Genomic DNA, 57,299 nt, shown 5'->3' with positions numbered 1-57,299 from the left:
CGGGCCCAGGCCGTGTAGCCGCTTGCGCCTGCGCCTTCTCCAATGCTGCGCGTCAGCCGTGCGCCAAGGCGGGCGTAGCCCCTGTGGGTGTCGTCGAATGCGACCCCACCACGGAGGTCGCCACTGTCGTCCAGCCGCGTCCATTGGTAAACGAGTTGCGCCTGCGGCTCCACGTCCCATCCCGCCCCGAGCGCGAAGGGATAGCCAGCCTCGACAGATGCGGCTGCGCCCCAGCCGCTCGTCTTCAAATCCTCGCCCAGGGCAGAGTGGGTCTTGACGCTGTCGTAGCGCGTGGCCTGCAACACGCCGTCGACATACCAACCCGAAGCGCCCTTGCGCGTCCAGTAACCACCCAGCGAATAGCCGTACATCGACGCCGTGCCGGCCTTGCCGCCATAGACGCTGTCGACATTGCCGTCGATGTGCCCGATCGCCACGTAGGTGCCCGCCACGTCGCTCCTGCCGGCCCCGTCTGTGGTGCGTAGCAGATCGACGCCCGCCTGCATGCCGCCTTCGGTGAAGTCGTAGGCGGGCCCATGGCGGCGGAAGTCGACAAGCTGGTCGACGAGGGCAGCGCTGCCGCGCTCGTTCGCCTGTCGGCTCGCGCCATACACGCGCGCCCATGTTCCCTCGTGCCGCTGGCCCTCCATGGCAGGGTCGACGTTGTCTTCGCCGGCGCGGTCATGGTATGTGCCGAGCATCGCGATGCCGAGTCGGTTGGCGAGCAACGGCAATGCCATGTCGAGCGGCACCTCCACGCGGTAGTTGGGCACCGATGCCAACGGCGATGGCGTTGGCGTTGCTGCGGGATCGGGTGATGGCGCTGTTGCAGGCGGTGGCGCCTCGCCGGTGGGTGCGCCCTGTGGGGCCGGCGGGGCTGGTGCAACCGGCGGTGGCGGCGGTGGTGCGGGCGGCGGCTCCGCAGGTGGCGGCGCTGGCGGTGCCGTCAAAGTCGTGCGCAAGTACCAGCTGTTCGCATTGGCCGCCCCGCCTCGGTTCAATTGGTATTCGTACGCACCTGCTGCCACGCGATTGCCGAGCGTGAATGCGCCCGCATTGGTCGTGCCGCCATTGGCCGCATCGACCACGAGGAGTCCGTCGCCCGTTGTCAACGCGCCGCCGCCGGTGCCGGCGATCCGCATGGCAGACGAACCCGTCGCCGTGCCGCCATTGATGACCAGCTTGTCGGACGGCGAATTGTCCGGGCCCAGGAAAGTGTTGAGCGCCAGCATGCTGCCGGGCAGGCCGGCGTAGCTGGTCACCGTCATCGAATTGCCTGGCGTGCCGCCGGCAGCACCGATCTGCGCGAGGCCCGCGTTCTGCAAGAGGCCATGTATGGTGAAGCCGCCATTGCCACCGGCCAGGATTGCAGGCTTCGCAAGAGACAGTGTCGGCTTGCCGCGCAGCGCGTTGGCAGCCGAGTTGGCCGGGGTGGTATCTGCGATCGCATCGGCCACCTTGAGCGACCCGTTATTGATCACGCTGCCCGTCACACTGCCGTAACCACCCATGGCGGCACCCGCGTTGACCGTGACCGTACCGCCGCCGCCCAGCGTCGCGCCCGGACTGCTCGCATCCCCGACGACAAGTGTGCCGGCGCTGACCGTCGTGCTGCCCGAGTAGCTGCTCGCGCCCTGGAGGATCAGCATCCCGGCGCCTGTCTTGACCATCGCGCCTGCGCCGGAGATCGCGCCTTCGTAGATCAGCGTGTTGGAACGGTTGAAGGTCAGCAGTCCATCGTCGATCACGTCCGTCACGACGCTGCCGGTGGTGCCGCCGTTGCCAAGCTGCAGCGCACCGGCGAGCGCGATCCGCGTGCTGCCGGTGTAGGTGTTGTCGGCCGTGAAGATGGTCGTGCCAGACAGCGCATTGACGCTGCCGTTGCCGCTGACGACCGGCGCAAATTCGTACGCACTCGACGTGTGATTGAAATTGATAGCGCCTGTGCCGGCGCCAAGGCTCACAGTGGACGTGCTGAGCGTGCCCGGAGCGACCGGCGCGCTGCCCAGCGCGGCACCGATATTGAGCGTGCCGTTCGAGCCAGCAAAGTAGGCCAGGTAGGTCGCAGGGGCACTGACCAAGGCACCTTCGTTGACCGTGAGCGTGCCGGTCCCGCCATTGCCGACGGTCAAGTCTGGCCCGGTGTTCGTCCAGCTCGAACCTGCGCCAGTGACGGTGGCGTCGCCCTGCCCGCCGGCGAGCCGACCGACGAAGCCTTGTGCGCTGGTGACCGCAGCGCCGCCCGAAACGAGCAGCGAGCCCGTTCCCGATCGCGCCACTTCAAAGGTCGAGTCGCTCACCAGGGTCGAGCGGGGTCCCGTGACCTGCGCCGCAGCGTGCGCGTCTGCGTTCTCGCCGATCACGAAACTGCCGCCGCGCACGAGGCCGCCTTGGTCGACCGTCAACGTGGACGTTCCCGACAATATGCTCAGTAAGTCCGTTGTCGTCCAATTGGAACCCGTGCCGCTGACGCGCAACGTGGCCTGGCCGGTGGGTTGCCCTGCGGCTATCGCGAACTGGCTGCGAACAGTCCCGCCGTTCTCGACCGTCAGCGCGCCTGCGCCGTCGTTGCCGATGGTCAGACCGCTGCCGGTGACCCAGGTCGATCCGCTGCCGGTCACCGTCACGGCGCCTTGCGAACCCGCGGCCTGCCCGATGACGCTCACCGAGTTGTTCACCTTCCCGCCGCCTTCGATCCTCAGCGCGCCGGCGCCGGAATTGCCGACCATGACCGTCGCGGCCGGCGAGTTGATCGAACCTCGCACGCTCAGCGTGCCCGCCTCGACGGTGGTGTTTCCCGCGTAGGTATTCGCGCCTGTCAGCGTCGTCGTGCCGGTGCCGGCCTGGGTCAGACTTCCGGCTCCGCTGACGACGCCTGAATAGGTCAACGCGTCGCTGCGATTGAAGACCAGCGCGCCGTTGTCCACGATGTTGCCTGCCACTGTGCCGCTCGCCCCGCCGGTGCCGATATGCAACTGCGTTCCTGACCGCACGGTGACAGGGCTGGTCAGCGCGCCACTGACGCGCAGCACACCGCTTTCAACCTGCGTGTCGTTGAACGCACCGCTGCCTGAAAAGGTCCAGTCGGTCCCGGTCATGCGCAGGGTCTCGAAGTTGGCAAAGGTGTTGGAGGCCGTGCCTGTTCCTTGCAGGATCACGCCGTCTGTCCCCGTGCCGCCGTCGGCGAGGCCGATGACCTGCGAGCCCGTTTGAAGAACCAGCGTGTCGTTGCCAGCGCGCAGGTCTATAGCAGTGCCGGCGTCGCTGCGGATCAGGCCGGAGTTGATCAGCGTCTCCTGCCCGTTCACGCCGCGCACTGCAAAGCTGCGCTCGCTGATGATGATGCCCGTGTTCTCGATCCGTGCCACGAAGCCGCCGCCCGTGGTGTTGGACAGCACCCCGTCGGAATTGACGCCCGAAGCCCGGATGGTGCCGGTGTTCAGCAAGGTGTTGTTGTTGCCCTGCATGTAGACACCGAAGGCGTCCCGGCCTCCGACCAGGAGATCGCCGCTGTTAATGAAGGTGCTATCGCCGTCGTCCGCACGCATGCCGTTGCCACGCTGGCCGCTGACGTTGACCGTGCCGCGGTTTTCCAGCGTATTGCGCGCGCCGGACAAAACGTAGAGGCCGTGTGCGCCCGTGCCACTGACGTTCAGAATTCCCTCGTTGCGCAGCAGGTTGCCGGCGCTGCTGGCGATTTCCATGGCGCTGGAGCCAATACCGCTGGCAGTGACAACGCCGCCGGCCATGTTTTCCACTGTGTTGCCGGATCCGCCGCTCACGAACATGCCGAACGCACGATTCACGGTTTCAGAACTTCCGCCGGAAGTCGTGATCGATCCTGCGTTGATCATCGACGAGTTGGTCGTGTCGTTGAGCAGCATCCCGTGCGAACCTTGGCCGCGCGTGACGATGGTTCCGTCGTTGCGCAGCGTGTGGCCGTCGCCGGTATCTGCGGCCATCCCGAAGGCTTCATCCAGATTGGATTCGATCACTCCGGTGGCGGTGTTTGTCAGCACCGAGCGATTGCTAAGCTCTACGAACATCCCCGAGCCCTGAAAGGTGTTCAACGTAATCCGACCTGCGTTGATCAGTTGGTTGCCTTCGTTGTTGGAGCCAAGCAGGCCGGCGGCGAAATCGCCCGAAATTGTGATCCTTCCCCCGACTTCATTGCGCAGCACGTTGTTGTTCGCGATGCTGACGAAACTCAGAGAGTTGAACCCGCTTGTGGCGAGCGTTCCATAGTTACGCAGCGTGCTGTTTTCGCCGAAAGCGATCACGCCAAAGTACGCTTCGTCCGTGGAGACCGGTTGAATGCTTCCGTAGTTGTTGAGCTGTGCGCCCGCGCCAAGCAGGATCAGATCGTGATTCCCCGTGATCACCGCATCTGGGTTGACATTGACCGTCACGCCGGAGGCCGCGGACGCATCGAGTTGCACGGTGGTCGGAGCGGGCCCGCTGCATGTGACCGTCTGGCCATCGGTAGGAGGGTTGGGCAGGCAGTCGGCCCTGGCGTTTCTGTAGATCGTCGATGCAAGCGTGCCGGCGACGACATACGCCGACATTGTGGCCAAGGGTGCGAGGCGTTGGCGACCCGCACAGTTGGTGCGCGGCTTCCGCGCGGGCATAGCTGAAAGCAAAGATGACATTCAAGATCCTTTGTTGTCATACTCACGTGCGCGCCGCACGCGATTGCCGGCACTATGCTTAATTTGCACACACGCACCTTTTCGTTCAGCGTCCAGGGGTGTCTCTCCTCCCATACAACCCCTTGCCTTCCGGTCGCGGCTGCGGCGTGACGCGGCATGCTTTGCCTAGTTGAAAACCTCCACAATGTCTTCGGGCTGCCACGTTTTGTCGAAGAATGGTTGCAACGGCCCGTAGAACCGCAGAATCGGGAACCACCCGCGATCCGGCAAGGTCTTGACCCAGTTCCTGTCCTTGCCCGGCGGGGCGTTGGGGCCGAAATAGACATCGATGGAACCGTCGGCGTTCGCGTCGGGTTTGGAATAGAGGCTCACGCTCGGAAAGCGCTGCCCGTTCTGCAGCATGGACCGGCTCTTGGCGTCGTAGACGATCACCGACCAGAAGTCCTTGACCGGCGGGTTGGCCGGAATGCGAAGTCGATAGGACTTCTTGCCGTCAAGGTAGTTGCCCTTCGAATCACGCGGTGTCCACATGTATTGCGAGCCAGCGCCGACGACCTTCGACGCCATGGCCGGCGTGTTGCCGGTGGCCGCGTAGGCGAATGCGGCGCGGCGATCGACGTTCTCGTAGCCCTGGCTGTCGAACAGATAGCTACCGCCAACGAAGGCCCACTGCCAGCGTCGATCGGGATAGACGACAGCGTCGGGGTCCTTGCCGCCATAGGCGACCATGCGCGCCGTCGCGGCTGCGACCCGGGACGCTTCCGTCAGAAGTGCGCGGCGCTTCGGGTCGGGTGCAAATGGTTGTCCCTTCACGATGCCGATCGACGCCAGGTAGAAACGTTGGAGCGACCCAATCGCGTCGGCCGGTTCCTGCTGCACCAGCTCGTTCAGTTCTTCGTAGAAGCTGAAGTCATCGGAATGGATGGTGTCGAGGTACTTGCCCGACGCGTCGAGGAAAGTCGTGGGCCCGGGGCTGGCCTGTTGCGCAAGGGGGTAGACCTTGATCTGCCGGGAGCGCTCCGATGCGGCCTTGGGGTCTGGATCCACCGCCCGCATAAGCATCCAGATGCCGTAAGTAGGCGACTTGCTGACGTGGTAGCCACTGGCGGGCACCTCGCCCTTGTAGTCGGGCGGCAGCAAAAGGTACTTGCCCCCCTCGCCCTTGTCCGGCCCGGCCACACCGCCGTCGATGATGTAGCGCATCCACATGTCGTCAAACAGTCCCAGCATCTTGGGAGGCAGTTCGACGACGGTCGGGCCATCCCTCTTCAAGTCGAGAAAGGTGATGGTGTAGACCGTGTCCGAGTTGGCCGTCAGAAGAAGGGTGTTGGCGTCCAGCAGTTCGGACCAGATGGCGATCTGGCTGGATGTCTTCACGCCGAAGTCCTCCAAGCCCCGACGGAACTTGTACATCGAGACGGCAGACACGTTTTGCAGGTAGACCTCGACCGCGCGGTTCATCACCAGCAGGTCATTCAATTGGTCACTTGCCTTGGCCGTGGGATAGCCGCCCTTGAACTCGAAGTTGCCAAGCCGGCTCTTCACGGTCTCGCTGCCGAGCCAATGATGGGCGTCGGGGGGCAGTGTCTGGGCGCCGGCGACCGTTACCGCGCAAAGAGTCGTTGCAAGCAATGCGTGAATGGAGCGTTTCATGGCGATTCCGATGCAAGGGCGGTGGGCGCCGCGCGGGGCACCGCAGTGAGGAAGTTCGACTGGCACGCGCTAGTTCTTAAAGCGGGAACTGCAGGTTCAAGCCCATGAACACCTGGAACTTGGGCTGCCCGTCGCCTTGGTGCGCAACTGTCCATTGCGGCTCGACGAACAGGTTGTAAGTTGTGCCGCCCATCTTCCAGATCTTGCCGGCGCCCGCACCCACCGGAATGGAATAGTCGCCGTTCTTCAGGTTGAAGTTCCACGTGGCAGAGCTGCGCACGTACCAACCCTGCTCCAGGTTGTAGATGAAAAAGGGCTGCAACTGGGCCGTGTCGACGCCCGGCCGGTCGTCGCCGGCAAACGACTTCTGCCATGTCACCAAGCCCCCCACCAGGCCCCATTTCTGCGGGGCCATGGCCACCGCGGCAAGGCCGCCTTGCCACTTGCCTGCGCCGGTCTGGTCACGGCTCGCAGTGGGCAAAGTGAGTTGCGGGCCGATGCCCAACTCGACGCCGCCGGCCTTGAACAGGAACACGTCGAACAGGTTCAGGTCACCCGCGCCGGTGTAGCGACCGCCGGGCAAGGGCGTGTCGGCAGTGGTCACCACCGGCATCGTCGCGCGCAGAATCTGCGGCATTCCGAAGAGCTTGTGCGGCAAAGTGCCACGAAACAAGAAGGCATTGCTGTCCGCGTCGCCCAGACCGTAGGAGCGGCCCACGTATTGGTCTTGCAGGTTGGCGCCGATGGTGGGCGTGAGCGGGTTGTTGGCAGCGTTCATGTCGGCGCCGCTGGCTTGCGCCGCTGCGCCGAGGGGCAGGCCTGCGGCGGCGAAGACTGCGGCTGCGGCAAGGATGTTCTTCATGGGTTTCCTTGAGAATTGTCCGGGCTCACTTGGTCGCGACGGGCGTCAGCGGCGGCAGATTCCAGGCGCCATTCATCGCAGCCTTGCTCGGCCCATAGATGCGGGCAACTGCGCTGTACTTCGCATCGGGTGCGGGCAACCAGTTGGATTCCATTTCAGGGCCTGGCGATGCGTGTCCCACGTAAAGCGTGAGGCCTCCGTCAGCGTCGTACTTCAGGCCCTTGGTGCGGTCGCCGATCGAATAGCGCTTGAGATCGTTGGCAAACAGGAAGCGGTCGGGCAGCGAGTACAGCGTGATCGACCAGAAGAACCTCGCCGGCGGAAGTTGGCCCTTGGCGAAGTGAATGGTCTGCAGCTTCGTACCGTCGCCGACGTAACCGCCGTACCAGGCCTCCACCAATGAGTTGCCATACAAGCCCTTCTCTGCCGCGATGGCACGCGTGAGGTAGTCGCTCTTCAACTCCGCGCGCGAGCCGAATAGGCCGTTGGAGGACAAGGTGACCTTGGCCTTCGCTGCCAGGGCCTCCTGCGCATCCTTCACGCCGAGGTCGATCGCGGCAAGCGTGTCGGGCGGCAGGGCCGCGGCGTCGAAGGGCTTGCCGGGGGCGATGCCGATGGTTGCGAAGCGCTTCATCAAGGCCATTTCGCTCGGATGCGGCGGCTGCGTGAATTGAAGCAGGAAGTTGAGATAGCCGATGAAATCGTGCGAGCGCGCCTTTGCCCTGTCGAACGGCGGGAAGTCGATGGCGGGCGCAACGGGCGGCGCGGTCTTGTGCTCGAAGCTGCTGAGCGGCTGGAGCTTCATGCCATTCTGCACGGTCTTCACTGCCTCGACGTCTTCAGGTCCGTTCAGCGCGGTCCGCGTGAGCGTGAGAACGATGTCCGTCTCGGAGCGGAACACCTTCTTGATGCCTGCGGGCGGCTTGCCCTTCCACTTCGGCCCGACGAGCATGAAGTTGCCAGCGGCGTTGCCGGTGGCGCGCGAGCCGACGTAGGCGAAGTTGTAGGTGAACAGGTCGATCCACTGCTGCACGTAGTAGCGCTTGTCGGCCACGGCCGGCACGCTCACCACCCAAGGCTCGGTGCGCAGGTCGACCCAAGCCCATGAGTAGGGCGTATCGTTGTTTGGCGTCACGACGTCATGGTTGTCCGGCGTGAAGGCCTGCGCGTAGTGGCGGTACTGGCCAAAGCCACCCACATAAGCCGGGTCGTTGGGCGATGCGACCTGCTTGTACATGGTGTTGTAGTTCTCGAGCATCGCGAACGAATAGATGTACGCGTCCTTGGTGATCGCGCGCACTTGATCGGGTGAAGGCTGTGCGAACGCCAGTTGCGCGGCGATGAGCGAGAGGCCCAGTGCCATCGCGCCTGCTGCCTTGATGTGGATTCGAGTCATCCTGATCCTTTTGAAGTGGAGATGGGTCGATCCTGAATGACATGGATCGAATTCTTCCGATGTATTGATTCGGTCAGGGCAAGCCGAAGCCGGCGCGCCGCCGAAGCGTCACGGCGCGATTTGCACGACGGGCGATTTCCACTGTCCGCTGAGCAACTCCGGCTTTGGCAGGTAGTAGCGCATGGTCAGCATGAATGGGCCCTGTGGCGCAGGCAGCCAGTTGGCTTCCTTGTCCTTGCCCGGCGACTCGTTCTGGATGTAGATGGTGAGGCCGCCATCCGCGTCCGTCTTCAGGTCCGGCAGCATCGGCGAGTTGACGAGGTAGCGGTTCTGGTCGTTCTTCACGAGGAGTTGGTCCGGCAAGCCGTACATCGTGAGCGACCAGAACGCGTTGACCGGGGGGAACTGGCCCTTCGCAAAGCGCAGCACGTAGCGGCCCTTGCTGCCGTCGAGAGGCTGGCCTGCGGCGTCCTTTTCGTAGATCGGGTAGAGCGCCTCTTCGCGCGAATTGGCACCGATGCCGACCTGCGCGCCGACGGCACGATTCAGGTAGTTGTTCTTCATGTAGGCACGGGTGCCGAAGAGCGTGTCGATCTTGCCGCCGAGTTCCGCGCGCCGCGCGTCGATGGCCTTCTGTCCATCGGCCATGCCTTCCTGCATCGCGGCCTTGATGTCGGCGGGCAGGGCGTTCACGTCGACGTGCTTGCCCGGCGCGACACCGATATGGGCGAACCGCGCGCGCAATGCTTTCTCGCTGGGATGGGTCGGAGCGAACTGAAGCACGAAATTGAGCACGTTGAAGAACTCGAGCGACGTGCGCTGCTCCGTCGGACTGAGCGGCTTGATCCAATGCGGCTCGGCTGGCGCCTTGGGTGCGGGCTTGCCGGAAAAGGCTGACAACGGCTCGACCTTGTAGCCTGCCTGGATCTGCTTGACCTTGTCGAGATCCCCCGGGTTGAACAGTTGCGTGCGCCCGATGACGTTGATCATCTCCGTCTCTGCACGGATCACCTTGGTGATGCCCTTGGGCGCCTGCCCCTTCCAGCGCGGACCCGCGATCAGGAACCTGCCGCCGCCATTGCCCGTCGTGCGCGTGCCGAGGTAGTCGAAGTTGTAGGTGTACAGGTCCATCATCTGGAACACGTAGTACCGGTTCTTCTCGATGGCGGGCAAGGTCAGCACGATGGGCTCGGCGCGCAGGTCCAGGCCGAGGAAGGTGTAGGGCGTGTCGGAGTTCGGCGTGACGAAGGCCTTGTCGTCGGGGGTGAAGACGCGGGCGATGTTCAGCACCGAATTGAACGGGCCCTTGTACTCGGGGTTGCCCTTGGCGATGGAGAAGGCATACATCGTGCGATAGCTGTCTTCCATCGGAAACCCGTAGACGTAGGCGTCTTTGGCGATGGTGCGCGCCTCCGCGGGCGTCAGCGCGGGCGCAGCCGACGCGATCGGCACCGTGGCCCATTCGGCGATGCCAGCAAGAAGAAGACCGAGGACGCGGCGTTGAATCATGTTGGACCTTTTTGAACGGGCGTTGATTCTGTCAGGCCGAAATTACTGGTCCAAGTCGTGATACGCCGATCCCAGACGGGGGCGCGGGGTTATTGTTGCCATCCCATGAGAAGTTGATGGGTGAATCATCATCCCGCGTGCTTCCCACCGGCAGGCCGCGCAGATCCTCCGCGCAACTGCGCAGGATCTGGCGAGACACCACGGAACTGCATTGCAGTGCACGCGCCTCGCACAGTTTCGCTTTGAGCTCGCGCGCCGCCTGAGCCACCGGGTCGTCGCTTGCAGTCGCCACCAAATCGACCACGTGCAGGGCCAACTGCGTCCGCCCCTCGTCACCGAGGCGCTGCGCGTGCGCGAGCACGGCGCCGGTATCGCCGAGTGCGGCGACGATCGCTGCCGCGGCGTCGGCCGGGCGCGCCGGATGAAGCTGGGTCGGATTGCGGTCCCACCAGCCGCTCTCGCTGCGCCAGATGTCGCGCACGATGTAGCCGGGGCTGCCATAAATTGCCCGCATGAAGCGGTGACCGAACAGCGCAGGCGGATAGTGCATTCCGGCGAGGATCTCGCGCTCTGACTGACCCGCGTTCATGCGCCGGACCACCTCGGCGCGCAGCCAGCGCAGCGCGCGGATGGGCACCCAGAACGCGGCCTCGATGTCCGCGCCGTTGGTGATGGGGCTGCCGAACTCCGGCAAGACCATCGTAGGACCCAGTGCATGGAGTCGCTCCAGTGTTTCGACCCAGCGCATCGGGTCGCGCAACGTGCGCAGCGGCGTGCCGATGTTCGGAATGCTGCGGATCATGGCGGCGCTTCCGTACAGGAAGCGCTCTTGCGGCAGCCAGACGGCCACGGTGTCGTCCGTCTCCGATGGGGCTGCGACCAGTTCGACCACGCGGTCTCCGAGTGCGAGGCGCAGACTGTCTTCGAACAGGACCTGTGGCATCGGGAAGTCCTGCGCGCTGGCGGCTTTGAAGGGCCGTCGGAACTGCCGGCTGTTGAGCCAGGCTTGCAGCCCCGCCGTCTCCACGTAGCGCTGGTAGCGGCGCGCCACGTTGCGGTGCGCGATGCGCAGCGGCGGCGCTTCGCCGCGCGCGAGCGCGTGCGCGATCCACACCTGCACACCGGCGTTGTATCCGGCGTGGCCGTGGCTGTAGACAATGGCGTGCACCCGCGTCTGCGTCAGAGTGCGCAGGCGCGCGATCATCTGCTGCGACACTTGTCCGCCGGGACCGGCGTCGACGATGACCACGCCCTCATGCGTCTCGATCGCGAGCGTGTTTCCCTGTCCTCCCAGCGTGTGCACACCCGGTACCAGGTCACGAAAAAGTTCGGCGTTCATCAAGACGCCAATGCCTGATGTCGGAGGGGCGGCCGTTTTCATGGTCAGGCCCATTGCGGTTGCTGGCGGCTGGCTGCATCGCACACCGGTTCGCCCATCAGGTCATCGGCGGCACTCAGGTAGAGGTTGCGCGAGACCACCGAGGTCAGCTGCGTCGCCCGGACGCGACAGAGCTCAGCCTTGAGCTCGCGCGCCTGCGCCACCAGCGGGTCGGCAGGGTTGGCGGCTGCCAGCAGATCCACCACATGCAGCGCTAGCTGAGTGTCGCCCTTTGTGGCGAGCAGGCGCGCGTGCTCGAGCACCCGGGGCGCGTCGGGCAACGCCGCCCGGACCGCTGCGGCCGCGGCGTCCGGTGCCGCGGGGTGCAAGTCGGTGGGATTGCGGTTCCACCAGCCGTTCTCGCTGCGCCAGATGTCGCGCATGATGTATTCAGCGCAGCCATAGGTGGGGTTCATGAATCGGTGCGCGAACAGGTCCGGTGGCAATGGCACGTCGTGCAGGATCTCGACCTCGCCCATGCCAGCGTTCATGCGCCGCACGACTTCCTGGCGCAGGTACTTCAATGCGCGTGAAGAGACTTCCAGGGATTCCCGGATCTCCGCCGCATCGGTCAGCGGCTTGCCGAACTCGGGGATGAGCACGAGCGGGTCGAGCGCCAGGAACATGTCCAGTGTTGCAGCCCAGCGCACCACGTCGCGCTGGATTCGGAACGGCGAGCCCGAATTGGGACAGGCCTTGATGAACGCATTGGAGCCGTACAAGGTGCGCACATCCGGAATCCACACGGCGGTGCCGTCGTCGGTCTCGGAGGGCGCGTGGATCAACTCGACGCTGCGATCGCGTCCCTCGATGCGCAGCCGCGTCCGGTAAGTCTCGTCCGGCAGGCGGAACCAGTGCGCGGGTGGCACGGACGGATACGGCGAGCGGAACTGGTGCTCGTTGGTCCAGGCCTGTAATCCGCCGGTCTCGCGGTAGCGACCATAGCGGTGGGCCACGCGCTCGTGACCGACGACGCGCGGCGGTCGCTCTCCTTTCCCGGCCGCGTCGTCCAGCCACTGCTGCACGCCGTTGTTGTAGCCCATGTGGCCATGGCTGTAGACGATGTGGCTCACGCGCTGGCCGAAGCTCTCGCGGACCTCGCTGATCATCCGCCGCGTGATGTCCCCGCCCGGCCCTGCGTCCACCAGCAAGAGGCTTTCGCCCAGTTCGACGATCAAGGAGTTGCCTTGGCCGCCCAGGGTATGCACGCCGCTGGCGTGCCGCGCGAGGCCTTGCTTCATCATGAGGATGTTGTTGGTGGAGTTCATCGCGTTCTCTCTTGGGTGCTGGGCCGCTGGGCAGTGCAGTCCGTGCGTCCGGATGCATGGAAATTCGAAGCCATGATGCCAATTGCTATTATGATAGGTAATCGGGAAACCACCTAGGCTGTTATGACAGCAAAGGGAGGAATTGGTAAAAACCCAGTCCTTGCTGTCATAATAGGTGTGGCATCATCCCGGCCATGAAAAGTTCCAAGCCGTCCCTTGCGCTGCACGCCGTTGTCGCGGCAGCCCTCTTCCTGTCGCTGGGCGCGTCGGCGCGTGCAGCGGACGAATTCCCCGCCAAGCCGATACGGTTCATCGTTCCGTACCAGGCCGGTGGTTCGACTGACATCTTCGCGCGCGTCGTGGCCGAGGCATTGGCCAAGCGGTTGGGCCAGCCGGTGATGGTCGAAAATCGCACCGGCGCGGGGGGCATCATCGGCACGGACTACGTCGCGAAAAGCGCCCCCGACGGCTACACGTTGCTGTTGACGATTCCTGGCCCGATCACGGCCAACCTGGCGCTTTACGACAAGCTGCCCTATGACCCGCGTACCGATCTGCGAATGGTGTCGGACGTGGCGCTCGCGCGCACCGTCCTGGCTGTCAATCCTTCGGTCCCGGCGAAGGATGTCGCAAGCCTGATTGAGGCCATGAAGGCGTCGCCCGGAAAGTACGCGATGGGCTCCTGGGGTCCCGGCACCTTGCCGCACCAGGTGCAGGTGTACATGGACAAGACATATGGCGTGCAGACGCTGCACGTGCCTTACAAGGGCGAGGGCCCGATGGCGTTCGACCTGATCAGCGGTGCCATCACCATGACGGTCGGCTCGGTTACGACACTGCGACCCTACGTTGCGAGCGGCAAGTTGCGTGCGCTGGCCGTGGTGGGCACGCGCCGCGCAGATGCCATTCCGCAAGTGCCCACCTTTGCAGAGCAAGGCTATCCGGATCCGGTCTATGCCTTGGCCGGGCCGACCTCACTGCTGGCGCCGGCAAAGACACCCGATGCCGTCGTCGAACGCCTCGGGCGTGAAGTGCAGGCCGTGATCAAGCAACCCGATGTGGCCCGTCGCATTGGGGAACTCGGCGCCGAGCCCGTGGGCAATTCGCCGGCGCAGGCCACCGCGGCCTACAAGGCGAACCTGCCGATTGTTCTGAAGATGGTGCAGGACACGGGCGTCAAGCTTGACTGAAGAAGCGCCGCGCCGGCGCCCGCGCATCCCGCCTCTCCTTTTATGATCGGAAACTTGCCGTACGCGTCTGCTTTAAGTGATTGACGCGCCGGTCATTCCGTACCGTGGGCCCTACATGTCAACTTCCTCCGATAACTCCGCCGTCGCCAACCTCCCGCTATTCGCCCAGATCGAAGCACAACTGCGTCAACGCATTGTGGTCAACGAGTTGGTCGCGGGGAGCAAGTTGCCATCGGAGGCGGAGCTGGAAATCGAGTTCGGTGTCAGCCGGATCACGGTGCGCCAGGCACTCGCAGCACTTCATGCGAAAGGACTGATCCAGAAGGTGAACGGCAAAGGTAGCTTTGTCACCCGGCCCTCCGACGCGCCCAAACTCGGGCCGCTGACCGGGTTCTTCGACCATATGCGGGCCCATGGACGTGAAGCCCTCGGCAAGACACTATCGGTGCGTGAAGTCGAGGCGCCCGCGGCAGTTGCGGAAGCGCTGAGGCTGGCGCCCGGCGAGCCAGTTACCGCAATCACGATGGTGCGGAGCGTCGATGGCAAGCCGTTGTTGTACGGCATTGCCTGGGGAGAGGCGGAACTCGTGAAGGCGCTGATTCGCGAGGACATCGATACCAACGACTTCATGACCTTGCTCGAAGGCCGCCTCGGCTTCCGGATGAAGAGCACACACATCGAGACGAGCGCCGTGCCCGCGGGCAAGCTGCGCGCGCGGCACCTGGGCATCGATGCCGCGGCGCCCGTCTTGCGCATCCGCTTCACGCCCCACGATGTGACGGACCGCCCCCTGCTGCATGCCGACATGTACTTCCGCGGCGACTCATTCAGCTACAAGGCGGTCATCAAGCGCTAGCACGGCGAAGGGGTGACGACCTGGCGGTCGGTGCGTTTTTGCCATTTGGCAAATGTGGCTCGAAGAGGAGAGTTCGGTCCAAGGCCCGCAAAGCTATCATAACAGCATAGGTGTAAGCCCTAGAACCTATCATAATAGGTTGGTGGCATGATCGTGTCCTACTCCAAGGACCCGTCTCCATGTCTCTTGCTGCATTGCTGCATCCCGCATCCGTCGCAGTGGTCGGTGCCTCACAAAATCCGCAGAAGGTCGGCGGCATGCCGGTGCGACTGCTCAAGGAACTTGGCTATGCCGGCGCTGTGTACCCGATCAATCCCGCGGCCAAGGAGGTCCAGGGGCTGACGGCGTACGAATCGCTGGCGGCCGTACCGGCTCAGATCGACCTGGCCGTCGTCGCAGTGCCGGCCGATGCGGTGGCGGCCGCGCTCGAACAGGCGGTTCAGGCTGGCGTGCGGGCCGCCATCGTTCTGAGTTCGGGCTTTGCCGAAGTGGGAGCGGAAGGCGCGCAGGCGCAAGCCCGCCTGGCGGAGATCGCGCGCCGCGGCCAACTCACGTTGCTGGGACCGAACTGCCTCGGCGCCATGAACCCGCGCCGTGGGCTCTATGCCACCTTCTCGCCCGCCCCACTGGCCGGGCAGCCGAAGGCCGGCGGTGTGGCGATCGTGAGCCAGAGCGGCGCGTTCGGGGCCTATGCCTACTCGCTCGCACGGGCGGGCGGGCTCGGATTGAGCCACTGGGTGACGACGGGCAACGAGGCGACCACCTCGGTCGCCGACGTCATCGACGGCCTCGTCGACGATGAGGACACGCGCGTGATCCTGGCCTATGTGGAAGGCGCGCGCGACGGGCGCGCCTTGCACCGCGCGCTGGCGAAGGCGCGCGCGGCAGGCAAACCGGTGATCGTGACCAAGGTGGGCCGTACCGAGGCCGGGGCGCGCGCAGCCATGTCGCACACAGCGAGCCTTTCTGGCGAGGACGCGGTGTATCAGGCCGTGTTCGATGACACGCGCACCATCCGCGCCGACACCGTCGAGCAGATGTTCCGCTTCGGCCAGGCATTTGCGCTCGGCGTGGCACCCCGGGGCCCCCGCCTCGGCATCCTGACCGTGTCGGGTGGCGTCGGCACGTTGATGGCGGACGCGGCCAGCGATGCAGGCCTTGACATGCCGCCGCTGCCCGAGCCGATCGCGCTCGAACTGCGCCGCCGCATCGCTTTCTGCTCGACCAGCAACCCGGTCGATCTGACCGGGCAGATCACCGCCGACTACAGCCTCGTCGACTACGCGGCGGTCGAAGCGGCACGCAGCGGCGCATACGACGCCATAGTGATGTTCCTTGCGGCGGCGGGTGCGGCGCCGGGCTACGCGCGGAAGATCGCGCAAACCGTGAAATGGGTGCGCGAGGCGGCACCCGGCGTCAGCCTGGCCTTTTCCGGCATCGTGATGCCCGAACTCAAGCGTGAACTCGAAGCGCTGGGCTGCCTCGTCTACGAGGAGCCAACGCATGCGATCGAGAGCCTGGCGGTGATGGCGAAGTGGCAGGCCGATGCGAGTGCCGATGAGGCACCCGCACGCGGGAGGGTTTCGATGCCGACTGGCATGTCGGCCGCCATGTGCAACGAGATCGACGGCCTCGCCTTCCTCGCCGCGAACGGCGTCGAAGCTGCGCCGCACCGTCACGTGCAGGACGCGGACGAAGCCGTGGCCGCCTGGCGCGATCTCGGCGGCCAGGCCGTGCTGAAAATCGTTTCGCGCGACCTGCTGCACAAGAGCGACGTCGGCGGCGTGCGTGTGGGCTTGCGCGACGAAAGGGAACTGCGTGAGGCCTTCGCAGGGATCGTGGCGTCGGTCACGCAACTGGCGCCGCAGGCGCGACGCGAAGGCATGCTGGTGGCGCGCAAGCTCAGCCCGCGTGTCGAAGTGATGCTCGGGGCGCGCTGGGACGAGAGCTTCGGGCCGCTCGTCGTGCTGGGCCTGGGAGGCGTGGCCGTCGAACTCGATGCGCACACGCTCGTGCTCACCGCGCCCACCACCCCCGGGCGCGTACGCGACCGGCTCGAACGCCTCGGCGTGCTGAAACGCCTGCAAGCCTGGCGCGGCCAGCCGGCCATTGACCCTGCGGGCCTGATCGACACGGTGGTCCGCTTCGCAGCGCTGGCCGCGGCCCTGGGTCCGCGCCTGCGCACGATGGAGATCAACCCGTTGATGGTGACGAGCGACCGCGTGGCTGCCGCCGATGCCGTCGTCGAGATCGCGGCGGCCTGATCCACGGCCGTCACCCTGGAAAGCATCATGATCTCTCTTGATTCACCCCGTCGTCGCACGCTGCTGGCCGCCGCCATCGGTGTCCTAGCCCTTGGCGCCGCCCCCGTAGCGCTGGCCGAGGCCCCCTGGCCGGACAAGCCGATCCACCTGGTCGTCCCATTTCCCCCGGGTGGCGGCACCGATGTCATGGGCCGCTGGGTCGCCCAGTCGCTCGCCACCACCTTGAAGGCGACGGTGGTCGTCGACAACGTGCCCGGCGCCACAGGAACGCTGGGCAGCGCCAAGGTCGCACGCGCCGACCCCGACGGATACACGATCCTGCTCGGCATCAGCGCCACGCATGCGATCGCGCCGGCGATCTACAAGGACCTTTCCTACAGGCCGGCAACCGATTTCGTCGCGATCGGTCGCGTCGCACTGGGTGGCAATCTGCTGGTCGCGCACCCCGACTTCCCGGCGAATTCCGTCAAGGAACTGATCGAGATCGCGCGCAAGCCGGGCAGCAACGTCATGGTGGGTTCGTGGGGCAACGGATCCGGAGGCCATCTCGCCCTCGAAGCCATCAACCAGTCCACCGGCGTCCACATGGGCCACGTGCCGTACAAGGGCGTGGCGCCGGAACTCAATGACCTCATCGGAGGCCAGATCCAGGTGGCCATGGTCGATGTCACCAGTGCCGCACCCTTCGTCAAGGCCGGGCGCATCAAGGCACTGGCCGTGACCGGCCCGCGGCGCTCGAGCAGCTACCCCGGCGTGCCGACCCTGCTGGAGCAGGGCGTGGCGTTCGACACGGCCTCGTGGTACGGCATCTTCGCGCCGGCGCGCACACCGGCGCCCGTCGTCGACAGGCTGGCGCAGGCCGTGGATGCGATGCTCAAGCAACCCGAGGCGGCCGAGAAAGTGCGCGCGCTGGGCATGGAGCCTGTGCCAATCCCGCGTGAGCAATTTGCGCAGCAGGTGCGCGATGACATCGCAACCTGGAGCCGGCTGGTGCAGGCCGGAAACATCAAGGCCGACTGAAGAGATACCCATGACCGTCATGACCATTACCGAAGCCTTTCTCGAACTCGAACATGCGACGCCGGTCGAGGCGCTGTCGGCACACGCCGCGATCACGGCTGTCATCGCCGGGTATCCCTTGCTAGAAGCCGTGCGCACCTGCCGCGTGCAGACGGCCGGCAACGACGGCGGCATGCCGGGCGCCACCGGCTATGGCCGCGCACCGTTCAACGAGCTGGGCCACAGCGCGCAGCGCTGGACCGACCGCGATCGCGACATCGTCACGCCCGCCAACGACCTGCTCTATACCAACGCCTGGATCGACCTGCGGCGCGGGCCGGTCGTGATCGAGGTGCCGGCGCAGACTGGGCGCTACTTCGTGCTCGAGTTGCTCGATGTCTACACCAACAACTTTCACAACATCGGCACGCGCAACAGTCCGCGTGAAGGCAGCCGCTTCGCGCTCATGCCGCCAGGCGATGACAGTGCACCGCCGGCGGGCTGCATCGCCATCGCCTGCCCCAGTGCGCTGGTGTGGTTGCTCGGTCGCGTCCTCGTCGACGACGAAGCCGATCTGCCGGCGGCCCGCGCATTCCAGGCCGGCTTCAGCCTGGACACCACGTTCGCACGGGCGCCTGCCCTGGCGTCGCCCCGCAGCATCGCGCAATGGCGCGAAGGCGGCGACCCGGCGCTCGACTTCTTCGCCAACCTGCTGCGCGCAGTACAGGACTTTCCCCCGCCGTCCTCTCAGCGCGGCGTGTTCGCGCTGCTGACGAGCCTGCACTTGCAGTGCGCGGACGATGGCAAGCTGGCGAACCTGCGCCCCGGCGTGGCCCAAGGCCTGCGGCAGGGCCATGCCGCGGCGATGCGTCTGATCGAGGCGCATACACGCAGTCCTTCGAAGGCGGCGTGGCGCTATTCGACGCGACTCGGCCGCTATGGCGACGACCTCATGCTGCGCGCCGCCACGGCCTTCAAGGGCCTCGGCGCGCTGGCCGCTGACGAGGCCATCTACGCCAGCGTCGACTACGACCACGACGGCGTAGCGCTGCACGGGGGGCATTGCTATCGGCTGCACTTCGAGGATGGCGGCCAATTGCCGGCAGATGCCTTTTGGTCGATCACGCTCTACGACGGCGATCGCTACCTCGCGTCGACCTCACTTGGCCGTCACGCGCTCGGCAACCGCAGCCCGCTGGTTCGCAACGCGGACGGCTGCCTGACGTTGTTCATCTCTCACCAATGTCCACCGGGACCCGAGCAGAACTGGCTGCCCGCACCGGACGCCCCGTTCTATCTCGTTCTGCGCCTCTACCATCCTCAGCAAAGGCTGTTCGATGGTCAGTACCGCTTTCCCGATGTGGAGCGGGTCGCATGAGCAGTACGCTGGATCAAGCCGCACGAGATGCGGTGCTCTACACCCTGCCGCTGTTCGAGATGGCGCGCATGCGCGCGGCCACGTGCCCGCGCAAGCTCGACAGCGGCGAACTGGCCGACGCCAACCCCAATGCCAGCGTCCGCTGGGTCAACGGTTTTCGGCACACGCGCCAGTTGCTCACGCCGCGCAATCGGGAGGTCGTCTCGCCGAACAACGACACGCTCTATGACAACGCCTGGCTCGACCTGAGCAATGGCCCGCTGCTCATCAACGTGCCGGACATGGGTGAGCGCTATTGGACGCTGGGCTTCCTCGACATGTGGACCAACCCGTTCGCCTACGCTGGCCGGCGCACGACGGGCAACCGAGCACAGCGCCTGTTCGTGCATGGCCCGGATTGGAAGGGCGATGTGCCCGAAGCAACGGTGCCCGTCGCCGCGCCTGGCAGCGATGTGTGGATCATCGGTCGCATGCTGGCTTCCGCGGATGCTGCAGACATTGCCTTGGCGCATGGCCTGCAAGACCAATACGCGATCCGCAAAGCTGGCGATGCGTCGAGCGCCGCATGGCAACGCTTCGACACCGGCATGGACCGCCGGCCAAGGGATGTGCCCGAAGTCATGCTCTACCGTCTCACCGTGCGCGACGTGCTGAAGCGCAATCCTGCGCCCGCCGGACAGGGCGCGATGCTAGAACTGCTCGATCGTTTCGGCCTGCGCCATGGCGAGCCGGAGCCTGACGCCGAGGCCGCGCTTGCCATCGCACTGGCTGAGACTTGCGCGGCGCTTCGACAGGATGTGAGTGCCAGCGACATCGGCAACGGCTGGACGCTGCCGGTCTCCGTACGTACCGACTACGGCATCGACTACCCAACACGCGCCCGCGTGGCACGCAACCTCATCGGCGCGCTCGGCATGGAGGAGGCGATGTACCCGGTCTGCGAGGTCGACGCGGCAAGTGCGCCGCTCGACGGCAAGGCGCACTACGAACTCTGTTTTCCGTGCGGCTCAGCGCCGCAGGTCGATGCGTTCTGGTCGCTCACCGTGTACCGCCGCCGCGACTGCCTGCTCATCGACAACCCTATCGATCGCTACTCCATCGGTGACCGCACAGAGGGCCTGCGTACCGAGACAGACGGGAGCCTCCGCATCCGGCTGCAGGCTGACGACCCCGGCGAAGGCTGCAACTGGCTGCCGACGCCGTCGGATGACCAGTTCTATCTCACGCTGCGGCTGTACCAGCCTCGCACGCCGCATCTGTCGACGCAATTCGTATACCCGCCTGTCGTTCGACTCGACTAGGCAAAACCATCCAGGACACAGCGCCATGTCGCTTCACCGTCGTCATTTCATCTCGCAGTTCGCCGCAATCGGAGGCGCCTTCGCGGCCATCGCGGCCTTTCCGTCGCTCGCCGAGGCGCAGGATGTTTGGCCGCACAGGCTAGTGCGCGTCCTGTCGCCCTATGGTGCCGGTGGCTCGAATGACATCTCGGCGCGCATCCTGTGCGAAGAACTGAGCAAATGCCTGCAGCAGCAATTCATCGTCGAGAACAAGCCAGCTCAGTGCCGGCACGTGGCTGGCCAACGAATATGTCGCACGAGCCGCGCCGGACGGCTACACCTGGCTCTACGCAGCCGCGCCTTTCGCGACTGCCGAGCCGGTGTACGGCAAGCTTTCTTACGACCCGGTGCGCGATTTCAAGGCGGTCACGCTCGCAGTAAACGCGCCGGTCTTCCTGATCGTCAATGCCAGTTCACCGTTCAAGTCGGTGGCCGACCTGGTCGCCTACGGCAAGTCCAAGCCAGAGGGCCTGACCTTCGCGACACCAGGAAGTGGTTCCGGTCCGCATCTGACGGCCGAACTGTTCTTCAAGGAGGCCGGCGTGAAGGGGCTGAACGTGCATTTCCGCGGCGACGCCACGGCCTACACCGAGCCGCTCGCGGGACGCGTGGATGCGACGCTCACCGCCATGCCGACAGCACTGCCGCATGTGCAGGCTGGCAAGCTGCGTGTTCTGGCGGTCGGGTCCGAAGAGCGAAGCCCGGTCTACCCGATGGTGCCAACCTTCCGTGAGCAAGGTTTTCCGAACGTCGTGGGTTACGGCTGGTTCGGCTTCATGGCGCCAGCGGCCACGCCGGCGACAGTAGTCGAGCGCATGAAGGAAGTGAACGCGATCCTTACTCAGTAGTCGATAATTTAGGCCACAAATAGGCGCCGCAGCAATCGAATTGGTGTTCCAATGGCGTATGAAGCGAGATGGCCGCAAGCTGGATCACAAAACGCTTGAAGAGATTCGCCTGATGGCAGTCGAGCGAGTTCGCGATGGCGAGAAGCCCTCTTCGGTGATCGCCGCCTACGGCTTCAGCCGAACCACGATCTACAAATGGCTGAGAGCCTCGTCGGGTCGAGGAAAAGGCCTCAAGGCATTGCGCGGCACACGCGGCACCGGCCGACCGCGAACGCTGAGTCCCGCACAGGAGCGCCAAGTGTTTCGTTGGATCAATGGACGCGACCCGCGACAGTACGGACTGGACTTCGGGCTGTGGACACGCGCCATTGTCGTGACGCTGATCGAACAAAAGTTCGGCGCGAAGATGGGAGTGACGGCAGTCGGTGCGTTGCTGGCCAAGCTCGGACTGACCCCGCAAAAGCCACTGCAACGCGCCTACCAGCGAGATCCTCAAGCCATCGAGCGCTGGCAGCGCGAAACCTACCCCGGTATCGCTGCGGCTGCGAGGCAAAGCGGGGGCGAAGTCTACTTCTGGGACGAGTCGGGTTTTCGTGCCGACACCGTGTACGGCAAGACCTGGGCGCCCAAGGGCAAGACCCCGGTCATTGAGCGTCCCGGCCAACGCCAGTCGGTCTCGGCGGCCTCGGCCATCAATGCCAGAGGTGGCTTCTGGTTCGCGACCTATCAAGGGGCGCTGAATGCTGAGCTGTTCATCGAATTGCTCAAGAAGATGATGAAGGGTCGCAGCAAACCCGTGCACTTGGTGGTCGACGGGTTGCCGGCCCATAAGAAAGCGAACGTGCGCCAGTACATCGAGTCCACCCAGGGCCAGCTGAGCATGCACATCCTGCCGGGCTACGCACCGGACCTGAATCCGGACGAGCTGGTGTGGAGTCACGTCAAGCGCACCGGCGTGGCTCGCAACCCCTTGAGAGCTGGCGAGAAACTCGAAATTCGAGTGGACCAGCAGCTGCGCGACATGCAGAAGAACCGCCGGCTTGTTCGATCATTCTTCGAAACGCCTTCTGTCGCCTATATTTCTGACTGCTGAGTAAGAATCGAGACAGGGCTATTGCGCAGGTTTTGCAACGGGTGCGCCGCGCAGGTCGATGTCGGAGAAATAAGAGATTCCGCGAGCCTTGGTGTTGTCCGCATCGGCCTGAATCGCCGGCGTGGTCACGGTGGCGTTTGCACCAATACTCAGCGCCGGCGCGTGCTCCGTGGTGACATTCGTTGGCTCGCCGGAATTTGCCCGGGTCTTTTAATAACAGAGATATTTCCGACACAGCAGGACCCCGTGGAGCCCGTTCATTTCAGGTAGTCAATGAACTGCGGGATCACCTCGCGCAGCACACGAATTTCCTTTGGGGGAATGCTGCGCGGCTCCAAGTCGAAATGGATAAATGTGCCATAAGGCTTGCCGCACTCTCGCGTCAGCAGTCGGCCATAGTAGGACTCAACCATGCCCGCATAGGGTCGATTCGTAAGGCGCTGATCCTTCGAGGCGTGACTGGTCACGAACTCGCCATGTGCAATCGCGTGCTGGCAGAAGCTCTTGGACAGAGGCACCACCTTCAGCCACGTACGGTATTCGCAGTCGCGGTCGAAAGCGTATGCGGCGTGCATCACCTCGCCGTTAAATTTGTAGATTGCCGTGAATCGGTAGGGCGTCCTTTCGTTGAGGAGTGCCAGGGCCGGAACGATCCCGTGACTGGCAAGAAGGTTACGAACTGCCGCAGCGGGCGCTGGCAAGTCGACATCAAGCATGGGTACTTTGGTTGGGGGCGGTTGCAAATCTTACGCAAGTCGTCTTGCGCTCGAGAACAGGGTTTCACCCTTCTTCTTGTTTAGTGCAGGGAAGTACTGAGCGTACCGGGGCGAACGCGGAGCATGCGCCGCTGCGGTCGAAATGAACGGATCACGCCCCTGTTCAACATGCTCCGGGTCTGGATTGACACGCAGGTGGCGTGACCGGGCTCTGCCGATGCGCGCGGTAGGCGCGGTAACGCGGCGAGCTGATGTGTGGCCTGCGCGAGATGGGCTATTCGATCCGAAGCTGTGTGCGGCCGCGGGCGCCGAGTTCAAGGGTGCAGGGCTGGGAGCAGACCGAGGAACTCGCGTGGGTTGCGCATGAGCGGGACTGCTGGCTGTTGCGGCAGCGCTTGGCTTCCTGCCGCGCCCACGAGCTACGTCTGCCAGGCCCACCACACGAGCCGCACTTCCAGCACCGCCGGCACGAGCCCGATGACGAACAGGATCCTTGTCACAGCCTCGCCCTGCGTAGTGCGGCCTCACAGGCTGGTGTCGAGCAGAACGAACACTTCGTGGCGACCAGCACGATGACCACGGCCGCCGCAAACAGTAAGGCTATGACTACGCGCAAGGGTTCCTCTCGTGTCCGCTCTTTTTGTGCCGCACGGAGGCCGCCACGACATTGAGAAAACTCACCACCCGTCGCAGGCCTTCGCGCTAGGCTTCGGCTCATGTCGCCTACCATGCCGCTTACCAGACCGCAGCGCCGCCCCAAAGCCATCTACCCGCCGTTGCCCTACGAGCGCAAGGAATTCTGGCGACTGGAAAAGCCTGACCTGCAGCCGCTGCTCAGGTCGCTGCGCCAGGTGCCGGCCGACCCAATGGCGCGCATGGCCCTTGCGCTCGGTCAAGGCGGCGCGCTGTGGTCCCGGTGGCGGGTGAAGTCCGGCTAAGAGTCGGCCCGGGACGTCGTCCGTCTCAGATGCCGGTATTCAGCTGGGTGGCCTCCGCACCTTGCACTGGCACGCCCTTTTGCTCGTCGATTCCGGTCAAGGGTCCGCAGATCGTGCGGCGCTCATCGTCACTCTCGACTTGCCCGCCAACTCGGTCTTGACTGCCGGTCATCTTCCATCCTCCGAGCCCGCTTTCTCCAACGTCACTCCTAGAATCTGAGATGATCTTCTCGCGCATCGGTCGCGCACACTTGCCTGAGCCAAAGTTCCAGCGATGGACGCCGGGGGCTGCGCGGGAGGCACCGCCCCTCCCGAGCGACAACGCCTTTAACCGTTGGCTTCTATAAGCACCTACGGAGCTTTGGAATGAGTGACGAACTTGACCATCTGTTTGCCAATAATCGAGACTGGGCCACTGCTACAGAGGCTCGGATGCCGGGATTCTTTTCCCGATTGGCAAGTCAGCAGAGCCCTAAATACATGTGGATTGGATGCGCGGATAGCCGCGTGCCCGCAAACCAAATAACCGGCCTCGACCCGGGCGAAATATTTGTGCACAGAAACGTCGCGAATTTGGTTGTGCCCTCTGATCTGAATGCACTTTCGACGATCCAGTTTGCAGTGGAACACCTTAAAGTTGAACACATCATGGTGGTTGGTCACCACGGATGTGCCGGCGTACGCGCTGCAACTCACGGAAGACGTATCGGCCTTGCGGACAACTGGTTGCGGCATATTCAAGATGTCCGTCTTCGTCACCGAAAACGGCTTGATCATCTTCCGCCTGAGCAACAAGAAAACATTCTTTGTGAAATGAACGTGATCGAGCAGGTGGGCAACGTCGCGTTGTGCACCGTGGTCCAAGATGCTTGGTCTCGCGGTGACAAGTTGGCAATCCACGGCTGGGTCTACGGCCTTGGCGACGGCCTTTTGAAGAACCTTCACGTGACGATGGACCATCCTGATGGGGTCGTCGAGGCGTTCAGAACGGCACTCAAGCGTTATCCACGTGGCGATACCGTGCAACCTCTTGATGAAGAAGTTGACGACGGTGATTAGAGTGCAATTGCGATCAGCCCTGCCGAGTTCCGCGTTGGACTCATGCAAATTCAAGCTTTGCTGATTCTTCGCGAGGTTGGCGTATCTTGCCAAGTCCTGTTCGAATTCAATGCGTTCACGGATGCTTGGCGTTGCTGGACATGAGGCCGGCCAGTTCCCTGAAGTCTTCAGAGGAGGAGCCACCACCTGCACACTCTCGCCAGGCACGTCAATCCATGACGTTTGGCATTGCGTTTGCGACATGCAAGGGCCCGGCCCTCCTCAAGAGCTGCCGACGTGCCCTGGGCGCCTCAGCGCGGCTCCGCAGGGCACGGTGCACCGGCTGGCAACCTGAAGGGCATGCGGGCGCAGGACCTCACAGACGCTGCCAAGCCCTGCAGCCGGCGCAGCTCGTGGGATCATGGGGCTGGAACTGCAGCCGCCATTTTTGCCTTCTTGTCCTTCGCGCTTGCCGCGGCGTGACGGCCCATGAAAGCCTTCATGCGCGGAGCGATCTCGGATTTGTAGATCGAGCCGTTGAAGACACCGTAGTGCCCGACGCCTTCCTGCACATGATGCTCGCGCAAGCGAGCCGGCAGGTTCCCGCACAGGCCCTGCGCCGCCTCGGTGACGCCAATGGCCACCAGGTCGTCCTGGGCGCCCTCGAGCGTGAGCAGCGCAACATCCTTCAGGGCGCCGCAATCGACGCGTCGCCCATGCACCCGCAGCGTGCCCTTGGCGAGTTGCTGGTCCATGAACACGCGCTGCAGCGTCTCGAGATAGAACTCGGCCGTGGCGTCCATCATGGCGTTGTACTCGTCGTAGAAGAGACGATGCTTTTGAGCGGCGGCCTGGTTGCCCTGCGCCACGTCCTTGAAGAATTGCACATGCTTGCCGATATGCGTGCGCAGATTCAGCGACACGAACGCCCCCAACTGCAGGTAGCCGGGGTAGACAAGACGCCCGGCGCCTGGATAGCGGGATGGCACCTTGTGCACGTTGAGGCGCATCACGGACAGGGGAACACGGTCCGCAAGCTTGGTGACGGTGTTTCGGTTGACACGGATGTCGATGGGACCGGCGAGCAGTGACAGCGTGCGCGGCCGATGCGGATGCCTGTCCTCGGCCATCAAGGCGGCGGCACACAGCGCAGGTACTGCAGCCTGGCACAGGCCGACGAGATGCACGTTCGGCCCCAGCGCATCGAGAAACTCGACCAGGTACTGCACATACTCGTCAAAGCCGAAGCGCCCTTCCGACTGAGGCACCAGCCGGGCATCGATCCAGTCCGTGATGTAGACATCGCAGTCCGGCAGGAATTCGCGCAGCGTGTCCTTCGAGAGAGTGGCATGGTGGCCGGACATTGCGGCGACAAAGAGAACTTTCGGCGCCTTGGCGGTGCCGGCATGATGAAAGCGCCGCAACTGGCAAAACGGCTTCTCAACCACGACCTCCTCGACAATGGGCGTCGGCTTGCCGTCGATGGCGAGGGGCTCAAAACTGAAGGCTTGCTTCGGGTACTGCCGGATCAGACGCAACACCGATTCGACGCTCGCGGCGGGGTAGCGAGTGAGCCGACTACGGCGAAGCGGATGGCTAGGGTGCGTGAGGATCTGGTGGTGCCAGTTCAGTGTCGTGTGTACGGGATGCAGCACTTGCTCGACGAGAGTGCGAAGGCGGTAGCGCGTCATATTTTCTCCAAGTGATCGTTGTGGTCGAAGGTGGGGGTCGCGAGGCATGCAGACGGCGGTCTTTGCGCTGGCAATTGGTGCTTGTGCTTCAGTTGCCACGGTGCATGCTCGGAATGACGTCGACCGGAGTCGCGGCGGGTCGCAGTATGTACTGCCGTATCCGTTCATCTGCAGGCGGAAGATCTGTCGGGCCGCCTATTCATCTAGACGGATGCCTAGTTGCGCGACGACAGCCGACCACTTCTTCTGCTCTTTCTGAATCAGATCCGCGAATTCCTGCGCTGGGCCACTGGCTGGATCAAAGCCCCGACCCACCAGGCGTTGACGAACCTCGGGCATTCGAAGGACTTTCGCGATCTCGCCGTTGAGCCTGGTCACGATCTTGTCGGGCGTGCCTGCGGGAGCCACGACGCCATACCATTCCGTGAAATCGATGTTCGGTACGCCCGCCTCAGCCAAGGTTGGAACATTCGGCAGCAGCGCCAGTCTACGGGTGCTGACCACAGCCAGCGCTTTGAGCCGACCGGACTTAAGCAGCGGCTCCACCACGGGCAAACCAGGGAACATCATCTGGACATGGCCGCCAACCATGTCCGCCAGCGCCGGTGGGGCGCCCTTGTATGGCGCGTGGACAATGTCGATACCGGCCTGTCGCCTGAAGCCTTCGCCGATGAGATGCAGCTGTGTTCCGGCTCCCGATGAGGCATAGCTGATCTGTCCCGGATTTGCCCTGGCCTTGGCTATCAGTTCCTGCACTGAAATGGCCACGGAAGGATGCACGGCCAGGACGTAGTTCAAATTGACCAGCTGAGTGATCGGCGTGAAGTCTCGCGACAGATCAAACGGCAGGTTGTTGTAGAGACTGCGATTGATGATCATGGGTGTCGTTGCCATCACTAGCGTGTACCCGTCCGGATTGGCTTTGGCCGCTGCCGCCGCCCCGATATTCCCGGCTGCGCCGGGTCGGTTGTCCACGACAACGGGCTGCCCGAGGTTGAGCGCAAGTTGTTCGGCGACAACTCGCGCGGCGATGTCCACGCTGCCACCGGCAGGCCAAGGCACGATCAACTTGATGGCGCGATCGGGGTACGTGGCTTGCGCGCACGCCGAAGTGCCGACGACGGCAAGGCAGGCCATGCCCAGCGCCACGCAGGCGCGGCGGATTGGATTTCTCATGGGATTCCCGTTGTTACTCGATCGCCTTGCCCATGTCCTCGACCACCTTCTTGGCATCGCCGAAGACCATCATGGTCTTGTCCATGTAGAACAGCTCGTTGTCCAGCCCGGCGTAGCCCGCGGCCATGGAGCGCTTGTTGACGATCACCGTCTTGGCCTTGTAGGCCTCCAGGATCGGCATGCCGTAGATCGGCGTGCCCTTCTGCAGCGCGGCGGGGTTCACCACGTCGTTGGCGCCCAGGATGATCGCCACGTCGGCCTGGCCGAATTCGCCGTTGATGTCTTCCATCTCGAAGACCTGGTCGTAGGGCACCTCGGCCTCGGCCAGCAGCACGTTCATGTGGCCCGGCATGCGGCCCGCCACCGGGTGGATCGCGTACTTCACCGTCACGCCATGCTCGATGAGCTTCTGCGCCAGTTCCTTCACCGCATGCTGCGCGCGCGCCACCGCCAGGCCGTAGCCCGGCACGATGATCACGGTCTCGGCGTTGGAGAGCACGAAGGCCGCGTCGTCGGCGCTGCCGCTCTTGACCGGGCGCTGCTCCTTGGCAGCGCCGGCGGCGGACACCGCCTCGCCGCCGAAGCCGCCCAGGATCACGCTGAAGAACGAGCGGTTCATTGCCTTGCACATGATGTAGGAGAGGATCGCGCCCGAGGAGCCCACCAGCGAACCGGCCACGATCAGCATCGCGTTGTTCAGCGAGAAGCCGATGCCCGCCGCCGCCCAGCCCGAATAGCTGTTGAGCATCGACACCACCACCGGCATGTCCGCCCCGCCGATCGGGATGATGATCAGCACGCCCATCACGAAGGACAGCAGCACCATCAGGAAGAAGGCCGGCCAGCTCTCGGTGACGACGAACAGCAGGCCCAGGCCGATGGTGATCAGGCCCAGCACCAGGTTGACCATGTGCTGGCCCTTGAACTGCACCGGCGCACCCTGGAACAGGCGGAACTTGTACTTGCCCGACAGCTTGCCGAAGGCGATGACCGAGCCGCTGAAGGTGATCGCGCCGATGGCCGCACCCAGAAACAGCTCGAAGCGGTTGCCCGCCGGGATCGCAAAGCGCAGGAAACCGTCGACGATCATCGCGCCCTCCGGCGTGTTGACCGTGCCGGCCGCCGCCACCGGCAGCGGCGTGATGCCGAAGGCCCAGGGCTCGACCACCGCGGCGATGGCGATGAACACCGCCGCCATGCCGATCATGCTGTGGAAGAACGCGACCAGCTCGGGCATGGCCGTCATCTCGACCGTCTTGGCGCGATAGGCGCCGTAGCCGCCGCCGACCACCAGGCCCAGCAGTACCCAGCCCATGCCGATCAGGTTGCCGCTGGACAGCTGCACGATCAGCGCGGCGGTGGTCAGGATGGCGATGGCCATGCCGACCATGCCGAACATGTTGCCGCGGATCGACGTGGTCGGATGGCTCAGGCCCTTCAAGGCCTGGATGAAGCAGATGCTGGCGATGAGGTACAGCAGCGTGACGACGTTCATGCTCATGACTTCTCTCCCGCCGGTGCCTTCTTCTCTTTCTTCTTGAACATCTCCAGCATTCGCCGGGTGACCAGGAAGCCGCCGAACACGTTCACCGCGGCCAGCGCCACGGCCAGCACGCCCATGGTCTTGCCGAACACGCTGCCGGTCATGGCCGCCGCCAGCATCGCGCCGACGATGACGATCGCCGAGATCGCGTTGGTCACCGCCATCAGCGGCGTGTGCAGCGCGGGCGTGACGGTCCACACGACGTGGTAGCCCACGTAGATGGCCAGCACGAAGATGATGAGGTTGATGACTGTGTGGGAAACGGGATCCATGCTCTTCTCCTCGATCGTTGCTTCGTTCGTTAGGTGCGGGTGACCTGGCCGTCTTGCGTCATGCGGCAGGCCGCGACGATGTCGTCCTCGAGATCGATCTTGAGCGCGCCTTCCTTGGTGATGATCAGCTTCAGGAAGTCGAGCACGTTGCGCGCATAGAGGGCCGAGGCGTCGGCCGCCACCAGGGCGGCGAGATTGGTTTCGCCGACCAGCGTCACGCCATGCTTGATCACCGTCTTGTCGGCCTCCGACAGCGGGCAGTTGCCGCCGATGCCGTCGGCACCCCGGCCGGCGGCGATGTCGACGATGACCGAGCCGGGCTTCATCGACTTGACCATGTCCTCGGTGATGAGCGTGGGCGCGGCGCGCCCGGGGATCAACGCGGTGCTGATCACGATGTCGGCCAGCGCCACGCGCTTGGCCACCTCGACCTGCTGGCGTGCCAGCCAGCTCGGCGGCATCGGCTTGGCATAGCCGCCGACGCCGACCGCGGCTTCCTTCTCTTCACCGGTGTCGTAGGAGACCTCGATGAACTTGGCGCCGAGCGATTCGATCTGCTCCTTCACGCTGGGGCGAACGTCGCTGGCCTCGATCACCGCGCCCAGGCGCTTGGCCGTGGCGATGGCCTGCAGGCCCGCCACGCCGACGCCGAGGATCACCACCCGCGCGGCCTTCACCGTGCCGGCCGCGGTCATCAGCATCGGGAAGAAGCGCTGGTACTTGTCGGCCGCCATCATCACGGCCTTGTAGCCGGCGATGTTGGCCTGCGACGAGAGCACGTCCATGCTCTGGGCACGCGTGGTGCGTGGCGCGGCCTCCAGTGCGAAGCTGGTCAGGCCGGCCGTGGCCAGGCGCTGCAGGCCGGTGGCGTCGAAGGGGTTGAGCATGCCGATGACGACCGTGCCCGGTTTCATGAGCGCGGCTTCGTTGTCGAAAGGTGTGCGCACCTTCAGCACGATGTCGGCGCCATAGGCGCCATCGACATCGGTGATCTCGGCACCCGCCGCCTGGTAGGCCACGTCGGGCACGCTGGCGGCCACGCCGGCACCCGCCTGCACCCGGACGGTGTGGCCTTGCGCGGTGAGTTTTTTCGCCGTCTCGGGCGTTACCGCCACTCGGGTTTCGCCAGGCGCAATTTCGGCCGGCACGCCTATCAACATGTCATCATTCCTTTTCAGAGGGCGTCATGGACAAATGCCATTGGCCTGGTGTCTGCATCGCACACGTGCCGGCCGGCCCGCGGTCCATGGCCGACCGCAGATGCCGCCGCACGTCAACGCTTCTGCGTGAGCTTCTCCTGCATGCCAGACGCCTTCACGATCGGCCCCAGTCGATCCATCTCCGACTTGATGTAGCCGTCGAATTCCTGAAGCATGAGATACCTCGGCGTGATGCCTTGGTCGGCAAACTTCTGCCGGAGGGCCGGATCGTCGAGGACAGACTTCATCGTGCGCGCCAGCTGGTTCATGATGTGGGGCGGTACCTTGCTGGGCGCTACGAAGCCGAACCAGGTTGCGAACTGATACGCCGGAAGGCCGGCTTCGCTGGTGGTGGGTACTTCGCGAAGCAGGCTCAATCGCTCGGGTCCGGTGACGGCCAGAGCCTGCAGCTTGCCTTCGCGAATCTGCCCGAGCACGAATGCGGCGGGCGTGAAAACCGACTGGATCCGATTGGTGATCAGGTCGGTGGTCACTTCCGATGAAGACCGGTAAGGGACATGCGTCATCACCACCCCGGCCTGGGTCGCGAAATAGGCGCCGGCCAAATGGGTCTGGCTGCCGATGCCCGACGAGCCGTAGTTGATTTCGCCCGGGCGCTTCTTGGCCAGAGCGATGAACTCGGCAAGATTGCGCACGCCGAGCGCGGGCGGCACTGCAATGACCGCGGGTGCATCCCCGACCAGGGCAATGCCCGTGAAGTCGCGCAAGGTGTCGTAGGGCAACGCGTCGTAGGCGGCCGGATTGATCGCATGCTGGGAATTGATCAGCAGGAGGGTGTAGCCGTCAGGCGCCGACTTGGCCACTGCCTGCGCCGCGATCACCCCGCCCGCACCGGGCTTGTTGTCCACCACCACCGGCTGTCCGAGCTTCCTGGCCATGCGGTCAGCGAATTCCCGCGCGACCTGGTCGGTGGTCGTCCCCGGTGTGAGGGGGACCACCAGTTTCAGCGGCCGCGTGGGGAAAGGGGCCGCATCCTGGGCTTGGACCTGTGAAGTGCAAAGGGCCAGACCCAGCAGGGTCAGGCAGAGGGCACGGGCAATGAACATGGGTTGTCTCCTTAATTGTTGAATCGGATGGCCGCGATCAGCTCGTCTATTGCAACTTCCGGCCGAGCGTCTCGGGCACGGCCGCCAGCCCGAGCAGCGAGACCAGGCCGCATCCGATGAGATAGAACGCCGGCGCATTGGGGCTGTCGGCCAGATGGATCAGCGCCGTCGAAAACAACTGCGCGAAGCCGCCGAATACGGCAACGGCCACGTAGTACGTCACGGCCATGCCGGTGGCCCGCAGCCGCTGCGGCAATACCTCGCTCACCAGCACCAGCGTCGGGGGCGAGGTCATGGCCATGGGAATGGCCAGGCATCCCACCACCAGCAGCAGGCATGGCAACGATGGAAAGGCATTGAGCAGGACGAAGGCCGGGTACGCCATCACGAGCAGCGCCACCCGCGTCCACCAAACCATCTTGCGGCGCCCTACCCGGTCCGTCATCCGACCGGCGATGGGGCCAAAGACGACCATCATGGCCGCTGCCACGAAGCCTGCCCAGACTGCCTGGTCGCGAGGGATGTTCAGCTGGAACGTGGCGTAGTTAGGCAGGTAGTAGGCTATCAGGTGCACGGCAGCCGCCAGCCCGGTCATCAGCAGCACGCTCGCCGTCAGTTCACGCCGGTGCTGGCGCATCAGTTGCCATCCGCCTGCGGCCGCCTTCTTGCGCGGTGCAGGGGGAAGGGTTTCTTCCAGGCGTTTGCGGATCACCTGGCCGACCGGGATGACCAGGATGCCGATCAGGAAGGCCACGCGCCAGCCCCAGGACTCCAGTGCCGTTGCAGGCAGCGAATGGCTGAGGACGAGCGCTACCAGCGCGGCGAACACCGCGGCGATGCCCTGGCTGGCCGTCTGCCAGCTGGTGTAGAAGCCGCGCGAGCGTTCATCTGCGTACTCCAGCAGCATGGCGCTGGCCGAGCCCATTTCTCCGCCGATCGCAAAGCCCTGGACCAGACGGGCGACGATCATCAGGACCGGCGCGATGACGCCGATCTGCGCATACGTCGGCGTCAGCACAAGAATCAGGGCGCTAAAAGCCATCAGCCACATGGACAGCAGCACTGCCGGCTTGCGCCCTCGCCGGTCGGCGTAGGCGCCGATCACCAGGCCCCCCAGCGGGCGCATCAGGTAGCCGGCACCAAAGGTTCCAAAGACCAACAACAACTGACCGAGCGGATTTCCCACCGGGAAATACAGCGGGATGATCAGCATGGCAAAGAAGTTGTACACCCCTGAGTCATACAGTTCCAGGGCGCCGCCGATGGTGATGGCGGTGATGGCCGACGCCTTCGACATTGGCTTGGCGCTGTCCTTGGCCGGGACCGGTGCGTGCGGCGGTGCCGCCAGGGTGGAGGAATCGATGAGCATGGCTGTCTCCTTGTGCGGTCGGGTGTTTGCCGCGCTATGGGTCTGTGGGGATGGGAGTCACATGGCCGGTGTCCCGGCCATCGAAAGCTTCGACGGGATGAATGGGTTCAGGCCGCGGCTTTAGCCTTCTTGTCCTGCGGCTGCGACGCCTGATCGCGCCACTGGGCCATCAAGCGGCCCCACTTGGACCTCGCAGCAACGGCATTGCGCGCCTTGACGTGGCCGTAGCCGCGGATCTCCTCCGGGATCCTGGCGATTTCCAGCGCCAGGTCGAGGTTGTGCGCCGACAGCTTGGCCAGCAGCTCCTCGATGCAGATTCGATATTCAAGGATGAGCGCCGGCTCCTGCCTGCGCTCGTCCGTGTAGCCGAAGGGGTCGAAGGCCGTTCCGCGCAGGCCCTTGAGCCGGGCCAAGAGACCGAACGCACTGCGCATCCAAGGACCGTACTCGCCCTTGACCGGTTCGCCATCTCGATTCTTCTTCGCGAACATGGGCGGAGCCAGGTGATGCACTAGGCGAACCTTGCCCTCGAACATGGATTCGATCTGCTTGCGAAAGGCCGCGCCGGTATGCAGCCGCGCCACCTCGTACTCATCCTTGTAGGCCATCAGCTTGAACAGCGAACGGGCAACCGCCTCGGTGAAGCGCGCGTTGCCGACGATTGATTCGCTCTTGCGCACACCGGCGATGAAAGTCTCATACTGCTCGGCGTAGGCGCGGTTCTGGTATCCAGTGAGGAATTCCGCGTGCTTGCCGATGAGGTCGCTCACCGATGGCTTGCGCGTGAACTGGATCACCTGGGCATCGGCTGTCCGCAGCGGCACCCTGGACAGGTCATGTGCGCACAGGCGTCCCCATTCGAAGGCGGCCTTGTTATTCTCCACCTGCAGGGCATTGAGTTCGATGGCGCGCATCAGCGCCGCATGGGACAGAGGGACCCTGCCCTTTTGCCAGGCATAGCCGAGCAGCAGCAGGTTGGCGTAGATCGACGCGCCCAGCAATTGGGTCGCCACCTGTTCGGCATGCAGGCTGGCCAGCGCGCCCTCGCCGACGGCCTGGGCGATCCTTGCAACGGCCTGATCCGCCTGCGCATCCCAATCCGGGTTCTTGACGAAGGCCGCGGTCGGCGTGAGATGGCTGTTCAGGACCACAAAGGTCCGTTCGCGCGACATCGTGGCCAGCGTTGTCTTGCTGGCGGCGACCACCATGTCGCAGCCGATCACCAGGTCCGCCATGGCGAGGTCGACGCGGCTGGCATGCAGCGCGTCCGGGCTGGCGGCAATCTGGATATGGCTCCAGGTCGCACCACCCATCTGCGCCATGCCGGTGGCATCCTGCGTGATCACGCCCTTGCCTTCCAGGTGCGCGGCCATGCCGAGCACGCCGCCGATGGTCACGATGCCCGTGCCGCCGATGCCCGCCACCACGATGCGTCGAGGCGTGGTGGCGTCCGGCAGCTCGGGCATGGGGATGGCGTCAGGAACGGCAGCCTTGCCCTTGGCAGCGGCGACCGGCTTCTTGAGCTGGCCGCCTTCCACCGTCACGAAGCTCGGGCAAAAGCCCTTGACGCAGGAGAAATCCTTGTTGCAGGTGTCCTGGTTGACCTTGCGCTTGCGACCGAATTCAGTTTCCACCGGCTGCACCGCGAGACAGTTGCTCTGCACCGAGCAGTCGCCGCAGCCTTCGCACACGAGCTCGTTGATGACCACGCGCTTGGCCGGGTCGACCATCGTGCCGCGCTTTCGCTCGCGACGCTTCTTGGTCGCGCATGCCTGGTCATAGATGATCACGGTGACGCCCTCCGCTTCGCGCAGCTCGCGCTGCACGGTGTCGAGCTCGTCGCGGTGCCGGATGGTCACGCCCGGGGCCAGGTTGGTGACGCCCTCGTACTTGGCGGGCTCGTCGGTCACCACGACGATCTGGCGCGCACCTTCGGCCGCCAGTTCGCGCGACATGGCCGGCACGTCGAGCTGGCCGCCGTCCACCGGTTGGCCGCCGGTCATGGCGACGGCGCTGTTGAAGAGGATCTTGTAGGTCAGGTTGACGCCGGCATTGATCGACTGGCGCACGGCGAGCAGGCCCGAGTGGTTGTAAGTGCCGTCGCCCAGGTTGGCGAACATGTGCTTGCGCTTGCTGAATGGCGCCTGCCCCATCCAGGGCACTCCCTCGCCACCCATTTGGGTCCAGGAGGTGGTCGAGCGATCCATCCACGTCACCATACCGTGGCAGCCGATGCCGGCCATGGCGATGGAGCCTTCCGGCACGCGTGTGCTGGTGTTGTGCGGGCAACCGGGGCAGAACCATGGAAGGCGGTCGGTACCACGGCTGTCGCCTTGCGCGGTCGACCGCTGCTTCGCCTCGATCTCCCCCAATCGCACGTCCATCCGTGCAGCCACGTCGGCAGGCACTCCCAGCAGCTTGAGACGGTGGGCGATGGCCTTTGCCACCAGTGCGGGCGACAGGTCGGCCTTGGCGCGCAGCAGCCAGCTTTCGGCGGGCCGGCTGTGACTCCATTCGCCACCGGCGCCTTCCGCATGGTCGTATTTTCCGAACACGACGGGGCGATGCTGCGGCGGATAGTGGTACAGCTCATCCTTGAGTTGCTGCTCGATGATCGGGCGCTTCTCCTCGACCACCAGGACTTCGCGCAACCCGTGGGCAAACTCGCGCACGCTTGCCGGCTCCAATGGCCATACCACGTTGACCTTGTGCACCCGGATGCCGAGCGCGCGGCATGTCGTGTCGTCCAAGCCCAGGTCGAGCAACGCCTGGCGGGTGTCGCTGTAGGCCTTGCCACTGGAAATGAGGCCCAGACGGTCGTTCTGGCCCGCCACCACGTTGTGATTGAGCCGGTTCGCCCGGATGTAGGCCAATGCAGCCGGCCACTTGAATTCCATCATTCGCGCCTCGGCACCCAGTGGGTCGTCAGGCCATCGGATGTGGATGCCGCCCTCGGGCATGGCGAAGTCTTCTGGCAGCGCGGTGCGCACGCGCTCGGCATCGGTCAGCACCGAGGCGCCCGATTCCACCACCTCCTGCACCGTCTTCATGCCGGCCCACAGTCCGCTGAAACGGCTCATGGCGAAGGCATGCACGCCGAGATCGAGAATGTCCTGCACGTTCGACGGAAAGAACACCGGCAGTCCGCAGGCCATGAAGGTATGGTCGCTCTGGTGCGCCAGCGTGCTGCTCTTGGACACGTGGTCGTCGCCGGCCAGTGCGATCACACCGCCCAGGGGCGCGGTACCGGCCAGGTTGGCGTGCTTGAGCGCGTCGCCGCTGCGATCCACGCCGGGCCCCTTGCCATACCAGATGCCGAACACGCCGTCGTAGTTCTTGCTCGCCGCATCGAACTCCAGCTGTTGCGACCCCCATACGGCGGTGACGCCGAGCTCCTCGTTGACGCCGGGCTTGAAGACCACGTGGTTGTCGGCAAGATGCTTCTTGGCCTGCCACAGTGCCTGGTCGTAGGTGCCCAGCGGGGAGCCGCGGTAGCCGGAAATGAATGCGGCGGTGTTGTGGCCGGCGCTTGCATCGCGCCTGCGTTGCAGCATCGGCAGCCGCACCAAGGCCTGCACGCCGCTCATGAAGGCGCGGCCGGTGTTCAGGGTGTAGCGATCGTCGAGGGTCACTTTCTCGAGCGCTTCGAGATGCAGTTTGGATACCGGTGCGTTCATGGGGAGATCTCGCTGGTCATGTCTTGTATGGATGGAAGCTCAGGCGGGAAAAGCCAATTGCCGACGCGTGCCGAGTGCGATCAGTTCGCGCGTCAGGCTCTCAGGCAGTTCGATGCCTTTGTGGTGCGCACGCTGCTCCTGTTCGGCACCGCGCTGCCCCGGCAGGCGCGCGTGCTCGCCACCGCAATCCCGGTAATGGTTGATCCACTGGTGCATGTAGTCGGCCAGCATCGGCTGCGGTGCGAAGGCCTGCGGCTTGACCATCCAGACGAAGGCGCTTTGCCGGCCCATGGCACCTGAAGCCGGCACGTGCTGCCATTCCGGCGCAAAGGATTCGGCGGTGGCCGCCAGGGCGCCGGCCAGGCACTCGACCATCATCGCAATGCCGATGCCCTTGTGCCCCCCCATGGGCAGCAGCGAGCCGGCCAGCGCCGCCTTGGGGTCGGTCGTTGGGCGCCCTTGAGGATCGAGCGCCCACCCCGCAGGAATGTCGCGCCCTTCGCGATCGGCCAGCAGCACATGCCCACGCGCCGCGACGCTGCAGGCGATGTCGAAGACAATGGCTGGCTCGCCCTGTGCGGGGCAACCGAACGCGATCGGGTTGTGGCCGATCGCCGCGCCGGCGAAGCCTTCCATTGCGAGCAGTGGCGGCGTGCGTTGCCCGACCAGGCACATCGCGCCGGCTTCGGCCGCCAGCAGCGCGTAGACTCCCAGCGCGCCCATATGACCGCAGGACTGGACGGCCACCAGAACACTGGCGCTGTGCTCGAGCGCCTGCAACCCGAGCCGCACGGCGTGCGCGCCCGCAATCTGGCCCATGGCACCGTCTGCGTCGAGCACGACGCCGCCGGCGAACGAGCGATGCTGCAAGCGCGCGTGCGGATTGAAGTCCTGGGCCAGCAGGCGCTCGACATAGGATGGCAGGCGCGTCATGCCGTGGGTCGCGTATCCACGCAACTCGCTGCGCACCAGCAATTGGGCTGCCAGCAGCGCGTCGTCCGGCGCGACCTGGCAGGATTCCAGGATCTGGGCGGTCCAATCCGTCAGGGATTCGATGGAACGGGTCGTCATGAAGTGCAATCGGGATGTGGAACTAGCGAACGATCACCAGTCGCTCGGAGAAGGGCCCGCCGCAGACGACCTGGTAGTACAGGGGCTTGTCGCTGAGCGTGTAGCCGCGCAGTTCCATCAGGAAGCTCGGCTGCTCCGGGTCCAGGTCGAGCGAGCGGATCGCAGCGGCGGTGGGCGGCGCAAAGCGGATCCATTGATCCACCCGCAGCGTCGGAAGGGCCAGTCGTTGCAGAAGCAGTTCGCGCAGATTGCTTTCCAGATCCTGGCGCTCCACCCCGAGCTTTTCGAAATCTTCCTCGCGCAACCAGAATTCGCTGCTGAGGTCGAACTTGCCGCCGACGTTGATGGTGCGATCGATGCGCACGAAAGTTTCGCCTTCGAGGAAATCCGACCAGGGTCCCTTGCGCTTCATGCGCTTGATGCCATTCGCGTGGACGTAGGACGTGAGCGGATGGCCTTGCTCGTCGAGGAATCGCAGGTGTCGCACGTCGGCCGGGGCCACCTTGTTTCCCGAGATGAAGGTCCCGCGCCCATGCTCGCGCCGAATGAGGCCCGCGTGTGCCAGTCGCGCCAGCGCCTTCTGCATGGTGCCCACGCTCACGCTGTGCTGTGCGGCGAACTCCTCCTCGGACGGCAGGCGATCGCCCTCGCGCAGTGCGCCCGATTCGATGGCTTCGATGATGGCGTCGGAGACGCGTTCAAGCTTGGTCATGGTGGAGTTCAAAGGCTGCGTTCGAACCGGCTGACCGCCGTTTCCCGGATGTTCAGGATCTCGCTGGTGATGCGGGTGCCTGATCCGACCTCCGCCACGTAGTCGTAGAGCTGGTCGCCCAGGTCCGCGATCCGGGCCGAGGACTCGAAGATTGCGCTGACGTCGAAATCAATGTTGTCGCGCATCGAATTCACGGTGTTGACGTTGCCGCAGATCTTGATCGTGGGCGCCACCATGTTGCCGATCGGGTTGCCGACACCCGTGCCGAAGCAGATCAGCTGGCAGCCGCTGACGGCGAAACCCGTCAGGTTCTCGACAGCACCCGAGGGCGCGTCCATGAAGTGCAGCCCCTTGCGCGCTGGGGGCTGGCCGTAGCTCAGCACGCCCACGAGCGCGCTCTTGCCGGCCTTGGCCAGTGCACCCAGCGCCTTCTCCTCGACGGTGGTGAGGCCGCCCTTCTTGTTGTCGGGCGCGGGCTGCGAGTCGCGCATGTTGACGCCGCGCTCGACGGCCATGGTTTCCATGCCCTTCACGGCATCCAGGAAGGCCTTCTTGACGGTGGCGTCCACCGCGCGGGCCGCGAACAGATGCTCGGCACCAATGAACTCGGAGGTCTCCGAGATGATGACCGTACCGCCGGCCTCGACCAGCCGATCGGCCACGCGTCCAATGGTCGGGTTGCAGCTCAGGCCAGACGTGGTGTCGGAGCCGCCGCACTCGACACCCATCACGAGGTCCGACATCGGGCACGGCTCGCGCCTCATCTGCGAGGCCTGCAGCACCAGGCGTGCAGCCCGGCGCGTTCCCTGCGCGACGCACTCGATCGTGCCATTCGGCTGCAGGTGCACGACCTCCACGGGCTTGCCGGTGGGACGGATGCGACGGGCGACTTCTTCGGTCGACGACTCTTCGAGTCCCACCAGGAGAACGCCCGCGATGTTGGGATTGCGCCCCAGTCCTGCCAGCGAATCGAGCGCGAACTCGAGATCGGCCCCGAACTGGCCGCGCACGAACAGCGTGGTGACGGGAAGGGTTCCGCCCACAGCCTGCGAGATCGCGCGCGTCGCCGGATTGCAGTTGTCCATCACCGAGATCACGGCGATCCAGTTGCGCACGCCTGCGGCGCCGTGATTGCGCCGATAGCCGAGAAATGTCTTGGTCATGGTTGGGTTTCCTGGCGTTCTTCCAGATCGCCGCGAGCGCGAGCGGAATCGAAGTTGTGGACGTGCGCGTGTTCTCCGGGAGCGATGGCCCGCGTGGCACGACCGATGACTTGCCCGTACTTGAGCACGTTGGCCCCCAAGGGGATCGGCGATATGCAGATCTTGTGGCCGAACGCGACGTCCTGCCGCGCGACGACCTGACCTGAACCCTCGCCCTGCAGGAAGCACGTGTCGCCTTCGCGAGCGGGATCGATCAAGGTTGCGACGTTGTCGGCGGGATGAAGGGTGATGCTTCTTGGCATATTTGACTCCTGTATAGGACATGGCAACTATAAGCAGTGCATCTCCACTGTGCAAGAAGGAACTTGAGAGAACTCCTAGGTAGTTGTCCTATATAGGACTTGTTGACTCGAACTCACACGCCAACTACAGTTGCCGCATCGTCGAAGGCAAACTCTCATGAAGATCTCAGGTCACTTGGACAAGATAAGGAAGCTCAACCAGCTGCGCGATCGGCTCGACCCGCTGGATGATTTCGAGCTGTGGTTCTGGGCGACCATGCTGTCGGGCACCCATGCGGTCAATGCCGCACTCCACCACTGCGGAGTGACGCAGCCGGTGGAGGCCTACGCAATGCAGCCGGGTGTCTATCTGATGCCGCAGGCCGATGGCGGCCTGGTGCCGCGGTTCGGTGCGCTGGGCGACATCCTGCACGTCGGGCGTCCGGTCATCGAGGCGCCGGTGCCCGAGGACGTCACCCAAATGATGCATGCGATGGAGCGCATCGAAGCGCACCGCGATCCCTGTGTGCGCGAAGGCTGCAAGCCAACGCGGGAGATCGTCGACGCATGCGAGCAGGCCTTCGCCGAATGCCTGGCCATCATGAACCACCGCTGTCCGTCGGAGTAAGGCATGAAGCCCCACGAACATGAAGAGGCAGCACTGCGCATCGAGAAATCCTTGCGCAAGTGCGGTCCGGAAGATCACGAAATCATCATCGAGGCGGCAATGCTCGCCGGCTCGCATTGGCTCAATGCCCATCTGCACCGGCTCGGCGCGACGCCGCCCGCGCAAGACGTCATGCACACCTACCTGCTCGTCGTGAACGAGTTGCGTCGGCTGAGCGTGGCCGACCCGCAGGCGGTCGCTGCGCTCGGTGCCATCGAAGACATGCGCCCTGCCTATGTGCGAGGCGCGCAGGCGGGCGGCAGAGAAGCTGCACAGCGGGCCCTGTCGCTGCTCGAATCGATTCGCGCCAGCACGCGCGCCGCGTGATGCCGGCAACCCACAGCACTCGGAGAAATTCATGAAAGCAGTCAGAGTCATTCCACACCCCGATGGGGGGCGCATCGAAGTGCAAGAGATCGCCAGGCCCACGGTCGGTCCCCGACAGGTGCTCGTGCGCGTACGCGCATCCGGGCTCAACCGGGGCGAAATCACACAGGCCAAGGACAAGCGCAGCGGCGACGCGATGACAGTCGGCGTGGAGTTCGCTGGCGAAGTCGCCGAAGTGGGCAGCGAAGTCACTGCATGGCGCGAGGGCGACCGTGTCATGGGACATGGTCGCGAGTGCCAGGCGCAGTACGTCCTTGCAGATCCGCTGGCCATCATGCCGGTGCCTTCGACGATCTCCTGGACCGAGGCGGCGTCGTTTCCTAATGCATTCATTACCGCGCACGATGCGGTAATCACCAATGGGCAGTTGCAGCCGGGCGAGTCGATCCTTGTCAACGGCGCATCCGGTGGCGTGGCCTGGGCAGCCTTGCAGATCGCGTCGCTGTGGCAGGCCCGCCCCGTCATGGCGATGTCCCGCTCGGCGGAAAAACTTGCGCGCCTCGCGGAGTTCGGCGTCGACGTGGGCATCGATTCGTCGCGTGAGTCGCAGGTCGAGAAGGTCATGTCCACAACCGAGAAGCGCGGCGTCGACGTAATCATCGACCTGGTCGGCGCACCGGTGTTCGAAGCCAACGTCAAGAGCATGGCGGTCGGCGGACGCTACGTGAACGTTGCCAGACTGGGCGGACGAGAAGCACAGCTCGACCTGGAACAGCTATGGCTCAAGCGCCTGAAGCTGATCGGCGTCACCTTCCGCACACGCTCCGAGCAGGAGCGACTCCAGTGCGTGCAGGCCTGCGCGCGCGACATGCTGCCCTTCCTGAAGGAGGGTCGCGTCCGCTGGGCCATCGACAGCAATTTTGCGCTGGACGACATCCATGCAGCTCACGCCTACATGATGCAAGCCCAACACTTCGGAAAGATCGTTCTGACCATTGATTGACACAGACCAGGAGACCAGATGACCAAGCTCAAAGTAACACCACTGACCGGCTCCATTGGCGCCAGCGTCGAAGGCGTCGACCTGAACGGTCCCATCGACGAGGCAACATTCGCCGAATTGCACGAAGCCTTCCTCGCGCATTGCGTGCTGATCTATCGCGGCCAGCAATTGACGCCGGCAGCCCAGGTCGAATTCGGCCGGCGCTGGGGCAAGCCGTTGAACACCAACCCGCTGCTCAAGCACCTGGACGGTCATCCCGAGATCGTGCAGGTCACCAAGATCCCCAAGGCGACCGCGTCGACCGAGGCATGGCACTACGACTCGTGCTACACGCCGGTCCCGCCGAAGATCTCGATCTTGTCGGCCGTGACCGTTCCCAACGGTGGTGACACCATGTGGTGCAATCAGTCCCTGGCCTACGAACGGCTGTCGCCCACGATGAAGCGCATGCTCGCAGGACTGCGCGTGAAGTTCGTCGGACTGCGCCTGGGCCGCATGATGGGCGCTGACGCGGCCAGCCTGCCGACCGCCGTGCATCCGCTGGTGCGCACCCATCCGGAGACCGGGCGCAAGGCGCTCTACGTGGGTCACCGCGAGACGGCGCAACTCATCGAGGGCATGACCGACGAGGAAAGCCGGCCGCTGCTGGACTTCCTGTACGAGCACTCGACGAACCCGGACAACGTCTATCGCCACATGTGGCAACAAGGCGATGTCGTGATGTGGGACAACCGATGCACCATGCACTACGCCATTCACGACTATGGCGAAGCCGAGCGGGTGCTCAACCGCATCACCATGGAAGGCGAAGCGCCGCAATGAAGCGCGACGATTGCGCGCTGGCGCCGGACGCCGAGCCCGTGCGAGAAGCCTTTCGCTTCGACGAGCAGCGCCTGACGCAATGGCTGCTTGCGAATGTCGATGACGACGTCGGAACGCCGCAGGTCAGCCAGTTCAAGGGCGGGCAATCGAACCCGACCTATCGTGTCGACACGGCTCGCTGCAGCTACGTGCTCCGGCGCAAGCCGCCAGGTGACCTGCTCAAGGGCGCCCATGCGATCGATCGGGAGTACCGCGCGCTGGCCGCCCTACGGGAAGTGGATTTTCCCGTGCCGTGGGTGCACGCCTTGTGCCTGGATCGCGGCGTGATCGGTACCGAGTTCTACGTGATGGATCACGTAGAAGGACGCGTGTTCTGGAATCCGCGCCTGCCGGAAGTGCCCGCTCCCGAGCGCGCGGCCTATTTCGATGCCATGAACGAAACGATCGCCTGCCTGCATGGCATTGATCCAGCAACGATCGGCCTGGCCGACTACGGCCGCGCGGGCGGGTATTTCGAGCGGCAGATCGCGCGCTGGTCCGGCCAGTATCGGGACGACGCACTTGCAGGCCGCGATCCGAACATGGACCGATTGGTCGAATGGCTGCCTCAGAATGTTCCCGCGGGCGACGAGACCGCGATCTCCCACGGCGACTTCCGCTGCGACAACATGATCTTCCACCCGACCGAACCGCGCGTCCTGGCGGTGCTGGATTGGGAACTCTCGACGCTGGGGCACCCTCTCGCGGATTTCAGTTATCACGCGATGATGTACCGGCTGCCGCCCTCGATCATGAACGGCCTGCTTGGCGAGGACCTTGCATTGCTCGGCCTGCCTTCGGAAGCCGACTACATCGCGGCCTACGCAAGGCGCACCGGGCGGAATGGCATTCCCGGCTACGCCTTCTACATCGCGTTCAACATGTTCCGCCTCGCGGCCATCCTGCATGGCATCAAGGGGCGCCTGCTGCGCGGGACCGCATCGTCTGCACGCGCCGTCGAAATGGCGACGAACGTCGAGCCGCTGGCGTTACTGGCGTGGCAACAGGCCGAGATCGCGACACGCGAAGCCGGCTGACTCTCAAACAACACATCCATGACTTCACACCTTCCTTCCGCCTGCGGCGCGGAGCTGGCGCAGCACGTCCTGCGCTTTGTGCGCGAAACCGTGATTCCCTACGAAAAAGACCCGCGCAACCACGGGCATGGTCCTTCCGAGGACCTCGTTCATGAATTGCGCGCCCATGCGCGCAATGCCGGCCTGCTGGCGCCGCAATTGCCTGCGGAATACGGCGGCCAAGGGCTCACACACCTGCAGACCGCTGCGGTCTTCCGCGCCGCGGGCTATTCGCCGCTCGGTCCGGTCGCGCTCAACATCATGGCGCCCGACGAAGGCAACATGCATCTGCTGGAGCGAGTCGCCACGCCCTCCCAGAAGGAGCGCTTCCTGCGCCCGCTGGCGGCGGGCGAGGTGCGCTCGGCCTTCCTGATGACGGAGCCTGATGGAGGCGCCGGTTCGGATCCCTCGATGCTCAAGACAGAGGCCGTGCGCGATGGCAACGACTGGCTGATCAGCGGCCGGAAGTGGTTGATCACCGGCGCTGTCGGTGCCGGCTTCGGCATCGTGATGGCCCGCACCGAAGAGCGCGCGACGATGTTCCTGGTCGATATGGCCAGTCCCGGCATCGCGATCGAGCGTGTGCTCGACACGATCGACAACTCGATGCCCGGCGGGCATGCCGTCATCGCCCTGGACCGCGTGCGCGTGCTGGCAAACCAGATCCTCGGCGAAGAAGGTCGAGGCTTCGACTACGCCCAGGTGCGGCTCGCGCCGGCGCGCCTGACGCACTGCATGCGCTGGTGGGGCACCGCGCGCCGCGCGCATGACATCGCCACGGACTATGCCTGTCGCCGCCATGCCTTCGGCAAGCCGTTGATCGATCACGAAGGCGTCGGATTCATGCTCGCCGACAACGAGATCGACCTGAAGCAGTCCGAACTGACGATTGACTGGTGTGCCGGTGTGCTCGACAGCGGGGCCAAGGGGACCCAGGAATCCAGCATGGCCAAGGTCGCCGTGTCCGAGGCGCTGTACCGGATCGCGGACCGATGCGTGCAGGTACTCGGCGGGCTGGGTGTCACCCGCGACTCGGTGGTGGAGCAGGCGTTTCGGGAAATCCGCGCCTTCCGCATCTACGACGGCCCCTCGGAAGTGCACCGCTGGTCGTTGGCCAAGGGCATCAAGCGCCGCGTGAAGGAACACGCGGCATGCTGAAAGCGGATCTGTCGGGCATCACGGTCCTGGTCACCGGCGCGTCGAGCGGGCTCGGTGCCCACTTCGCGCGCCTGCTGGCGCGTTCGGGAGCGAGCGTGGTGCTGGCGGCCCGGCGAGTTGCCGCGCTCGAGGCCTTGGTCGCCGAACTGAAGCAAGGCGGCGCCCAGGCCAAGGCGCTCGAACTCGATGTCAGTCAACCCGAGCAGGTTCGCGCGTGCATCCAGGCAATGCCCCGGCTGGACGTGCTGGTGAACAACGCAGGCGTCACCCTCACGCGCTCCTTCCTCGACCAAACCGATGAGGATTGGGACCGCGTGCTCGATACCAACCTGCGCGGCGCGGCGATGGTCGCGCAGGCCGCGGCACGGCGCATGAAAGCACTGGAGACGCGCGGATCGATCATCAACGTCGCGTCGATCCTCGGACTACGGCAGGCCGGCCACGTGTCCGCCTACGCCGTGTCGAAGGCGGCGCTGATCCAGCTCACCAAGTCGATGGCGCTGGAGCTCGCCCGCGAAGGCATCCGCGTCAACGCCCTGGCGCCGGGCTACTTCGACACGGAACTCAACCATGAGTTCTGGCAGGGCGATGCCGGCCAGGCATTGATCAAGCGCGTGCCGTCCAGGCGTCTCGGGCAACTCGAGGAACTGGACGGGCCGCTGCTCCTGCTCGCCTCCAATGCATCGCGCTACATGACAGGTACGGTTCTCGCCGTCGACGGTGGACATCTCGTCAGTTCGCTGTAGTGCGTATTTTTTAAACACGAGGAACCCCGCAATGAAAAAATCATTAGTTGGCTTGGCTGCTCTGACAGTGCTCGGGACGGCTTGCGCACAGTCGTCCGTGACCCTGTTCGGCGTGCTCGATGAATCGGTCAGCGGCTACCAGAACGTGTCGGAAACGCCCTTGGGCATTACCGCCAAGACAAGTCGCCAGGTGCTGGCGAGCAACGGATACAACCAGAGCCGTCTCGGTTTTCGCGGAACGGAGGACCTCGGCGGTGGGCTGGCCGCCACCTTCTGGCTCGAATCGGCAATCTTTCCCGACGACGGGACGATCGGTGGCAACGTGGCGAATTCAGCACCTGTCGTGCCAGGCTACTTCAACCGCCGCTCGACGGTGAGCCTGTCGGGCGGCTTCGGCGAAGTGCGCCTGGGTCGCGACTACACGCCTTCCTTCTGGAACGACCTCATCTTCGATCCCTTCAGTGCCAACGGCGTTGGCACCAACATCATTGCCACCGCCAACGGATTCAGCAGCAGCGGGGCCTCAGTCAGCGGTTTTCAGGCCAACAGCACCTACATTCGTGCCAGCAATTCGGTCGGCTATATCCTGCCCCCGAATCTGGGGGGGTTCTACGGCCAGGTGATGTACGCGTTCAATGAGCAAATCAAGTACGACCCGGGCATCACGACGCCGAGGGTCCTGAACAATTCGCGCGCGGGCGGATATTGGGGCGGTCGCTTCGGCTATGCCAACAATGCGTTGGACGTGGCCGCTGCGTACGGGGAGAGCACGATTGCTGACTCCTACTTCGCAGGTCTTACGACCAGGCTCGATACCTTCAATCTCGGCGGCTCGTATGACTTTGGCCTCCTGAAGTTATTCGGGGAGTTTTCTAAAGCCAGGCTGAAGACCGACAACGACGGAATCGTACCGGTCGGCACTATCAACGCGTCGCCGCGCGCGACCGGCTATCTGCTCGGCGCAACAGTTCCCATCGGCCCCGGTCTTATCCGAGCCGCCTACTCGCAGGTGAAGATCGATCCGAACCGGGTCATCCAACAACTCACCGGCGAGCCGACGGCCAGCAAGTGGGCGGTGGGCTATGTGTACAACCTGTCGAAGCGCACGGCCCTCTACGCCACCTACGCGCAACTCAGCAACAAGAACGGCTACGACCTCGCCGTTGGCAGCGTGCCGTTTGTCTCGGGTGGCACGCTTCAGGCCAAGTCGTCTCGAGGGTATGACCTCGGGCTGCGTCACGCTTTCTGATGCAGATGACTCTGTCAGGACGCAACGCAGTGCGCAACAAACCGCTATGGGTTGGCAGAGAAGCGCTTTCGGCGATGGTCGAGGGGGGGCTCTGTCGCAATAAGGACGTCGTGGCGAACGAAGGCCGACGCGCGGCACTGGTATCAGAAGGCGAGGCTATAGAACTGCTCAGCAGCGGACACGACCTGGCCTTCGGGGCGGGCCAGTTGCCCCTTCTTGATCATGTGCATAGATTCGATGCCTGCAATGATCTTCGTGGCCGACCGGAACGACTTGAAACCCATCATCGGCCGCGTTCGCCTCTTGATGGCCCGGTGATCCTGCTCGACAACGTTGTTCAGGTACTTGGACTGCCGCAGTTGGATGGCCGCGCCGCTGTCGGCAATCAGACCGCGAACGGCTGCAGTGTTCGCGCCGCTCTTGTCGATCGTGATGCTTGCGGGCACATCATGTAGGTCGATCGCGCGCTCGAAGAAGCGCCGGGCTGCAGCCACGTCGCGGTGTGCAGTCAACAGGAAATCCACGGTCTGCCCGAGCTTGTCGACTCCACGGTACAAGTACTTCCACTGGCCGCCCACCAGCACGTAGGTCTCGTCAACGCGCCAGGATGCACCGACCGGCAGCTTGCGCCGGCGCAGCACCGCCGCCAACCCCGGCAACATCTTCATCGCCCAGCGATGCACTGTGGCGTGATCGACCAGCACACCACGCTCGGCCATCATCTCTTCGATGTGGCGCAGACTCAATGGGTAGGCCGCGTACCAGCGTACGCAGACCAGCATCACTTCCAGCGGAAAGTGCAGCCGCTTGATCACGCGGCGCAGCGTCGAATTCGCCAACTGGATGTGCAGCGGGACCATGGGGACATTCTCGCCGGTCGGCCTACTGCGACAGAACCGTGCTGGCCTACCTGTCTCGCTACACCCACCGGGTGGCGATCTCCAACAGCCGCCTGCTTGCGCTGGACGAGCGCGGCGTGAGCTTCCGGTGGAAGGACTACCGCGCCAAGGGCAAGACGCGCTACAAGGCCATGACGCTGTCGCCCCAGGAGTTCATGCGCCGGTTCCTGCTGCATGTGCTGCCCGGTGGCTTCCATCGATTCGCCATTACGGGTTATTGGCCAATGGCTCGCGCAAGGCGAGTCTGGCGGCAGCGCGCGAACTCTTGCATGCGGTGCCAGTGCCAACCGAGATGGACAACAGCACCGAAGTCGCTACAGATCTTCACTCCGTACGTCCCACCTTCATCTGCCGACACTGCGGCCACGTCATGGTCATCGTGCAGACCTTTGCTCAGAGTGCGCCGATCCGCGCACCCCCACCGCCATGACCGGCTCTACATCCCAACTGGACTCGGTGCCGATGAGCGGTGCGCTCGTCAGCGGGGTCAACGCGTGCCGCCACCAGCCATCAGTTCAATGCAGCCGCTGGCGCGCATTGCAGCATGCGCGGCGTAGCACTGCGAAGGATCAATCCGGACAAGCTGGGTATGCGCATATCGGTCACCCGCAGCCAAGGACCAACCCGCGCACGCCCGAATCCCCATAGCTTCCACGCCCTGAACACGCGCGCTGGGCTTGCCTCCGCGGTTTCCTCCCTCGAGGCTTGTGCGACACCTGCCCTACGGTCGTGTCGTGCATCACTTGCGCCAGTCTCCGGGCAGGTATCCCACAACCCTAAACACAACCGGGCGTTAGCAAGCCATACAACCGCCGACATGGCGGCCGGTGACACGGGCCTGAACACGACGCGCAACAGCAAGCCCGCCGCCGCATCGAGCGACTGGCCGAGCTTGGCGATCGAGCCGTCTGCGGCGCAGCAATGGCGCAACGGCGACCACTGCCAAAGGTTGTCCCGTACCTACACCCGGAGGCAGGTGGACAATCGCTAGCATGACATGTTTCGCTGTTGAGGCTGCCTCGCCGTCGGGACCGATCCGCACGGCGAAACTCGACGGCCCGTATGCGCCTGGCAGCAAATCCCGGCTCGGCGCTTGACGCAGGAGCTTGATGTCCATACCATGTCCATGTACATGAGATCAACCAGGAGCAGGATCATGGCAACTGCCGTCGAGCGAATCGTGGTGCAGACCACACCGCAGGATAAGCGAGCGATCGCGGCCAAGGCAAAGCGGCTGGACCTGCCGGTCTCCGAATTGATGAGACGCGGCGCCTTCGCGTACGAAGCGTCGGAGTCCGACGCAGATCTGGGTACGCTTGCAGATGCAGCCAAGGCCGCAGCCGATCGCGCGGGCCGGGCGATTGATGATGCGCTCGACTTCATCGCTGCGAGCAACCAGCGCATCGCCGCCATGGAAGCAAAGGCGTCCAAGACTGCGCAACGCAAGGTCGCGTGAGATGGGGATCACCGACAGGGTCTGGGGCGCGCTGACGTCGATGGTGAAGCTCGAGGACAAGGTGAATCGCCAAGCGGAGGCGATGAAATCTCAGCAGCAGAAGATCGAGGACTTGACCGGGCGAGTCATTCGCCTGGAGGCGCAACTGGAATTGCTCACCGGCGCGGCGTTCGTCAAGAGGCTCAAGGGCGAATGAGCCGTTTCGTTGGCCAGCGATGCTACCCGGTCGGCGTGTGCCCCCCGCCGCAGGGCCGCGTTCGGAGGAGGAAGTCCAGGGCATGTGAGGTTAGGTACCCATCCCGTCAGCGCCAAGAAGCGAGCGGCTGCGCTGCCGGAAGGCGGCGAGCCTCGGTACTCCGGACGTGCCGCTGCCTTTCTCCGCGCTGAAGGCCAAATTCATGGCCAATGCGACGCGCGCGATCCGGCCCGAGGAGGCCGAACGGATCGTCGAGCGGGTGATGGCGCTGGAGAGTGCAGACTCGCTGGACGAGATCGTGGCGCTCTGCGTGCTGGCGCCGTAGGACTGTCCGGGGCAGAGGCTCAGTCGATCGGAACGTAGACCTCGCCCGCCATCAGGCGCCGCGCCGTACGGGCCAGCCCGAGCGCCCGGTAGCGCGTCTCGGCCGCACTGGCGCCGGGCTCGGCCTCCACCCGCACCGACATGACGCCGAGCGGATGGCCGATCCGCAGCGACTCGCTCGCGATGTTGGCGCTGTCAATATGCCGTTGCACCACCGACCCCGGGATGCGCGACGCTGCCGCCGTGCATATCGATCCGGTCCCGGCCATGCTGTCGTGGCACTTGCCCAGAAAGACCAGGCGCGCGCGGAGGCTCATCGACTTGGCCGGCTGGATCTGACTGTTGGCGTCGATGTAGTCGGCCGGCGGTGCCACGATCACCATCAGCGGCAGGCCGGGCCGGTCGATCTTCGTCCAGTCGGCCCAGAAGCCCAGCCGCTCGCCGACCTTGGCCTGGATCTCGGAGATGGTGGCGACGAGCACCGCGTTCTCCGAGATCGCCGGCGCCAGTTCGCTGCCGCTCAGACCCAGATCGGCGGCGGCGACGAAGACGCACGGGTTCGCCACGTCGCAGACCGTGGACTCGACCACCCGCCCGTCCTGCAGCGCGATGCGGTCGATAACCTCGCCGGTCGGCAGCAGGCGGCCGGTCGCGGCACCGACGGTGCCGGTGTAGTCCATGAGGATCTCGGCACCGCTGCCCGGAACGCCGGGAATGCGGCAGTCGCCCGCCACGCGCGCCTTGCCGTTCGCGACTTGCACCTTCGCGACCAGGTGTTTCTTGGTGTTGGTGTTCCAGATCCGGACCGTCGTCACCGGCGCGACCGCCTCGACCAGCCCTTCGTCGATCGAGAACGGCCCGACCGCCGACGAGATGTTGCCGCAATTGCCGTCATAGCCGATGCCGTCGCGATCGACGTCGATCTGACCGAAGGTGTAGTCGACGTCGGCATCGTCGCGAGCCGAACGCCGGATGATCGCGACCTTCGACGTCACCAGGCGCGCGCCGCCGAGGCCGTCGATCTGCATCACGTCGGGCGTGCCCATCGCCCGCTTCAGCAACCGGTCGCGGGCGCTGCCGGGCGCCGGAAGATCGCGCTCATGGAAGAACAACGCTTTGCTGGTGCCGCCACGCATCAGCACGCAGCGCACGGCTGTCTGTTGTTCGGAATCGAGGACTCCGTCGGTCTCGCCGGCCATGTCAGAGCCCCATCCCCTGCGGATCGAAGCGCATGCCCATCGCCTCGGCCTGCGCCGAGTCAAAGCGCTGGCAGGCGTCGTCGTAGTGATGCCCCTCGATGCCGCCGCGCACGATGCCGGGCTCGATCGCGCCCCAGAAGGCGGCCAGCGAAGGCGGCAGCGGCGGCGCGTCGGGCATCGACAGCCAGAGGCGGTAGAGCGTGCGCTTCTTGTCCTCGGCCTCGTCGTCGCGGAACTCGGTGCGTGAATGGAGCGCCGTGTGATTGCTCAGCAACTGCAGGTCGCCGGCTTCCAGACGCATGAGGTACATCAGATTCGGACGGCGCAGGATCTCGTCGAGGGAGTCCATCGCCTCGTGCTGCGTGGCGCTGATCTCGGGCGCGTTCGGCAGCCTGGCGCCGTTGATCACGCGATTGCGGTTCCAGCCGCAGAAGACGTTGTCGCCGCGCAGGTCGTAGATCGGCGTCTGGCGGAACGCGACCTCGCCCTCTTTCTGCTCGCCCTGACGACTGAACGGGAACGGCTCGCGCAGCACCTCGGCCAGATCGGGCCGCTCGATCAGCAGCTGCCGATAGGCGGCGACGGAACTGGTGCACATGCTGTCGCCGCCCTCGGGCGCCTGGTTGTAGCAGCTGAGCGCGACGATGTCGGCGCCGTCGATATGGAAATCGAGTTGCGCGCGCGACGAATAGCCGCGCCCGGTCGGGCTCCGGTAATCGGCCCCGACGTCCTTGACCATGTTGATGTACCGACTCAGCTTGTCCTGCGGCCGCGCGACGCCGACGTGCAGGCCAATGGCCCAGGTCAGCAGCTCGAACTCTTCGGGCGACACGCCCTCGCGCGGCAGGCCCTTGACCAGTGCGACGCCGCGGCCGTTGAGCGCGTCCTCGAAGGCGCGCTTCAGCTTGGCGAGCACGCGCGACCCGAAAGGAAAGTCACGCCGCCGATAGTCGAGCAGCGGCTGTCCGGGCCGATGGCCGGCGCGCAGCACGGTCAGCAGGTCGGCGCGGTCCTCGGCATCGAGCGGGTGGATCCAGCGTGCATCGATGGTGAGGTCGTGCACAGTCCAGGCCGAGGCATCGCGCCCCGGCGGGCGCTTGCCGGCAGCAGGGTCTTGCGCCTTGGAAATCGTACCGGTGGTCATGTGTCTTCCTGTCTATTCGACGTCCTTGAGCGCGAACTCGTTCAAGTGGCCGGACGGCAGTGCATCCACGCCCGGATCGGGCGGCAACTCGACGTCGAACCAGCGCTTGAGCACGCCGGAGATGAGCTCGTAGCAGGCGCCGATGCGCACCACCTGCATGGTGTCGAAGTTGATCAACGTGCCCGCACGGCGATAGATGTGATAGCGCCGCAGGCCGTAGTCGACGGTGACGTCTGCGATCCGCTTCAACTCGTCAGGAATGTCCTGGACCCGGAAGCGCGTGCCGGTGCCCGTAAGGTTGGCCGAAGAGCCGAACAGCGGCACGACCTCTTCGCGGCTCAGTCGGCACAGTTCGGCATGAAATGCGCCGGCGTTGAGCAAGGTGCCGATCGTCCCTACCGCGGTGCTGGCGCGCACCGCGTCGGCATCGAGCTTGCGCAAGAGCGGATGGTCGGCACGGAAGCTGCCGATGACGCCGAGCGGCAGGTCGTGGTCGACCACGATGGCCTCGACCATCTGCTGGGCGCGGCGGTCGAGCGTGTGCAGCTCGCGCTGTGTCTCGAGGTCGGCCGCCATCGCGTTGCGCTTGTGGCCGCCACGGCGCTTGGTGTCGTAGATGCGCCGCAGCGGGTCCATCGAGGCGCCGCACATCGCATAGCCGGTGTCGTTCGGCACGATCGCGATGCCGCCCTGCTTGATGGCATCCATGGTGCGGCGGGCGTCGCCGGCGATGTCGAGTCTTGTCATGGGAAATCCTTTTCCTTTTCTTTCCGGAGGGTTGGCGAAGGGTCAATGACCGGCGAACGGTGTGTCGAGCGAACGGCCCGTCGTCTCCAGGCCGAGGAATCCGACGATCACGGCCTGCGCCAGCAACAAGGCGACGATCGTGTAAGTGACCGCGTTGACCCCGCCGAAGGCAAACAGCGCGGCGACGGCCTGCGGCGCGACGATCGATGCGGCGCGCCCGGCGACGCTCGAGATGCCGGTGCCGCGCAACCGCAGTTCGGTCGGGAACAGCTCCGGCACATAGGTCGAGAAGCCGACGGTCGAACCGAAGTACATGGCCGCGATCAGGCAGACGCCGACGGCGGTGGTTGCGTTGAGCGAACCGGCATTGGCATACCACCAGCCGAAGACCGCCGCCACCACCGCTGCGCTGGCGATCCACTTGCGGCGGCTCCAACGGTCGGCGATGAATCCGGCCAGCAAGACACCGACCAGGCTGCCGGCGGAAATCAAGGTCGTGTGGCCGAGCGACGCGCCGACCGACAAGCCCTGCTTCATCAAGAAGGTCGGCAGCCAGATGATGAAGCCGTAGAGCGCGCTGAGCGCCACGATGTTCAACACGATGCCGAGGATGGTCGAGCGCAGGATCGGCGGCCTGAAGAGATCGCTGGCGCGGAAGCTGGTCGGTGCCAGCACCGCGGCCCGTGCCGGTATCGGCAGCGGTCGGCCGGTTTCACGAATGACCTCGGCCTCGATCTCGTCGACGATACGGCTCGCTTCGACGAGGCGTCCGACCGACTCCAGCCAGCGTGGCGACTCCGGCATCTTCTTGCGCATGATCCACACGCACAGCCCGCCCAGCCCCGCAATGGCGAACATCCACCGCCAGCCGAGAGTCGGGATGACGAGGTAGGCGATCGCGTTCGAGGCCAGCAGCGAGGCCGTGGCGAGGAAGAACAGCACCGCGCCCCAGCGCCCGCGCGAACGCGGCGGAACGAATTCCGAGATGGTCGCGTAGCCGACCACGATCTCGGCGCCGAGCCCGATGCCCATCAGGAAGCGCAGCGCGATCAGCCAGTTCATCGACGGCACGAAGGCCGCGGCGAGCGATGTGATGCCGAACAGCGCCAGGTTGAACTGGAAGGTGAACTTGCGGCCGAAGCGGTCGCCGAGCCAGCCCGACATGAAGGCACCGATCAACGTGCCGACGGCGCCTGCGGAAGCGAAGTAGGCGTTCGACTGCATGTCCGACCAGCCGATCGACGCCAGCGCGACCATGACGCCGCTCGCCATGTACAGATCGAAGCCGTCGAAAAACAGGCCGAGCCCGATCATGGCCGCCATGCGCCGATGGAAGCGTGTCTCCGGCAGGCGGTCGAGGCGCTGCGCCGCGGTGAATTCGGACCCGGTCCCGCCGCGCGCAGTCGAGATCGGAACGCCTCCTGGAACGGCGCCGGCGCCGGCGGCGGGGGTCGCGGTTGGCGCGCTTTCGCGCAGGGCTGCTGCTGCGGACTTCATCGGCTTGTCTCCTGATGGACCAATTTCGGTGGATCCCTAACTTGGTATGTGTACATTACAACATGACCATGAATCGGCTGGCAAGACCATTCGGCTTTGCTGGCACACTTGCCGTCGATGACGACAAGAGCGATCAAGCTGACTGCCAACGGCACCGTGCTGCATCGGCAGCTTTTCGTCCTGCTCAAGGAGCAGATCGTTTCCGGCCGCCTGCGCAATGGCGACAAGCTGCCGACGCAGGACGCGCTCTGTACCCAGTTCTCGGTGTCGCGAATCACGGTGCGCCGCGCGCTCACCGACCTGGAAGCCGAAGGCCTGGTGCGCAACGAACAAGGCGCCGGCGCTTTCGTGACGGCCGAGCAACCGGCGCCGAACCAGCTGCTTAATCTCGGATTCGTCGACGATCTGCGCCGGCAGTCGGCCGAGACCACGGTGAAGGTGCTTTCGCTCGACCATCAGCGCTGCCCCTACACGGTTGCGCAGGCGCTGCGCATCGACACTTCCGCGAGCGCCCTCCACGTGGTGCGCGTGCGCTCCAGATCACGCCTGCCGGTCATGCTGCTGGATGCCTGGATCCCTCAGGAGGTGGCGGCTTCGGTCACGCGCGAGGCTCTGCGCTCACGCCCGCTCTATGAGTTGATCGCCGGTGGCGACAATCTGGGCCGCGTCGTTCAACAGGTGAATGCCGCGCTGGCCGATCCGGTCGTCGCCGCGGCGCTGCAGGTCGAAGTGAATTCGGCGGTGCTGAAGGTCGAGCGCCTGCTGCACCGCCGGGACGACGTTCCCATACAGTTCATGACGGTCTGGTCGACGCCACAGCGAACCCGTCTGGTGATGGATGTCGATGCCGAGCACATCGACGGGCTCAACGCCGGCCTGCTGCTGCACGACGTCGCCTGAGCGCCCGCGCCCCGCGACCGACAACTTCGCGGTCGGCTGAAAGAGCGGGCGTCCGAGCTGTTGGAGGAGCACGAAACACGGGAGCGTCGTGCCCTTGAGCAGATGGAGCGCATCCACGCCCAACTGGGAAATTCAAGTCAGCCTTGAAGGCAACCTACGCCACTCTTGTACCCGTGCGCCTCGGGAGGTGCTGCTATCTGTCGGGGTCCAAGTTGAACGCCGAGCGCCGCGCATTCACGTAGGGCGCAAGGTCCTTCTTAATCTTGTCCAATGCCAGCCCGCCCCGCATATATGGATCAATCAAGGCGAGCCCGCGAACTGGCGGTCTGGCGGGCAACTTCACGTCCAACGCGTCTCCATCAAACGCTCCGTCATTCACGTAGAAAATTCGCACCTCGTTCTCATGTCCGAACCCGATGCGCTTCATCAGAATGGATTCTGCGGCATACCTGCTCAGTGACGCGCGGGGCCCGCTTAGTTCGTCGTCGATCGCATCGTGAATCGCTTCAGGCTGCATATATCGCACGCGCCCCACGAATAGCTTCGGAGGCAGCCCGCCGCCATCTGCGAGCGTCGCATCGCGCAAGCAAAGGATCAGGTCATGAAGGCTCGTGAAGTCGAGTCGTACCCGGTTCTTGTTGATTCGCCAAAACGCTTCCGACGCATAGTGAAAAGTGAAGCACTTCGCGTAGACCGCCATCCGCTCGAATGGCGACCCGCGACCAAATAGCTTCTTCGCCACGTACCCCTCGAACTTGTCGCCCTTCTTCGACCACACCGAGGGGTGGTCGAAGCGCATCGTGTGATCGCGAAGGAGCCGCAACGCTTCGACTTCGGGCGGCATGTACCGGTAGATTCGTTGGCGCAAAAAGGGCTCCACCTTCGGGTCCACATGGACTTTGGGGCCATAGAGGTCCCGCCACTTGATAGCACTTTCGAAGGTCAGGCTACGAATGAAGTCGTACGGATCGTATTGCGTGGACATTCTTGTCGTTGAGCAAGTTGGCTGCGGGGGCTACAACATAGCCGATCAGACGGGTCGTTCGCACTTGCGGCCCGCATCGTCCGTCTGCTTCATGGGCCGGCGATGGCGGTATCCGGGTGTCTTGCCGCGATCAAACCTCCCGATAATTGCAATCAGAGAAGATCGCAATCAACCTGGAACGACCCTAGCAGGGTGCTGAAATACCTCTGCAATTGGTCGACGCGTGACAGCCCTCGAACGTTAGAAGTTGATCCCCCGACAGTTGCAAT

At 64.6% G+C, this 57,299-nt stretch carries 48 protein-coding genes and 1 pseudogene (1 of these 49 running past the window's edge); 23 read left to right on the top strand and 26 right to left on the bottom strand.

The genetic code is table 11. The annotated features are described in order from the left end of the window. The 7 genes from HB681_RS32235 to HB681_RS32205 form a co-directional block, all read right to left on the bottom strand. Positions 1-4,565: the 5' portion of an autotransporter outer membrane beta-barrel domain-containing protein gene (locus HB681_RS32235; protein ID WP_213958968.1), read on the bottom strand. The gene continues 241 nt to the left of window position 1, outside the view; only the first 4,565 of its 4,806 coding nucleotides appear in the window; it begins with the start codon at positions 4,563-4,565; its stop codon lies off the left edge, out of view. Positions 4,566-4,814: 249 nt separating this feature from the next. After that, entirely contained in the window at positions 4,815-6,302 is a 1,488-nt protein-coding gene (locus tag HB681_RS32230) for a DUF1254 domain-containing protein (RefSeq protein WP_213958967.1), read from the bottom strand. Positions 6,303-6,378: 76 nt separating this feature from the next. Continuing rightward, entirely contained in the window at positions 6,379-7,164 is a 786-nt protein-coding gene (locus HB681_RS32225) for a hypothetical protein (RefSeq protein ID WP_213958966.1), read from the bottom strand. A gap of 25 nt (positions 7,165-7,189) precedes the next feature. Continuing rightward, positions 7,190-8,560: a DUF1254 domain-containing protein gene (locus HB681_RS32220; RefSeq protein ID WP_213958965.1), complete on the bottom strand. Its 1,371-nt coding sequence runs from the start codon at positions 8,558-8,560 to the stop codon at positions 7,190-7,192. Positions 8,561-8,668: 108 nt separating this feature from the next. Next, positions 8,669-10,069: a DUF1254 domain-containing protein gene (locus HB681_RS32215; protein ID WP_213958964.1), complete on the bottom strand. Its 1,401-nt coding sequence runs from the start codon at positions 10,067-10,069 to the stop codon at positions 8,669-8,671. A gap of 31 nt (positions 10,070-10,100) precedes the next feature. Next, positions 10,101-11,462, bottom strand: a complete 1,362-nt coding sequence (locus tag HB681_RS32210) for an alkyl sulfatase dimerization domain-containing protein (RefSeq protein ID WP_256354478.1) — start codon at positions 11,460-11,462, stop codon at positions 10,101-10,103. Beyond that, the gene (locus HB681_RS32205) at positions 11,453-12,715 is read right to left on the bottom strand and encodes an alkyl sulfatase dimerization domain-containing protein (protein WP_213958963.1); all 1,263 of its coding nucleotides are present in this window, start codon (positions 12,713-12,715) and stop codon (positions 11,453-11,455) included. Before HB681_RS32205 ends, HB681_RS32210 begins: the two co-directional genes overlap by 10 nt. Before the next feature lie 194 nt (positions 12,716-12,909). Between HB681_RS32205 and HB681_RS32200 the strand changes: the two genes are divergently transcribed. The 8 genes from HB681_RS32200 (at position 12,910) to HB681_RS32165 (ending at position 22,683) form a co-directional block, all read left to right on the top strand. Next, positions 12,910-13,905: a tripartite tricarboxylate transporter substrate binding protein gene (locus HB681_RS32200; protein WP_213958962.1), complete on the top strand. Its 996-nt coding sequence runs from the start codon at positions 12,910-12,912 to the stop codon at positions 13,903-13,905. Between the two features lie 115 nt (positions 13,906-14,020). Further along, on the top strand, positions 14,021-14,761 hold the full coding sequence (locus tag HB681_RS32195) for a GntR family transcriptional regulator (protein ID WP_213958961.1): 741 nt from the start codon (positions 14,021-14,023) through the stop codon (positions 14,759-14,761). A gap of 179 nt (positions 14,762-14,940) precedes the next feature. After that, positions 14,941-17,025 carry an acetate--CoA ligase family protein gene (locus HB681_RS32190; protein ID WP_213958960.1) on the top strand — a complete coding sequence of 695 codons (2,085 nt, stop codon included), beginning with the start codon at positions 14,941-14,943 and terminating at the stop codon, positions 17,023-17,025. Positions 17,026-17,052: 27 nt separating this feature from the next. Continuing rightward, positions 17,053-18,045 (top strand): tripartite tricarboxylate transporter substrate binding protein, encoded by a 993-nt coding sequence (locus HB681_RS32185; RefSeq protein WP_213958959.1) that lies wholly within the window; start codon positions 17,053-17,055, stop codon positions 18,043-18,045. Positions 18,046-18,055: 10 nt separating this feature from the next. After that, a complete protein-coding gene (locus HB681_RS32180; RefSeq protein ID WP_256735183.1) occupies positions 18,056-19,402 on the top strand; it encodes a DUF1254 domain-containing protein in 1,347 nt (448 codons plus the stop codon). Then, entirely contained in the window at positions 19,399-20,703 is a 1,305-nt protein-coding gene (locus HB681_RS32175; RefSeq protein ID WP_213958958.1) for a DUF1254 domain-containing protein, read from the top strand. The genes HB681_RS32180 and HB681_RS32175 overlap by 4 nt, the downstream gene beginning before the upstream one ends. A 275-nt stretch (positions 20,704-20,978) precedes the next feature. Beyond that, complete coding sequence (locus HB681_RS32170) at positions 20,979-21,590, top strand: tripartite tricarboxylate transporter substrate binding protein (RefSeq protein WP_345944795.1); 612 nt, start codon at positions 20,979-20,981, stop codon at positions 21,588-21,590. Positions 21,591-21,648: 58 nt separating this feature from the next. Continuing rightward, positions 21,649-22,683: an IS630 family transposase gene (locus HB681_RS32165; protein ID WP_213958995.1), complete on the top strand. Its 1,035-nt coding sequence runs from the start codon at positions 21,649-21,651 to the stop codon at positions 22,681-22,683. A gap of 257 nt (positions 22,684-22,940) precedes the next feature. Here HB681_RS32165 and HB681_RS32160 read toward each other — a convergent pair whose 3' ends face one another. Then, on the bottom strand, positions 22,941-23,399 hold the full coding sequence (locus HB681_RS32160; protein ID WP_213958957.1) for a hypothetical protein: 459 nt from the start codon (positions 23,397-23,399) through the stop codon (positions 22,941-22,943). A 728-nt stretch (positions 23,400-24,127) separates the two neighbouring features. Between HB681_RS32160 and HB681_RS32155 the strand changes: the two genes are divergently transcribed. Further along, complete coding sequence (locus HB681_RS32155) at positions 24,128-24,337, top strand: hypothetical protein (protein WP_213958956.1); 210 nt, start codon at positions 24,128-24,130, stop codon at positions 24,335-24,337. Positions 24,338-24,703: 366 nt separating this feature from the next. Further along, entirely contained in the window at positions 24,704-25,396 is a 693-nt protein-coding gene (can, locus tag HB681_RS32150; protein ID WP_213958955.1) for a carbonate dehydratase, read from the top strand. Positions 25,397-25,794: 398 nt separating this feature from the next. Here the strand turns inward: can and phaZ are convergent, their stop codons facing one another. The 12 genes from phaZ to HB681_RS32090 form a co-directional block, all read right to left on the bottom strand. Then, complete coding sequence (phaZ, locus tag HB681_RS32145; protein ID WP_213958954.1) at positions 25,795-27,066, bottom strand: polyhydroxyalkanoate depolymerase; 1,272 nt, start codon at positions 27,064-27,066, stop codon at positions 25,795-25,797. Between the two features lie 195 nt (positions 27,067-27,261). Further along, complete coding sequence (locus HB681_RS32140; protein ID WP_213958953.1) at positions 27,262-28,242, bottom strand: tripartite tricarboxylate transporter substrate binding protein; 981 nt, start codon at positions 28,240-28,242, stop codon at positions 27,262-27,264. Positions 28,243-28,255: 13 nt separating this feature from the next. Beyond that, positions 28,256-29,743, bottom strand: coding sequence for an NAD(P)(+) transhydrogenase (Re/Si-specific) subunit beta (locus HB681_RS32135; protein ID WP_213958952.1), 1,488 nt, complete (start codon positions 29,741-29,743; stop codon positions 28,256-28,258). Beyond that, entirely contained in the window at positions 29,740-30,057 is a 318-nt protein-coding gene (locus HB681_RS32130; RefSeq protein WP_213958951.1) for an NAD(P) transhydrogenase subunit alpha, read from the bottom strand. Before HB681_RS32130 ends, HB681_RS32135 begins: the two co-directional genes overlap by 4 nt. Positions 30,058-30,086: 29 nt before the next feature. Then, the gene (locus HB681_RS32125; RefSeq protein ID WP_213958950.1) at positions 30,087-31,217 is read right to left on the bottom strand and encodes a Re/Si-specific NAD(P)(+) transhydrogenase subunit alpha; all 1,131 of its coding nucleotides are present in this window, start codon (positions 31,215-31,217) and stop codon (positions 30,087-30,089) included. Positions 31,218-31,330: 113 nt separating this feature from the next. Beyond that, positions 31,331-32,323 (bottom strand): tripartite tricarboxylate transporter substrate binding protein, encoded by a 993-nt coding sequence (locus HB681_RS32120; protein WP_213958949.1) that lies wholly within the window; start codon positions 32,321-32,323, stop codon positions 31,331-31,333. 46 nt (positions 32,324-32,369) lie between these two features. Next, positions 32,370-33,692, bottom strand: a complete 1,323-nt coding sequence (locus HB681_RS32115) for an MFS transporter (RefSeq protein ID WP_213958948.1) — start codon at positions 33,690-33,692, stop codon at positions 32,370-32,372. A 107-nt stretch (positions 33,693-33,799) separates the two neighbouring features. Next, a complete protein-coding gene (locus tag HB681_RS32110; protein WP_213958947.1) occupies positions 33,800-37,369 on the bottom strand; it encodes an indolepyruvate ferredoxin oxidoreductase family protein in 3,570 nt (1,189 codons plus the stop codon). A 39-nt stretch (positions 37,370-37,408) separates the two neighbouring features. Then, positions 37,409-38,440, bottom strand: coding sequence for an Ldh family oxidoreductase (locus HB681_RS32105; protein ID WP_213958946.1), 1,032 nt, complete (start codon positions 38,438-38,440; stop codon positions 37,409-37,411). A 22-nt stretch (positions 38,441-38,462) separates the two neighbouring features. Continuing rightward, positions 38,463-39,152, bottom strand: coding sequence for a GntR family transcriptional regulator (locus tag HB681_RS32100; protein ID WP_213958945.1), 690 nt, complete (start codon positions 39,150-39,152; stop codon positions 38,463-38,465). Positions 39,153-39,160: 8 nt separating this feature from the next. Then, a complete protein-coding gene (locus tag HB681_RS32095) occupies positions 39,161-40,315 on the bottom strand; it encodes a UxaA family hydrolase (protein WP_213958944.1) in 1,155 nt (384 codons plus the stop codon). Then, positions 40,312-40,617, bottom strand: a complete 306-nt coding sequence (locus tag HB681_RS32090; protein ID WP_213958943.1) for a UxaA family hydrolase — start codon at positions 40,615-40,617, stop codon at positions 40,312-40,314. Before HB681_RS32090 ends, HB681_RS32095 begins: the two co-directional genes overlap by 4 nt. 157 nt (positions 40,618-40,774) lie before the next feature. On the opposite strand from HB681_RS32090, the gene HB681_RS32085 reads away from it, so the two are divergent. The 8 genes from HB681_RS32085 to HB681_RS32050 are packed head-to-tail and all read left to right on the top strand — an operon-like array spanning position 40,775 to position 47,683. Next, entirely contained in the window at positions 40,775-41,224 is a 450-nt protein-coding gene (locus HB681_RS32085; RefSeq protein WP_213958942.1) for a hypothetical protein, read from the top strand. Positions 41,225-41,227: 3 nt separating this feature from the next. Then, on the top strand, positions 41,228-41,590 hold the full coding sequence (locus HB681_RS32080; RefSeq protein ID WP_213958941.1) for a hypothetical protein: 363 nt from the start codon (positions 41,228-41,230) through the stop codon (positions 41,588-41,590). A 31-nt stretch (positions 41,591-41,621) separates the two neighbouring features. After that, complete coding sequence (locus HB681_RS32075) at positions 41,622-42,593, top strand: zinc-binding dehydrogenase (RefSeq protein ID WP_213958940.1); 972 nt, start codon at positions 41,622-41,624, stop codon at positions 42,591-42,593. A gap of 18 nt (positions 42,594-42,611) precedes the next feature. Next, positions 42,612-43,415 carry a TauD/TfdA family dioxygenase gene (locus HB681_RS32070; RefSeq protein ID WP_213958939.1) on the top strand — a complete coding sequence of 268 codons (804 nt, stop codon included), beginning with the start codon at positions 42,612-42,614 and terminating at the stop codon, positions 43,413-43,415. Further along, positions 43,412-44,491, top strand: coding sequence for a phosphotransferase (locus HB681_RS32065; RefSeq protein ID WP_213958938.1), 1,080 nt, complete (start codon positions 43,412-43,414; stop codon positions 44,489-44,491). Before HB681_RS32070 ends, HB681_RS32065 begins: the two co-directional genes overlap by 4 nt. Before the next feature lie 18 nt (positions 44,492-44,509). Then, on the top strand, positions 44,510-45,688 hold the full coding sequence (locus HB681_RS32060; RefSeq protein ID WP_213958937.1) for an acyl-CoA dehydrogenase family protein: 1,179 nt from the start codon (positions 44,510-44,512) through the stop codon (positions 45,686-45,688). Next, positions 45,682-46,434: a glucose 1-dehydrogenase gene (locus HB681_RS32055; protein WP_213958936.1), complete on the top strand. Its 753-nt coding sequence runs from the start codon at positions 45,682-45,684 to the stop codon at positions 46,432-46,434. Before HB681_RS32060 ends, HB681_RS32055 begins: the two co-directional genes overlap by 7 nt. Positions 46,435-46,465: 31 nt before the next feature. After that, positions 46,466-47,683: a porin gene (locus HB681_RS32050; RefSeq protein WP_213958935.1), complete on the top strand. Its 1,218-nt coding sequence runs from the start codon at positions 46,466-46,468 to the stop codon at positions 47,681-47,683. Between the two features lie 143 nt (positions 47,684-47,826). Here HB681_RS32050 and HB681_RS32045 read toward each other — a convergent pair whose 3' ends face one another. Then, positions 47,827-48,543 (bottom strand): IS6 family transposase, encoded by a 717-nt coding sequence (locus HB681_RS32045; RefSeq protein ID WP_213958934.1) that lies wholly within the window; start codon positions 48,541-48,543, stop codon positions 47,827-47,829. Between the two features lie 38 nt (positions 48,544-48,581). Here HB681_RS32045 and HB681_RS32040 point away from each other — a divergent pair. The 4 genes and pseudogenes from HB681_RS32040 to HB681_RS32025 form a co-directional block, all read left to right on the top strand. After that, positions 48,582-49,012: pseudogene (locus HB681_RS32040) on the top strand (transposase); the annotation flags it as partial. 726 nt (positions 49,013-49,738) lie between these two features. Continuing rightward, the gene (locus HB681_RS32035; protein WP_213958933.1) at positions 49,739-50,038 is read left to right on the top strand and encodes a hypothetical protein; all 300 of its coding nucleotides are present in this window, start codon (positions 49,739-49,741) and stop codon (positions 50,036-50,038) included. A 1-nt stretch (position 50,039) separates the two neighbouring features. Further along, a complete protein-coding gene (locus HB681_RS32030) occupies positions 50,040-50,234 on the top strand; it encodes a hypothetical protein (RefSeq protein WP_213958932.1) in 195 nt (64 codons plus the stop codon). A gap of 166 nt (positions 50,235-50,400) precedes the next feature. Further along, positions 50,401-50,559 (top strand): hypothetical protein, encoded by a 159-nt coding sequence (locus HB681_RS32025; RefSeq protein ID WP_213958931.1) that lies wholly within the window; start codon positions 50,401-50,403, stop codon positions 50,557-50,559. A gap of 19 nt (positions 50,560-50,578) precedes the next feature. On the opposite strand, the gene HB681_RS32020 is transcribed toward HB681_RS32025, so the two are convergent. Genes HB681_RS32020 through HB681_RS32005 form a run of 4 tightly spaced genes read right to left on the bottom strand, consistent with a single transcriptional unit; the run spans position 50,579 to position 55,145 of the window. After that, positions 50,579-51,757: a PrpF domain-containing protein gene (locus HB681_RS32020; RefSeq protein WP_213958930.1), complete on the bottom strand. Its 1,179-nt coding sequence runs from the start codon at positions 51,755-51,757 to the stop codon at positions 50,579-50,581. Between the two features lies 1 nt (position 51,758). Next, positions 51,759-52,901 (bottom strand): TauD/TfdA family dioxygenase, encoded by a 1,143-nt coding sequence (locus tag HB681_RS32015; RefSeq protein ID WP_213958929.1) that lies wholly within the window; start codon positions 52,899-52,901, stop codon positions 51,759-51,761. Positions 52,902-52,913: 12 nt separating this feature from the next. Next, entirely contained in the window at positions 52,914-53,648 is a 735-nt protein-coding gene (locus HB681_RS32010; RefSeq protein ID WP_213958928.1) for a Sua5/YciO/YrdC/YwlC family protein, read from the bottom strand. Between the two features lie 42 nt (positions 53,649-53,690). Further along, the gene (locus tag HB681_RS32005) at positions 53,691-55,145 is read right to left on the bottom strand and encodes an MFS transporter (RefSeq protein WP_213958927.1); all 1,455 of its coding nucleotides are present in this window, start codon (positions 55,143-55,145) and stop codon (positions 53,691-53,693) included. A gap of 96 nt (positions 55,146-55,241) precedes the next feature. Between HB681_RS32005 and HB681_RS32000 the strand changes: the two genes are divergently transcribed. After that, positions 55,242-56,045, top strand: a complete 804-nt coding sequence (locus HB681_RS32000; protein ID WP_213958926.1) for a GntR family transcriptional regulator — start codon at positions 55,242-55,244, stop codon at positions 56,043-56,045. 193 nt (positions 56,046-56,238) lie between these two features. On the opposite strand, the gene HB681_RS31995 is transcribed toward HB681_RS32000, so the two are convergent. Beyond that, positions 56,239-57,030 (bottom strand): hypothetical protein, encoded by a 792-nt coding sequence (locus HB681_RS31995; RefSeq protein WP_213958925.1) that lies wholly within the window; start codon positions 57,028-57,030, stop codon positions 56,239-56,241. Positions 57,031-57,299 lie beyond the last annotated feature (269 nt).

Source organism: Variovorax sp. dw_954 (assembly GCF_018449755.1).
Classification (GTDB): domain Bacteria; phylum Pseudomonadota; class Gammaproteobacteria; order Burkholderiales; family Burkholderiaceae_C; genus Variovorax.
The sequence above is the reverse complement of the archived record's forward strand: the minus strand, read 5'-3'. Positions and strand labels throughout refer to the sequence as shown.

What these genes read in the sequence shown, in the direction of transcription:
- HB681_RS32100 (WP_213958945.1), bottom strand. Translation starts at nt 39,152, where the DNA reads ATGACCAAGCTTGAACGCGTCTCCGACGCCATCATCGAAGCCATCGAA.
- HB681_RS32200 (WP_213958962.1), top strand. Translation starts at nt 12,910, where the DNA reads ATGAAAAGTTCCAAGCCGTCCCTTGCGCTGCACGCCGTTGTCGCGGCA.
- HB681_RS32075 (WP_213958940.1), top strand. Translation starts at nt 41,622, where the DNA reads ATGAAAGCAGTCAGAGTCATTCCACACCCCGATGGGGGGCGCATCGAA.
- HB681_RS32060 (WP_213958937.1), top strand. Translation starts at nt 44,510, where the DNA reads ATGACTTCACACCTTCCTTCCGCCTGCGGCGCGGAGCTGGCGCAGCAC.
- HB681_RS32210 (WP_256354478.1), bottom strand. Translation starts at nt 11,462, where the DNA reads ATGGGCCTGACCATGAAAACGGCCGCCCCTCCGACATCAGGCATTGGC.
- HB681_RS32135 (WP_213958952.1), bottom strand. Translation starts at nt 29,743, where the DNA reads ATGAGCATGAACGTCGTCACGCTGCTGTACCTCATCGCCAGCATCTGC.
- HB681_RS32035 (WP_213958933.1), top strand. Translation starts at nt 49,739, where the DNA reads ATGGCAACTGCCGTCGAGCGAATCGTGGTGCAGACCACACCGCAGGAT.
- phaZ (WP_213958954.1), bottom strand. Translation starts at nt 27,066, where the DNA reads ATGACGCGCTACCGCCTTCGCACTCTCGTCGAGCAAGTGCTGCATCCC.
- HB681_RS32130 (WP_213958951.1), bottom strand. Translation starts at nt 30,057, where the DNA reads ATGGATCCCGTTTCCCACACAGTCATCAACCTCATCATCTTCGTGCTG.
- HB681_RS32095 (WP_213958944.1), bottom strand. Translation starts at nt 40,315, where the DNA reads ATGACCAAGACATTTCTCGGCTATCGGCGCAATCACGGCGCCGCAGGC.
- HB681_RS32005 (WP_213958927.1), bottom strand. Translation starts at nt 55,145, where the DNA reads ATGAAGTCCGCAGCAGCAGCCCTGCGCGAAAGCGCGCCAACCGCGACC.
- HB681_RS32155 (WP_213958956.1), top strand. Translation starts at nt 24,128, where the DNA reads ATGCCGCTTACCAGACCGCAGCGCCGCCCCAAAGCCATCTACCCGCCG.
- HB681_RS32115 (WP_213958948.1), bottom strand. Translation starts at nt 33,692, where the DNA reads ATGCTCATCGATTCCTCCACCCTGGCGGCACCGCCGCACGCACCGGTC.
- HB681_RS32185 (WP_213958959.1), top strand. Translation starts at nt 17,053, where the DNA reads ATGATCTCTCTTGATTCACCCCGTCGTCGCACGCTGCTGGCCGCCGCC.
- HB681_RS32010 (WP_213958928.1), bottom strand. Translation starts at nt 53,648, where the DNA reads ATGACAAGACTCGACATCGCCGGCGACGCCCGCCGCACCATGGATGCC.
- HB681_RS32125 (WP_213958950.1), bottom strand. Translation starts at nt 31,217, where the DNA reads ATGTTGATAGGCGTGCCGGCCGAAATTGCGCCTGGCGAAACCCGAGTG.
- HB681_RS32065 (WP_213958938.1), top strand. Translation starts at nt 43,412, where the DNA reads ATGAAGCGCGACGATTGCGCGCTGGCGCCGGACGCCGAGCCCGTGCGA.
- HB681_RS32015 (WP_213958929.1), bottom strand. Translation starts at nt 52,901, where the DNA reads ATGACCACCGGTACGATTTCCAAGGCGCAAGACCCTGCTGCCGGCAAG.
- HB681_RS32195 (WP_213958961.1), top strand. Translation starts at nt 14,021, where the DNA reads ATGTCAACTTCCTCCGATAACTCCGCCGTCGCCAACCTCCCGCTATTC.
- HB681_RS32165 (WP_213958995.1), top strand. Translation starts at nt 21,649, where the DNA reads ATGAAGCGAGATGGCCGCAAGCTGGATCACAAAACGCTTGAAGAGATT.
- HB681_RS32180 (WP_256735183.1), top strand. Translation starts at nt 18,056, where the DNA reads ATGACCGTCATGACCATTACCGAAGCCTTTCTCGAACTCGAACATGCG.
- HB681_RS32030 (WP_213958932.1), top strand. Translation starts at nt 50,040, where the DNA reads ATGGGGATCACCGACAGGGTCTGGGGCGCGCTGACGTCGATGGTGAAG.
- HB681_RS32215 (WP_213958964.1), bottom strand. Translation starts at nt 10,069, where the DNA reads ATGATTCAACGCCGCGTCCTCGGTCTTCTTCTTGCTGGCATCGCCGAA.
- HB681_RS32225 (WP_213958966.1), bottom strand. Translation starts at nt 7,164, where the DNA reads ATGAAGAACATCCTTGCCGCAGCCGCAGTCTTCGCCGCCGCAGGCCTG.
- HB681_RS32175 (WP_213958958.1), top strand. Translation starts at nt 19,399, where the DNA reads ATGAGCAGTACGCTGGATCAAGCCGCACGAGATGCGGTGCTCTACACC.
- HB681_RS32205 (WP_213958963.1), bottom strand. Translation starts at nt 12,715, where the DNA reads ATGAACTCCACCAACAACATCCTCATGATGAAGCAAGGCCTCGCGCGG.
- HB681_RS32080 (WP_213958941.1), top strand. Translation starts at nt 41,228, where the DNA reads ATGAAGCCCCACGAACATGAAGAGGCAGCACTGCGCATCGAGAAATCC.
- can (WP_213958955.1), top strand. Translation starts at nt 24,704, where the DNA reads ATGAGTGACGAACTTGACCATCTGTTTGCCAATAATCGAGACTGGGCC.
- HB681_RS32085 (WP_213958942.1), top strand. Translation starts at nt 40,775, where the DNA reads ATGAAGATCTCAGGTCACTTGGACAAGATAAGGAAGCTCAACCAGCTG.
- HB681_RS32090 (WP_213958943.1), bottom strand. Translation starts at nt 40,617, where the DNA reads ATGCCAAGAAGCATCACCCTTCATCCCGCCGACAACGTCGCAACCTTG.
- HB681_RS32110 (WP_213958947.1), bottom strand. Translation starts at nt 37,369, where the DNA reads ATGAACGCACCGGTATCCAAACTGCATCTCGAAGCGCTCGAGAAAGTG.
- HB681_RS32020 (WP_213958930.1), bottom strand. Translation starts at nt 51,757, where the DNA reads ATGGCCGGCGAGACCGACGGAGTCCTCGATTCCGAACAACAGACAGCC.
- HB681_RS32140 (WP_213958953.1), bottom strand. Translation starts at nt 28,242, where the DNA reads ATGAGAAATCCAATCCGCCGCGCCTGCGTGGCGCTGGGCATGGCCTGC.
- HB681_RS32230 (WP_213958967.1), bottom strand. Translation starts at nt 6,302, where the DNA reads ATGAAACGCTCCATTCACGCATTGCTTGCAACGACTCTTTGCGCGGTA.
- HB681_RS32220 (WP_213958965.1), bottom strand. Translation starts at nt 8,560, where the DNA reads ATGACTCGAATCCACATCAAGGCAGCAGGCGCGATGGCACTGGGCCTC.
- HB681_RS32050 (WP_213958935.1), top strand. Translation starts at nt 46,466, where the DNA reads ATGAAAAAATCATTAGTTGGCTTGGCTGCTCTGACAGTGCTCGGGACG.
- HB681_RS32105 (WP_213958946.1), bottom strand. Translation starts at nt 38,440, where the DNA reads ATGACGACCCGTTCCATCGAATCCCTGACGGATTGGACCGCCCAGATC.
- HB681_RS32190 (WP_213958960.1), top strand. Translation starts at nt 14,941, where the DNA reads ATGTCTCTTGCTGCATTGCTGCATCCCGCATCCGTCGCAGTGGTCGGT.
- HB681_RS32055 (WP_213958936.1), top strand. Translation starts at nt 45,682, where the DNA reads ATGCTGAAAGCGGATCTGTCGGGCATCACGGTCCTGGTCACCGGCGCG.
- HB681_RS32120 (WP_213958949.1), bottom strand. Translation starts at nt 32,323, where the DNA reads ATGTTCATTGCCCGTGCCCTCTGCCTGACCCTGCTGGGTCTGGCCCTT.
- HB681_RS31995 (WP_213958925.1), bottom strand. Translation starts at nt 57,030, where the DNA reads ATGTCCACGCAATACGATCCGTACGACTTCATTCGTAGCCTGACCTTC.
- HB681_RS32070 (WP_213958939.1), top strand. Translation starts at nt 42,612, where the DNA reads ATGACCAAGCTCAAAGTAACACCACTGACCGGCTCCATTGGCGCCAGC.
- HB681_RS32160 (WP_213958957.1), bottom strand. Translation starts at nt 23,399, where the DNA reads ATGCTTGATGTCGACTTGCCAGCGCCCGCTGCGGCAGTTCGTAACCTT.
- HB681_RS32045 (WP_213958934.1), bottom strand. Translation starts at nt 48,543, where the DNA reads ATGGTCCCGCTGCACATCCAGTTGGCGAATTCGACGCTGCGCCGCGTG.